This is a genomic window from Pararoseomonas baculiformis (assembly GCF_017813395.1).
In the GTDB taxonomy this organism is placed as follows: Bacteria; Pseudomonadota; Alphaproteobacteria; order Acetobacterales; family Acetobacteraceae; genus Roseomonas; species Roseomonas baculiformis.
The window spans coordinates 55,345-110,312 of record NZ_JAGIZB010000014.1 but is presented as its reverse complement, the minus strand read 5'-3'; the positions used below and the strand labels follow the sequence as shown (position 1 = coordinate 110,312).

Here is a 54,968-nt window from a genome sequence, read left to right as displayed (position 1 = left end):
CGGAAGGTTCGCGACATCCTCTCCTGGTACGAGAGCGACAATCCCGGCACGAAGGCCAACCTGGCCCGGATCCTCATGGAGGGCCGGCTGGGCGGCACCGGCCGCATGGTGATCCTGCCCGTGGACCAGGGCTTCGAGCATGGCCCCGCCCGCTCCTTCGCGCCGAACCCTGACGCCTATGACCCGCGCTACCATTTCCAGCTGGCGGTCGAGGCGCGGCTGAATGCCTATGCCGCCCCGCTCGGCATGATCGAGGCCGGTGCCGCGACCTATGCCGGCGCTATTCCCACCATCCTGAAGGTGAACAGCAGCAACAGCCTGTCCACCACCAAGGACCAGGCGATCACCGGCTCCGTCTCGGATGCGCTGCGCCTGGGCTGCTCGGCCATCGGCTTCACCATCTATCCCGGCTCGGAATACCAGTTCGAGATGATGGAAGAGCTGCGCGAGATGGCGGAGGAGGCAAAGGCCGCCGGCCTCGCCGTCGTCGTCTGGAGCTATCCGCGCGGCCCGATGCTGGACAAGACCGGCGAGACCGCGCTCGACATCTGCGCCTATGCCGCGCACATGGCCGCGCTGATGGGCGCCCACATCATCAAGGTGAAGCCGCCCACCGAGGCGATCTCCCTCGATGCCGCCAAGAAGACCTATGAGAAGAACCCGGTGGCCGATATCGGCACCCTGGCCGGGCGCATCCACCATGTGGTCCAGGCCTGCTTCGGCGGGCGCCGCCTCGTCGTCTTCTCCGGTGGCGAGGCCGGGACGAGCGAATCCCTCATCGAGATGGCGCGCGGCATCCACCAGGGCGGCGGAAACGGCTCCATCATCGGCCGCAACACCTTCCAGCGCCCGAAGGCGGAGGCGCTGAAGCTGCTCTCGGATATCGTCGAGGTGTATCGCCGCTGATCCGGTGGCGGCGCCGGCGTGGTATCACCGCGCCGACGCCGCCCACCGGAAGCCCTGCCCGCGATGACCGATTGCCGCCTCTACCTCATCACCCCGCCCAGCATCGACCTCGCCACCTTTCCCGACCTGCTCGCCCGCGCCCTGGATGCCGGCGATGTCGCCTGCCTGCAGCTTCGGCTGAAGGAGGCGCCACGCGACGATCTCCGCCGTGCCATCGATGCGTTGCGCCCCATCGCCCAGTCGCGCGAGGTCGCCTTCCTGCTGAACGACGACGCGGAGCTGGCCGCGCAGACCGGCTGCGACGGCGCCCATCTCGGACAGGAGGATGGAGACCACGCCAGGGCGCGCACGCTGCTGCGGGATGCGACGCTGGGCATCACCTGTCACGGCAGCCGGCACCTGGCGATGGATGCGGGCGAGATGGGCGCGGATTACGTCGCCTTCGGCGCCTTCTTCCCCACTGCCACGAAGGACGCGCAGCACCGCGCGGAGCCGGACATCCTGGAGTGGTGGTCGTCCCTGTTCGAGATCCCCTGCGTGGCCATCGGTGGCATCACGGCGGAGAATTGCGCCCCGCTGGTGCGGGCGGGGGCGGATTTCCTCGCGGTGGTGGGTGCCGTGTGGAACCATCCGGACGGCCCCGCCGCCGGGGTGCGGGCCATGAACGCGGCCATCTCCGGGGCCTGATGCAGGAGGGGCCGCGCCCCTCGCGGAGCGCGGCCCTTCCCGGTGCCGGGGGCTCAGCGCCCCTGCATCATCCGGCCCTGTCCCTGCATCATCTGGCTCTGGCCATCCATCATCTGGCCCTGTCCCTGCATCATCGGGCTGTCCGGCCGCATGGAGCCGGCAGGCGCGGTCTGACGCGGCATGGGCGCCGGGGCGCCGGGCGCACCCTCAAGCACCATGCCGCCACCCGCATAGGCGCCGTCGGTGTTGCTGCGCGAGGAGCCGCGGTCGATCGGCGGGCCGGGGGAGCGGTGGTTGGTGCGGCCGTCATTGAGATTGGCCATGGCGGGCGTGGCCATCAGCAGGGTGGCGGCGGCGAGGGTCAGGATACGCATGCAGCACCTCCTTTGCGTTGCAGCCCGGTCAACGCCGCCCTGGATAGGCAGTTGCGGGGGCGCACAGGATGGCCATCTGCGAGGCGGAACAGGGCCGGGGAACCCAGCATGGACGAAATCGGCTTCCTCTCGGCGCTGCACCGTCCGGGCACGCTCGTCGATATCGGCGCGCATGAGGGGCTGCTGACCCTTCCCCTGGCGGCCCTGCCCGGCGCCCGCGTGATCGCCTTCGAGCCCCTGGCGCGGGCCCGCGCGGCGCTGGAGGCAGCCGTGGCGGGGCAGCCCGGCATCACGATCCGCGCCGAGGCCCTGGGCGATGCCCCCGGTCATCTCGACCTCTCCGTGCCGGTGCTGGACGGGGCGCCGCAATGGCAATGGGCAAGCACCGCCAAGACCTATGCCGTCCATGAGAGCTCGCGAGTTTCGGTGCGGCGGGAGCGTGTTCCCGTCATCCCCCTGGACAGCCTCGGCCTGCGGGATGTCACCGCCATCAAGCTGGACGCGGAGGGCGCGGAATACGCGATCCTGCGGGGCGCGCGCGAGATCCTCCGCCATTGCCGTCCCCTGCTCACGCTGGAGCTGGAGGAACGGCACGCGGAGGGCTGCACCTGGGCCGTGCCCGCCTTCCTGAACGCGCTCGGCTATGAGGTGTGCTTCGCGCATCAGGGGCGCTGGCATCCGGTGGCGGCGCTGCACCGGCCGAGCATGCAGCGCGCGAGCCCCGACCCCTCGGTGTTCGAAGCGTCCGATCCCTACATCTTCAACTTCTTCGCCTGGCCGGTGGAGCGCGCCGCCGAGGCGCGCGCGCTCCTGCCGGGCTGAATCGGCGGTTCAGCCGCCCTGGCCCGGCGTGTCCTGCGCCGCCAGCAGCCGCTGCGCCTCGGCCGCCTGCGCATCCAGGGATTGGCGCAGCCCAGGAGCGAGGCCGAGGCGGTGGGCCAGCGCGTCCAGATAGGCGCGTTCGGCCGCCGTGTCCGGCTCGGCGACCAGACGCGAGACCATGTAGATCTCGGACTTCTGCGCATCGGTGCGCGCCATGGCGGCGACGGCGGAGGGATCGGCGGCGGCCTCCAGGGCCTGGAAGACGAAGCCCTTGGCCTCGGCATCCAGTTCCAGCCGCTCCACCTCCTCGAAAACATAGGCGCGCTCGTTGTCGTCGAGATGCCCATCGGCCTTGGCGGCCGCGATCATCGCCTTGACCAGCGACAGGCCGAAGGGATGGCCATCCGCAGCCGGTGCTTCCTCCCGCGCGAATTCCTCCGGCGGAGGCAACGGAGCGGCCGCGGCAGGCCCGGCGGAGGATGGCTGGCCGGACCAGGGGCCACTCGTGGGCCTGGAACCCGAACCTGCCGCTGCATGGCCCGGGGCATCCCCGGAGGCCTGCGCACCTGCCTGCTGGCTCTCCTGCCATTGCTGCCAGGCGCGATAGGCAAGCGTGCCGAGCACGGCCACGCCGCCCATCCGGAGCAGGCCCCCGCCACTGCCGCGCCGGCGCCCGCCGAGAAGGGATCCGAGCAGCCCGCCGGCGGCTGCCGTGCCCAGGGCACCACCCAGGCCACCGCCGCCAAGCATGCCGCCCAAGCCGCCACCGAGCCCGCCGCCCGCGCCGCCCATGCTGCCGATTGGGCCGCCGAAGCCACGGCCGCCCCGCGTGCCGTCCTCATCCCCCATGCGGCCGAGCGGGCCACCGGCGCCGCGCCGGTGCGCATCGCCCCCGAGGCTGCCGATCCCACCGCCCAGAAGCCCGCCGAGCACGTCCTGCAAGGACCCGCCGCCCCTGCCGAGGCTGCCGATCCCACCAGACGGGCGGGATCCGGCGTGCTTGCCTTGTCCGCCCAGGAAACCATCCAAAAGGCGCTTCGCATCAAACATGCGCGTCTCTCCCGATCAGACCGGAAGAACGCGGGCCGGGTGGCTAGGGTTCAGGCCGGGCTGGGAACCATGCCGGAGCGCGGACCGGCATCCCTGTGCCGCTGGGCGCGCATGCCCGCCTCCGCCTGCCGCAGCACCTCGATGAAATCCTCCCGGGGTCCGATTCCCGCAGCCACGCCCACATGCACCCGCAGCCCGGCCGCGGCTCTCCCCGGCGCCTGCTCCTCCGCCCGCTCCAGCACGATCTCGCGCAGTCGCCCGGCGACATGGGCGGCCGAGGCGGGCGTGATGCCATCCAGCAGGAGCGCGAAGCCCGAGGGACCACGGCGGAAGACCAGGTCATCGGCGCGCAGGCCCAGCGCCAGCGCCTCGGTGAGGGGCCGCATCCGCACGGCGCCGCTGCCCGGTGCGGGCATTACCTCCAGCACCACCACGCCGAGCGGGCGTCCGCTGGCCTGGGCGCGCCGGTGGCGCGCGCCGCCCAACGCCATGAGGTGCGCCTCGGCCAGCGCCCCCGTGACGGGATCCTGCGCGGCCTGGCGCAGGAGGTTCGCATGGCGGTGGCGGTAGGTGAGCAGGTCGAAAAGATCGGCCAGCCTCCGGCGCTCCCCCGCTCCTCCCAGTGCCTCGAAATGCCGGAGATAGGCGCCGAGCATCAGGCCGAAGGCGATGGCGGCGCCCATCTTCGCGGCCCAGCCGCCGAACAGCGCCGCCAGCGGCACCCCGGCGACCAGGCGCAGCACGGCGAAGAAGGCGAACTGATCGAAGCTGAGGACGATCGCCAGCGCGAAGATGATGCGCGCCGTCTGGTTCCGCCCGAACCAGGGCGCGCTGCGCTCGTAGAGCAGCACCAGCACGAGGCTGTCCAGGAACAGCAGCAGCGTGCCCCAGACCATCAGCACGCCCATCTGGTCGATGAAGCCGATATCGGGCCTGGTGCCGGCAAGGCTGACCGGATCGTGGAAGCGCAGCAGCACGCACATGGCGACGATCAGCATGTTGCCGATCAGCAGCCCGTACACCGGCTGCCGCACCGCCTCCGCATCCTCCTTGATGTAAAGGAGCAGCACCATGGCGAGCTTGCCGGAGAAGAGCACGGTGGAGCCGGGCGAGATCAGCCCGAAGGGAAGCTCGATGAAGAAGACCGCAGCGAGGTAGGTTTCGAGGAAGTGCATCACGCCGAGGGCGCAAACGAAAACACCGATGCCGAGTGACCCACGGGCGCGGAACAGGGCCACCATGGTCCCGAAATAGAGGACCGCCTGCACCAGGAGCAGCATCACACCGCTCACGGGCCATGCCCCTGCCGGAGAGGCGCCCGGCCGAAACTCCACCGCGGCATGCGCGACTCCCATCCTGCTGCCCGGAGATTGCAGACGGTGCGGGAAATCACAACCGGCACCGCCACCTGCAGGGCGTGCCTATGCGTGGACAAAAGGCCAGCCCCCCAGCCAGCGCACGGCATCGATCCCCGGCACCCCGGCCGCCAGCATGGCCAGCCGGTCGAAGCCCATGGCGATGCCGGCGGTGGGCGGCATGCCCTGGCGCAGGGCCGCCAGGAAATCATCGTCCACGGCCCAGCCCGGCCCGTAGAGCGCCTCGCGCTCCGCCACGTCCCGGTGGAAGCGCGCCGCCTGCTCCTCCGGGTCCAGCAGCTCGTCGAAGGCGTTGCCGAGTTCCAGCCCAGCGGCGAAGACCTCGAAGCGAAGGGCGGCGCGGGGATCGGCGGGGTCGCGGCGGGCGAGGGCGGCCTGGGGCGCGGGCCAATGGGTGAGGAAGCTGCCCCTGCCCCGCCCCAGCCGGGGCTCCACATGCTCCAGCATCAGGTGGAAGAAGAGGTCCTCCCAACCCAGCCCCTCCGGCGCTGAAAGCCCTGCCGCACGGGCGGCGGATGCGAGGGCGGCAGCATCGCCCGCCGCACTCGCCGGGTCCACCGAGGCCAGCACATCCATCCCCAGCCGCGCGAAGGCCTCGGCCACGCTCACCCGCTCGAAGGGCAGCGACAGGTCAGTCTCCACCCCCGCATGAGCGACGCGGGGGGGCAGGACGGCGCGGAGATAGGCCTCCACCGCATCCATCAGCCCATCGAGCCCCGCGCCCGCGAGATAGATCTCCAGCATGGTGAATTCGGGGGCATGGCGGGGCGAAACTTCGCCGTTGCGCCAGACCCGGGCCAGTTCGAAGCAGCTTCCCGTGCCGGCCACGAGCAGTCGCTTGATGGACAGCTCCGGCGAGGTGCGGAGCCAGAGCTCCCTTCCCTCCCCACGCCCCAGATGCGGCTCGAAGCGGGAGCGGAAACCATGGAGGTGCACCTCCATCCCTGGCGCTGGCACCAGGCAGGGGGTTTCCACCTCCAGGCAGCCCCGCGCCTCCCAGAAGGCGCGGGTGGCACGGGTCAGCTCGGCGCGGCGGCGCAGGGCGGGCAGGCGCGCGGCCAGGGCATCGGGATGCCAGGGTGGGGTGGGGCCATGCGGCACGCTGGGGGCTCCATGCGGCGGAAATCCGGGCTGGTCCGTGACACACCGGGGCGGTTGGCGCTACCAGCCCGCCATGCCCGATGGCTCCCTCCCCCCTTCCCGCCCGCTGCGTGACGCCGATTCCCTGGCCGAGGCCGGGCTGGTGCCGGCCGCGGCGCTTCCCGCGCTGCGGGCCGTGGCGGCGCGCTACGCCGTTTCCGTCACCCCGGCCATGGCGGCGCTGATCGATCCCACGGACCCGGCCGACCCGATCGCGGCCCAGTATGTCCCCGACGCGGCGGAGCTGGAGGTGGCACCGCTCGAGCTGGCGGACCCGATCGCCGACCACGCGCACACCCCGGTGAAGGGAGTCGTGCACCGCTACCCCGACCGCGCCCTGCTGAAGCCGCTGCTGGCCTGCCCGGTCTATTGCCGCTTCTGCTTCCGGCGCGAGCAGGTGGGGCCTTCCGGCGGGGTGCTGAGCGAGGCGGAGCTGGAGGCGGCGTTGGACTGGTTCGCCGCCCATCCGCAGGTGCGGGAGGCGATCCTGACCGGGGGTGACCCGCTGATGCTCTCCCCCCGCCGGCTGGGGCAGATCCTGGGCCGGCTCTCGGCCATGCCGCATATCGACATCATCCGGCTGCACACCCGCGTTCCCGTGGCCGATCCCGCCCGGGTGACGGCGAAGCTGGCCGAGGCGCTGGAGAGCGAGAAGGCCGTCTTCCTCTGCCTGCACGCGAACCATGCGCGGGAATTCACCGATGCGGCCCGGCTGGCGCTGCGCCACCTTTCCCGCGCGGGGGTGGCGCTGCTGGGCCAGGCCGTGCTGCTGCGGGGCGTGAACGACACGGCGGAGACGCTGGAGGCGCTGCTGCGCACCATGCTCGCCCACCGGGTGAAGCCCTACTACCTGCACCAGCTGGACCGCGCCCCGGGCACGGCCCGCTTCGAAGTGCCGATCGCCGAGGGGCGCGCCCTGCTCGAATCCCTTCGCGGCCGGGTCACCGGGCTGGCCTGGCCGACCTATGCGCTGGATCTTCCGGGCGGCCAGGGCAAGGCACCCATCGGGCCGGATTTCGCCAGCCGGGCGGAAGGGGGCTGGACGGTGCGGGGCCCCTTGGGCGGCGGGCATTTCCAGGCGGATGCGGAACCGCCTGGACCGGCTGGGGCGGGCTGAACTAGCCGCCTCCGGCCGCCATTCCCTCCCGGAAGGCTTCGCCGCCCTCCTCGAAGCGCGGCTCGGCCCGCGCGCCCATCGCATCGAAGAAGCGGCTGACGAAGCAGCGGAAGGCGGCGCAGAGCGCGATGTCGCAGATCTGCGTGTCGGTAAAGCCGTGAATCCGCAGGGCGTCGATGTCGTGCTGCCCGATCCGCGAGGCGTCGCGCGCCACGGCCTCCGCATAGGCCAGCATGGCCACGTCGCGCGCCGGCAGCCCCGCGCTGCGGAAATCCCGCTGCACCGCCACCACCGCATCACGTGATCCCAGATCCACGACGAGCTGCTGCCCATAGACCAGGCTGCAATAGCTGGACGGAATGTGCTTCGCCGCGATCAACGTGATGAGCCGCCACTCCCGCACCCCGAGGGAGAAGCCCGCACGGATCCGGTCGGAGAACTCGGTGTAGATGGGCAGCAGGTCCGGCCGGGCCGTGAAGCACCGCGTGGCCTCCATGACGAAGCCGAGTTGGGCGGCCTGGCGGGCGTAGATATCGGCCACCGCGCCGGTCGCTTCCTCCTTACCGATGGTTCGCAGGAACATGCGCCCCTCCGTGCTGGCTGTTCGGCCAGGCCTTCCGGCTGCTTGGCCGGCCAGGGCGGATGCTAGGCCGTCGCGCCGCCCGGGGGCCAGCGCAGAAGGGACCGTCTTCCGGCACGGGGGGAAGACGGGCAAGATTTCGGCGCAAGCGCCCCCCACGAGGCGCCCTGGGAGACATCCATGACGCAGATCACCCGCCGCCTTCTCGCGGCGACCAGCCTTGCCGCGCTCGGCCTGCCCCGCCAGGCGGGGGCGCAGTCTTCCGCCTTCCCAACCCGCCCGATCACCATGGTGATCCCCTTCGCCGCGGGCGGCCCGACCGATGTGGTCGGGCGGTTGCTGGCCGAGGCCATGTCGCGGGATCTCGGTCAGCCCGTGGTGGTGGAGAACACCACCGGCGCGGGCGGCACGCTGGGCGCCCAGCGCGTGGCAACGGCCCGGCCGGACGGCTACACCATCCTGCTGCACCATATCGGCATGGGGGTGATCCCCACCATGTACCGGCGCCTGGCCTATGACCCCGTGAACGGCTTCGAGCCGCTGGGGCTGGTGACCGAGGTGCCCATGACGGTGGTGACGCGGAAGGATATTCCCGCGAACAACCTCACCGAGCTGCTTTCCTACATGAAGTCACAGGGAGACCGCTTCAACCTGGCGGATGCCGGCATCGGCTCCTCCTCGGCCCTCTGCGGCGCGCTGCTGAGCAATGCCATCGGGGTGAAGCCCACGGTGATCCCCTTCCGCGGCACGGGCCCGGCCATGCAGGAAATCCTGGGCGGCCGGGTGGACCTGCTCTGCGACCAGACGACCCAGACCACGGAGCATATCCGCAGCGGCGCGGTAAAGGTCTTCGCCACCCCTTCGCGCACCCGCATCGGCACATTGCCGGAGATCCCCACCACCGCCGAGGCCGGGCTGCCCGGCTTCGAGGTGACGGTCTGGCACGGGCTCTACGCACCCAAAGGCACGCCGGCGCCGATCTGCGCCCGGCTGACGCAATCCCTCCAGGCCGCGCTGCGCGAGCCCCGGGTGATCGAGCGCTTCTCCGCGATCGGCACCACGCCCGTTTCGCAGGACGATGCCACGGCGGAGGCGCATCGGCGCTTCTGGACCGCCGACATCGCCAAGTGGAAGCCTGTGATCGAGGCCACGGGAAGCTACGCGGACTGACGGGCCGGCGGGGCGCTATCCCCAGCAGGGGCGCCCCGCCCCACAGGTTTCGCACAGGGTTTTCCACAGGGGCGCGCGCGCAAGAAGGGCTGATTTACAAGGCGTTGCAGCCCCATTCGCAGCTCCCCCCACAGCTTTTCCCACTAAATTCGCTCGCGGATCTGTGAGCAACGTTGCGGGGGCGAAGAGGGGATGGTTCCCTCCCTCGCAGTCCTATTATTGACCCTGGAAGACGGGCTTCCGCTTTTCCAGGAAGGCGGCCACCCCTTCCCGCGCGTCATGGCTTGGCACGATCCGCGCGAAGGCGGCCTCCTCGATCGCGAGCCCGTCGTCGATGGAGGCATCCATCCCCCGGTGAATGGCCGAGAGCGCCGCGGCCAGGGTGAGCGGTGGCTTGGCTGCCAGTTCCCGCGCCAAGTCCAACGCCTCCTCCAGCAGGGAGGCGGCGGGGACGACCCGGTTCACCAGCCCCAGCCGCGCCGCCTCCTGCGCGTCGAAGCGGCGGCCGGTGAGGATCAGCTCGGTCGCGGCCTTGCGCCCGACATTGCGGGGCAGGCGTTGCGTGCCGCCGAAGGTCGGGATGATGCCGATCGCCACCTCCGCCTTGCTGAAGAGCGCGGTGTCGGCGGCCAGGGCGAGATGGGCTGCCTCCACCAGCTCGCAGCCGCCGCCGAAGGCCAGGCCGTTCACGGCGGCGATGACGGGCTTGGGGAAGCTCTCGACGCGCCGCGTCATGCGCTGGCCCGGACGGAGGAAATGCGCCACGGCCTCGGCCGGGCCCGCCGCCATATGCTGCCGGAAGGCGTGGATATCCGCCCCCGCGCTGAAGGCCCGCCCGGCACCGGTGATGACCAGGGCGCGGATGCCCGGGTCCAGCTCCATCCGGTCCAGCGTCGCCTCGATCCCCGCGAGGAGGGCATTGTCGAGCGCGTTCAGGCGGTCCGGCCGGTTCAGGGTGAGCAGCGCGACCCGGTCCCGGATCTCGATCTCGAGCATGGCGTCCTCCTTCGTTCCGCAACGGATCGGGACGCTAGGCAGGGGGATGGGCCATGTATATTCACTGGTCGGTATACATGCGGGGCCGCTCATGGAACCCACGACGCGCGAACGGATCATTGCCGCCGCCAGCCGGCTCTTCTACGCGCAGGGTGTGGGGAAGGTGAGCATGGATGCCGTGGCCGCCGCCGCGGGCGTGACCAAGCGCACCCTCTACTACCATTTCCGGAGCAAGGACGACCTGGCGGCTGCCTATCTGGAGGGCCGGGACCAGCCGAACATCGCCCTGTTCCAGCGCTGGTTCGAGGGCACGGAAGGCGGGCCCGCGGAGCGGACGCGCGGGATCTTCCTCAACCTCGCCCGCTCGGCCCGGCACCCGAAATGGCAGGGCTGCGGCTTCCTGCGCACCACCGCGGAGCTGGCGGACATGCCCGGCCACCCCGCGGTGAAGGCTAGCGCCACCCATAAGAAGCGGGCCGAGGCCTGGCTCTGCTCGGTCTTCGCAGGGGCCGGGATCGCCGGCGCGCCGGCGCTGGCGCGGCAGGTGATGCTGCTGATGGACGGCGCCTTCGCCGCCACGCTCCTCCACCGCGACGCCTCCTATATGGAGGCGGCCGGGGAAGCCGCGCAGGCGCTGGTCCGGGTGGCGCTGCCCGCCGGCCCGGGCGCCTGACCCACCCTCGTTGTTGCCAACGGGAGGCCCCCCGTGTAAGGCCCCCGGCCGATCCTTTACCCATCCAGACGACGAACAGGACGCCCCACCATGGCGAAGATGCAGGCCAATCAGATGCGCGCCGGCATGGTCATCGAGTTCGAGGGCGCGCGCTACACCGTGCTCAAGCAGAACATCATGATCCCCGGCAAGGGCGCGGCCGTGATCCAGGTCGAGATGCGGAACATCAAGACCGGGGCGAAGAAGGACCAGCGCTGGCGCACGGCCGACACGGTCGAGCGGCTGCAGACCGAGGACAAGGAGTTCACCTTCTCCTACGCCGAGGGCGACCACCTCGTGCTGATGGATCCGGAGACCTTCGAGCAGACCACCGTCTCCAAGGACATCCTGGGCGACCGCCTGCCCTTCCTGAACGAGAACATGACGGTGAATGTGCGCCTCATCGAGGGCGAGCCCGTTTCCATGGACCTGCCGGACACGGTGGTGCTCGAGATCGTCGAGGCGGACCCGGTGGTGAAGGGCCAGACGGCCTCCTCCTCCTACAAGCCCGCCGTCCTCTCGAATGGCGTGAAGACGATGGTGCCGCCCTTCATCACCGCCGGCGAGAAGATCGTCGTGCGCACCGAGGACGCCTCGTACCTCGAGCGCGCCAAGGGCTGATCGGGAAAACGTAATGTCCGGCGCACAGCCCTCCGCGCGGCTCTCTCCCGCGCTCACCGTCGTCGTCAACGCCGCCCGCAAGGCCGGGCGGCGCCTTCTGCGCGACTTCGGCGAGGTCGAGAACCTGCAGGTCAGCAGCAAGGGCCCCGGGGACTTCGTCTCCCAGGCCGATCTGCGCGCCGAGGAGACGCTGCGCGAGGAGCTGCGCCGGGCGCGGCCGGGCTTCGCCTTCCTGATGGAGGAGAGCGGCGCGAGCGGCGAGGCCGACTGGGAATGGCGCTGGGTGGTCGATCCGCTCGACGGCACGACCAACTTCCTTCACGGCATCCCGCAGTGGTGCATCTCCGTGGGGATCGAGAAGCGCCTTTCCCCCACCAGCTCCGAGATCATGGCGGGGGTGATCTACAACCCCGCCACGGATGAGCTGTTCTGGGCGGAGAAAGGGCGCGGCGCCTTCCTCAACGACAAGCGCCTGCGCGTTTCCGGCCGGCGGGACATGAACGCCGCCCTCTTCGCCACCGGCATCCCCTTCGCGAAGGTGCCGCACCGGGCGGAGTTCTCCACCACCCTCGCCCGGCTGATGCCGCAGGTGGCGGGCATCCGCCGCTTCGGCTCCGCCGCGCTCGACCTCGCCTGGGTCGCGGCCGGCCGCTACGAGGGCTACTGGGAACTCGGGCTGAAGCCCTGGGACTGCGCGGCGGGGATCATCATGGTGAAGGAGGCCGGCGGATACGTGACCGGCCCCGGCGACGAGGATCCCTACGCCACCGGCAACATCGTGGCGGGCAATCCCTTCCTGCACACCAAGCTGCGGGAAGCCGTGGTGGAGGGGATGACCTATGTCGCGGAACGCCGTGGGGAAGCCGCGGGCAACGCGGGCTGACACGGACCGGGCCGATGCGGGCCCGGGCCAGCTTTCAGGGATGGCGCCGGCGCCGAATAGGGGCATATTGCGCCGCGGCATCGGGGCTGGAGAGGACAGTTTGAACGACCCTCTGCAGCGCGACGTAGAGGCGGTTGGCCGGATCGAGGCCGTTCCCACCATCCTGGACCTGGTCTGCCGCACCACGGGCCTGGGCTTCGCCGCGGTGGCGCGCGTGACGGCGGATCGCTGGATCGCCTGCGCCACGCTGGACCACATCGGCTTCGGGCTGAAGCCCGGGGGGGAGCTGCCGGTCAACACGACGATCTGCCGCGAGATCCACCAGAGCCGGGAGCCCGTGGTCATCGACCATGTGGCGGAGGACCCGCTCTACCGCCACCACCCGACGCCCGCCCATTACGGCTTCCAGAGCTACATCTCGATGCCGATCATCCTCCGGGATGGCAGCTTTTTCGGCACGCTCTGCGGGATTTCCCCCTCCCCGGCCCGGGTGAACACCCGCGAGATCACCGGGACGGTCCGCCTCTTCGCCGATCTCATCGCCGCCCATCTGAACGCCGACGAGGCGCTGCGGAGCATGCGCGAGGAGCTTTCCGAGCAGAAGGCGCTGTCCGAGCTGCGAGAGCAGTTCATCGCCGTGCTCGGGCATGACCTGCGCAACCCTGTCGCCTCGATCGGTTCCGGCGTGCAGCTGCTGCAGCGCATGGCCCATGACGAGGCCCAGCGGAACATCCTCGTGCTCATGCAGTCCAGCGTGGTCCGCATGAGCGGGCTCATCGGGAACCTCATGGACTTCGCCCGCACCCGCCTGGGCGATGGGCTGGATCTGAAGCTGACGGATGAGGCCCCCCTCGCCCCGGTGCTGGAGCACGCCGTGAGCGAGCTGCGCGCGATCCATCCGGGCCGGGCGATCGAACTGGCGCTGGACCTGGCCGAGCCGGTGGCGCTGGATCAGGCGCGCATCGCCCAGATGCTCTCCAACTTGCTCGGCAATGCCCTGGCGCATGGCGCGAAGGACCTCCCGGTGCGGGTGGGCGCCAGCGCCCGGGACGGGATCTTCTCCCTCTGGGTGGCAAATGGCGGGGCGCCGATCCCGCCGGAAGCCCAGGCCGGGCTGTTCCATCCCTTCTTCCGGGGCCAGGAACGGCAGGCACATGAGGGGCTGGGCCTGGGGCTCTACATCGTGTCCGAGATCGCCCGCATGCATGGCGGGCGGATGGAGGTCTCCTCGGACACGAGGGAGACGCGCTTCACCTTCCTCATGCCCATCCGCCGCCCGGCAGCGCGGGGCTGAGCCCGGCCGGTGCCCCGCTTCCAGGCAGGAGCACGCCGTACCGCCCGGCCATGCGCGGCCCCGGCCCTCGCCCTTGCTCGCTTCAAGCCCATGCATTCCTGGGCTACCCTGTGGCCGTGACCCCCGCCCTCCTCCGCCCGGCCGCGACAGCGGCCCTCGCGATCTTCCTGCTGGCCGGCTTCGCGCAGGTCCCGGCTTCCGGGCAGGCGACCGACGCCGATGCCGCGATGCCGGAGGCACCGGCCGAGCCCGGGGACGCGCCGCCCGACGCGGCGGATCTTTCCAAGGCTCCGCTTCCCGCCCTCCCCGCGGATGTGGCGAACATGACCCTTGCCCCCGATTTCACCCGGCTGCCGATCGGCGGCTGGCGCCTCGGCGGCCGCTCCGGGCGGGGGGACCCCGACCATGGCGCGCGCATGGCGATCGAGATGATCGGGCGCTACCTCGCCCAGCAGACCACCGGCCGCGTTACCCTCATCGCCCAGGTTTCCGGCCCGGAGGATGATCCCTCGGTGGCCCGCCGCAGCAGCCTGGCCCGCGCCATATCGGTGAAGGCCTCGCTGATGCGCGGGGGCCTGCCGGGCACGCGGATCGACATACGCCCGCTGGGCCGCACGGCCGAAGCGGTGGACGCGCTGGACATCGTGGCGCCGCCGGAGCCCCGGCCCCGTCCGGCGACTGCCGCCACGGCCACGCCCGCCCCCGGCACCGCACCCGCAGGAAGAGGCGGCTGAACGCCATGACCAGCCCCAACCGCTACCTGATCCGCATGGTGGTGTTCCTCGTCCTCGTGGCCGTGGTGGGCGCGTTGCTCTTCGGGGAGCTCCGGCACGCCTTCGAGGTGAACCCGGTGCTGAACGCCCTGATCCTGGGCGTGCTCCTGCTCGGCACGGTCTGGTCCATCCGGCAGGTCATGGCGCTGCGCCAGGAGGTGGACTGGCTGGAGGCCTTCCGCGCGCCCAGGCCGGGCCAGCCGGCCCAGCCCGCGCCGCGGCTGCTGGCGCCGATGGCCTCGATGCTGGCTTCCCGCCGATCGGAACGCCTCAGCCTCTCCACCGGCGCGATGCGGAGCGTGCTGGACGGCATCGCATCCCGGCTCGACGAGCAGCGCGAGCTCTCGCGCTACATGACGGGGCTGCTGATCTTCCTCGGCCTGCTCGGCACCTTCTGGGGCCTGATCCTGACCATCGGATCGGTTTCGGAGGTCATCCAGAACATGTCCGTCGGCTCGGGCGACGTGACCAGCCTGTTCAACCAGCTCAAGAGCGGGCTGGCCCTGCCGCTGCAGGGGATGGGGGTGGCCTTCTCCTCCTCCATGCTCGGCCTTGCCAGTGCCCTGGTGCTGGGCTTCCTCGACCTGACCGCCGGGCAGGCCCAGAACCGCTTCTACAACGAGCTGGAGGAGTGGCTGGCGGGGGTCACACGCCTGTCCTCCGGCGTGCTGGGCGAAGGCGGGGCCGAGGGCGGCTCCGTGCCCGCCTATGTGCAAGCCCTGCTTGAGCAGACGGCGGAGAACCTGGAAGGGCTGCAGCGTATCCTGGCCCGCGGGGAGGAACGGAGCTCCCAGTCCGGCCGCGCCCTCGAAACCCTGGCCGAGCGGCTCTCGGTCCTTACGGACCAGATGCGGGCCAGCCAGGTGCTGATGCAGCGCATGGCCGAGAGCCAGTCCGGCCTGGCCCCCACCCTGCAGCGCCTGGCCGAGGCCGGGGAGCACGAGGCCGCCTCCCGCGGGCATCTGCGGAACCTGGAGCTCTACCTCGCCCGGCTGCTGGAGGAATCCACCCAGGGCCGCAGCCAGGCGACGCAGGAGATCCGCTCGGAGATCAAGGTGCTGGCGCGCACCATCGCCGCCCTGGCCGAGGCCCCGCCGCAGCCATGAGCGGGATCATCCCATCATGGCCCTGAGCCGCCGCCGCCGCGGCCAGGGCGAGGGGCTGAATGCCTGGCCGGGCTATGTCGATGCGCTGGCCACGCTGCTCATCATCATCATCTTCGTCCTGCTGGTCTTCGTGCTGGCCCAGGGCTTCCTTTCCGTCGCCCTCTCCTCGCGCGACCGGGCGCTGGACCGGCTGAACCGGCAGGTGGCGGAACTGGCGGAGCTGCTCTCCCTGGAACGCGGGGGGGCGGAGGAACTGCGCGCGGCTCTGGGCCGGGCCCAGGAGGAGTCACGCCTTGCCGCCGCCGACAGGGATTCGGCGCGGCGCGACCTGGCCGTGCTGCGCGAGGAGGCCGGGCGCAGCGCCGCCGCGCGGGACGCCCTGCGGGAGGAGCGGGACCGCCTGGCCGCCCGGCTTTCCGATGCCGAACTGGCCTCGCGCGGGAACAACGAGCGCATCGCGAGCCTGGAGGCGCGGCTCGCCGAGGCGCTGTCCGGCGTGGAGGCGGCGGGCGCCGACACGGCCCGCACGGTGCGCGGCCTGACCGAGACCCGCCGCGCCCTCGCTACCGAACAGGCCGCACGCCAGGGTGCGGAGCGCAGCCTGGCCGAGACACGCGCCGCCCTGGAGGCCGCAAGGCGGGACCTGGAGGGGGTGCGCCAGGAGGTTGCCCGGCTCGACCAGCAGGTGACCACGGACCGGGCCGCGATCGAGGCCCGGCTCTCCGATATCGCCCGGCTGAACGAGCAGCTTCGCGCCCTGACCGCGCTGCGGGATCAGGCGGAGCGGCAGGCGCGTGAGGCGCTGGCGCGGGCCGGGGACGAGGAGCGCCGCCGCCGCGGCGCGGAGGAGATCGCCAGCGAGGCCGGCGCCGCGCGGGACGCCGCCCTGGCCGCCGCGGCCGAGGCGAACCGCGCCCGGGAGACGGCCCAGGCCGGCGCGGCGGAGTCCATCCGCGCGCGCGAGGCGGCCGAGGCCAATGCCGCCGAGGCCCTGCGCGGGCGCCAGGCCGCTGAGGCCACCACCGCCGAGGCCGTGCGTGCGCGCCAGGCCGCGGAAGCCGGCGCAGCGGAGGCCGGCCGGGCCCGGCAGGCTGCCGAGACGGCCCTGGCCGATGCCACCCGCGCCCGTGGCGCGGCGGAAACCATGCTGTCCGAGGCCACGCGCACGGCCCGGGCCGAATCCGAGGCGCGGCGGGCCGCCGAGGCGCAGTCCGGCGAATATGCCCGCCTGGCCGAGAGCGCGCGCGCCCAGGCCGCGCTCCTTACCCAGCAGCTGGATGCGCTGCGGGCCGAGCTGCGCCGGGTGGCCGCCGCGCTGGAGGCGCAGGAGGCCGAGGACCGCGCGAAGGACGCGCAGATCACCAATCTCGGCCAGCGGCTGAACGCAGCCCTCGCCGCCCGGGTCGAGGAGCTGCAGCGCTACCGCTCCGATTTCTTCGGGCGGCTGCGGGACGTGCTGGGCGACCGCCCGGAGATCCGGGTGGTGGGGGACCGCTTCGTCTTCCAGTCCGAGGTGCTCTTCCCGATCGGCAGCGCGGAGCTTTCCGAAGCCGGGCGGGAGCAGATCGCCAATGTGACGCAGCTTCTGATCGATATCGCGCAGCGCATCCCCGAGGGAACGAACTGGGTGCTGCGCGTGGACGGGCACGCGGACAACTCGCCGCTCCGTCCCGGGGGCCGCTTCGCCTCGAACTGGGAATTGTCCTCGGCCCGGGCCATCGCGGTGGCCCAGCTGATGATCCAGAACGGGTTGCCCGCGAACCGCGTGGCCGCGACGGCCTTTGGCGAGTACCAGCCGATCGACACGGCGGACACGCCCCAAGCCCGGGCGCGGAACCGCCGGATCGAGCTGCGGCTGACGGACCGCTAGCCTTTCGCGCGGTGGGGCTGGCGGAAGGCCCGCCGCCTCAGAGGATGGTCGCCTCGAAGGGCGGCAGCAGGTCCGGCGTTTCGAATTCCAGTACCCAGAGGTCCGGGTCGCGCTTCACCTGGCGGGCGACATAGGCATCCGCCGCGGCCTCATCGACCGGCGCGGCGCCGGTGCCGCGCAGCCAGGCCGGGCGGCCCATCGCATCCCTGGTCTGGGAGAGGACCACCAGCCCTTCCCGGCCCCGCAGCACGCAAAGGATCCCGCCGCTGTCGGGGTCTCCCTTGCGCAGCACCGCGCCGGGCTGCCCGGCGGCATCGCCCATCCGCAGCGCCATCGAGGCCCATAGGCCCGCCTTCACCCGTGCTTCCATGCCGCACCCGTGCCACGCCTTGCCCGCCGCGCGAAGGGGGCTTGATGCCGGCCCGCGCCCACGTCATTCCATCGCCCTCCCGCCCGCGTTCAAGCGGCCGAAACCAGACAATCCGGAAGTTCCGCCATGGCCGCCCAGACGCCGCCCAAGCCAGGCACCGCCCCCCGCATGACCGATGCGCAGCGCGCCTATGAATCCCGCCGCGCCGCGAAGGCCGGCATGACGCTGGAGAAGTGGCTGGCCTCCAAGGAGAAGGAGCGGGAGGAGGAGCGTCGCGCGGCCACCAATGACTCCGAGCGGCGCAAGGCCGAGGCCGAGCCGGCGAAGAAGCCGGGCTTCCTCCAGCGCCTGCTGGAGAAGGCGCAGCAGCCGCTGAAGGGTTCGCGCTGATCCCTGGCGGGCTGGTCGCCGCCCATGCGGACTGGTCCGCCCACCCCTCCAAGCGCTGGGTGACCGTCGCGCGCCGCCACGGCGCGGGGTGGGAGGCGCGGGCGGCTCTTCCCGTGGGCGATCCGGCTGGCATGGTGGCGGGGCTGCTGGCCGGGGGCGATGCACTCGCCCTCGGCCTCGACCTGCCGCTCGGCCTTCCCCGTGCCTGGGCCGCCGGGCGGAGGGAGGCCGGTTTCCCGGCCTTCCTGCGCGGCCTCTACCGGTTCCCCGGCTTCCTGCATGTGAATGACGGGCTGGAGACGGTTTCGCCGGATCGGCCCTTCTATCCGGCCCGCGGCATACGGGGCATGACCCGCGCAGCCCATGCCGCCGCCCTCGGCCTGAGCGGGCCGCATGAGCTCTCGCGCCTCTGCGATCGCGCCACGGCCGAGCGCCCCGCCGGGGCGCCGCTGTTCTGGACCCTGGGCGCCAATCAGACGGGCAAGGCGGCGATCGCGGCCTGGGGAGGCTGGCTTGGCCCTGCCCTTGCGGCCGGGGCGCCCTATCGGCTCTGGCCTTTCGAGGGACCGCTCCGGGCGCTGCTCGCCCCTGGCCGGGCCGTGCTGGCCGAAACCTATCCGGCCGAGGCCATGCGGCAACTCGGCATCCGCCTGCAAGGCAGCAAGCGGGCGCAAGGGGTGCGGCTGGAATCCGCCCCGGCCTTGCGGGCCGCGATGGCACGGCTCGGCGTCTCGGCCTGTCCCGCGCTGGAGCGTGCCATCGCCTCCGGCTTCGGCCAGGACGCGGCGGGGGAGGACCGGCTGGACAGCCTGCTCGGCCTGCTCTGCGTCATATCCGTGCTGGAGGGCGCCCGGCCGGACTTCATCCCCGATGACCCCTGGGTGCGCCGCTGGGAGGGCTGGGTGCTGGGCCAGACGGCCCTGCCCCGGCCTTCCGCGCCAGCCTCCGCCGCGCCATATCCGGAGGGACCGGGGGGCCATGATCTGACCCAGTCCTTGCCATAATCCCGCACGGGTTGCCGGCGATATTCCCCCCATTACCTGCCCTGGGAGGGCTCAACCGATGACGAAGTTCCGTGGCCTGATCCTGGCTGGCGCCGCCGTGGCCGCTCTGGCGGCCGCAGCCCCGGCCGAGGCGGGCTGGCATCGCCGCGGACCCAGCGGTGGTGCGGTGGCTGGTGCCGTCATCGGCGGGCTGGCGCTCGGCGCCATTGCGGGCGCGGCCATCGCCGCGCCGCCGCCGGCCTATTACGCGCCCCCGCCGCCCGTGATGTATGCGCCGCCGCCCGCCTACTACGTGCCGCCCCGGCCGCCCGTGGTGTATGCGCCGCCGCCGCCCGCCTACTATGTGCCTCCCCGGCCGCCCGTGATGTATGCGCCGCCGCCGCCGGCCTATTACGCGCCGCCCGTGGCCTACCAGCCCTATTACCGCTGGTAGGCAGCTTCGGCGCGACGATGCGTGAGGCCGGGCAGGCATCCTGCCCGGCCTTTTTCATGCCCGGGTCCGCGCCTGTCAGACTGCGGGCCTGAACTGCCCCGTGGCCTCGGCGGCCTTCCGGGCGAGCGTGACCAGCAGGTCCAGCACCGGGCTGGCCACCCCCGCCATGCGCGCCAGGGCAAGAGGCTGGAGCAGCATGGCCTCCATCTCGACCGGCCGCCCCGCTTCCATGTCCTGAAGGATGGAGGGCTTGTGGACGATCTTGGAGGAACCCTCCACCCGCTTCACCGGATCGAGGTCCAACGCGATCCCGAGGCCCTGGGCGATCGCCGCGCCCTCCGCCAGGCCCTTCAGCGCCGTGTCCCGAAGGGTCGGATCCGCGAGGGTGGCGGCGATGCCCTGGCGGGAGAGAAGGCAGAGCGGCCCGAAGGTGAGGTTGGAGACGAGCTTCATCCAGACCTCGCGCCGGATGTCGGGCACGACAGGGCAGCCCATGCCCCCGGCTTCCAGGATGCGGGCCAGGGCCAGGGCCCCTTCCCCGATCCGCCCGTCCGGCGCGCCCAGGACCACCCGGCTGGAGGCGTTCTCCACCTCGATCCGGCCGGGCCCGGTCACGGTGCAGGCCGAATAGACCACGCCGCCGATCGTGCGCTCCACCCCCACGGCGTGGCGGATGGCCCCGCCCGGATCCAGCGCCGGCAGGGCGGTGCCGTCCAGCGCCCCGCCATGGCGGTCGAAATACCACCAGGGAATGCCGTTCATCACGAAGGCGACCTGCGTGGCCGGGCCAAGCAGGGGCGCGATGCTCTCCGCCACGCCGGGCAGCTGGTGGCCCTTCACCGTGACGATCACCGCATCCTGCGGGCCAAGCTCAGCCGGGTCGGCGCTGGCGCGGGGGCGGCAATGGAAGGTGCCGTCCTTCGCGACCACGGTCAGCCCGCCTTCCCGGATGGCGGCGAGTGTCGCGCCGCGCGCCACCACGCTCACCTCCGCCCCGCCCCTCGCCAGCCGGGCGGCGACATGGCCCCCGATGGCCCCGGCGCCGAAGACACAGACCTTCATGACAGGATCTCCAGCGCGGCGCGCGACAGCGCCTGGACGCCCAACGGGATGCAGGCCTCGTCCGGCTGGTAGCCGGCATTGTGCAGCTTATCCGCCCGGCCCGGCGTGCCCGAGCCGATCCGCAGATGGGCGGAGGGCACGCGCTGCGCGAATTCCGAGAAGTCCTCGCTGCCCATGCTCGGCACCCCCGGCTTCGGCGCCGCGCCGAGCTGGGCGGTGACGGCGGCCAGAAGCTGGTCCAGCACCGCGTCGTCATTCGCGAGCGGCGGCACCAGGCGCCGGTAGTCCAGCGCGCATTCCACGCGGAAGCCGGCTTCCAGCCCGGCGCAGAGGCGCCGGATCGCGGCTTCCGCCAGATCCCGCGTCGCCGGATGCAGGGTGCGGATGGTGGCCTTCAGATGCACGCGCTCCGGGATGATGTTGTAGGTCGTGCCCCCCTGGAACATGCCGATGGTCACGACGGCCGGATGCAGCGGGTCCACCTCCCGGCTGACCACGGTCTGGGCCTGGGAGACGAAATGCGCGGCGGCGACAATGGGGTCCACGGCCGTGTCCGGATGGGCGGCGTGGCCCGAGCGGCCGCGGATCACGAGGTCGAACCGGTCCGAGGCGGCAAGGCAGGCGCCCCGGACGAAGCCGGTCTCGCCCACCGGCATGTCCGGGTGGTTGTGGAAGCCCAGCGCCATGTCGATCCCCTCGGCGGCGCCATCGGCGATCATGGCGGCGGCGCCCTGCAGGACTTCCTCGGCCGGCTGGAACACCAGTGCCACGCGGCCGGCCAGCATGGGGGCGAGATCCCGTAGCACCTCGGCCACACCCAGCAATGTAACCGTATGGATATCATGCCCGCAGGCATGCATCTTCCCATCCACGGTGCTGGCGAAGGGAAGGCCGGTTTCCTCATGGATTGGCAGGGCGTCCATATCCGCGCGTATGGCGAGGGTGGGCCCGGGGCGACCGCCCTCGATCATGCCAAGCACGCCGGTGCCGCCGACCCCGGTACGGTAGGGAATTCCCAGCCTTTCCAGCTCCGCGGCAACGATTCCCGCCGTCCGCACCTCCTCGAAGGCGAGTTCGGGATGGGCGTGGATGTCGCGCCGGATCGCCACCAGACCGGGGGCGAGCGCCGCCGCAGCCTCCGAGATGCGCCGCCCGGGCTCATTGATTCCCGGGCCCTGTCCGCTCGTCATGACATCAAATCTCGCAACGATGTTGCGCCGCATCGTAGGTGAAGAAGCATCCATGACAAGGCAGCAGGCAATCTGAAGCTTGTGACATGGCGCGCCGCCCCATAGGTTGCGTGTCTCTCTCTTTCGGGAGGCACGTCCCGCACGAGGACGAGGGCACGTAAAGTGCCGGCCGCGACACCCGCCGGGATGCTCGATTCGAGCTTTCCCGCCGGGGTCCGCGGCCGGGATCATATGCGCCCCGCCCTGCGAAGCCGCGCCCCCCGTTCGTTCGATTCTTGAGGGACCAGGGGTGGAGACTTCATGAAGATCAGCACGAAGGACCTTTGGGCTGGGGGCATCCTGATGCTCCTTGCTTTCATAGGCCTCTACATCAACGGCGGCCTGCTCGGGTTCGGCCTGGAACAGCACACGCTCGGCTCGGCCCGCCGCATGGGGCCCGGCTACATGCCGATGCTCGTGTTCTGGCTGCAGTTCGGCCTGGGGGCGATGGTCTTCATCCTCGCGCTCACCAACGGGCCGGACCCGCTGGAGCCCTGGACGAAGCTTGACCTCACCACGCTCGCCATCAGCGTCGCGGTCGGGATCATCATCTGGCGCGTGATGGAGGGCATGGGCGTCACGACCAACTACGTCCAGGTCGGGATTGCCTGCTTCGTCGCGCTGCTCGTCCTGTCGATCTCGCCGGCTTGGCGGCCGCTCGGCCTGGTCCTCGCCTCCTTCGCGATCTTCGCGCTGCTGCTCGAACCGCTGGGCCTCATGCTGAGCATCACGGCGCTTTGCGTCATCTCGGCCCTGGCCGACCGTGAGCACAATCCGATCAGCATCGTCGGGATGAGCGTCTTCCTCTGCATCCTCTGCTGGTTCGTCTTCATCTACGAACTCGATATCCGGGTTCCGCTTTGGCCGACGATCTTCGGGTAAGCGCCAGGAAAGAAAGGGCCAAAACAAGCTATGGAACTTTTCGCCAATCTGGCGCACGGCTTCGGGGTCGCGTTGTCGCTGGACAACCTACTCTTCGCGCTGCTCGGCGCGTTGATCGGGACGGCCATCGGCGTGCTGCCCGGCATCGGGCCGGTCGCCACCATCTCGCTGCTGCTGCCGATCACCTTCGGCCAGCCCGCCACCACGGCCATCATCATGCTCGCCGGCATCTATTACGGTGCGCAGTATGGCGGCTCGACCACGGCCATCCTGCTCAACCTGCCGGGTGAGGTGTCGTCGGTCGTCACAGCGCTCGACGGCTACAAGATGGCCCGCAACGGTCGCGCGGGCGCCGCGCTGACCATCGCCGCCCTCGGCTCCTTCTTCGCGGGCAGCGTCGCGACCCTCGTCGTCGCGGCCTCGGGCCCGATGCTGACCTCCGTGGCGCTCTCCTTCGGCCCGGCGGACTACTTCTCCCTCATGCTGCTCGGCCTCATCATATCGGCCGTGCTGGCACAGGGTTCGGTGCTGAAGGCCATCGCCATGGTGGTTCTGGGCGTTGCCCTCGGCCTCGTCGGCACGGATGTGCAGACCGGCCAGCAGCGCTTCACCTTCGGTGTACCCGAACTGTCCGACGGGCTCGGCTTCGTGTCGATCGCCATGGGCATCTTCGGCCTCGGCGAGATCATCCTGAACCTCGAGCGTCCGGAAGCGCGCCAGGTCATGTCCGGCAAGGTCGGCAGCCTGATGCTGACCCGGGAAGAGTTCCGCCGCTCGGTGCCGGCCGTGCTTCGCGGCACGGCGATCGGCTCCGTCCTCGGCATCCTGCCGGGTGGTGGCGCCTCGCTCTCCGCCTTCGGCTCCTACATGCTGGAGCGTAAGATCTCGAAGTACGGGAGCACGCTCGGCACCGGTGCGATCGAGGGCGTGGCCGGTCCGGAATCCGCGAACAACGCGGCTGCCCAGACCTCCTTCATCCCGCTGCTGACCCTCGGCATCCCGGCCAACGCCGTGATGGCGCTGATGGTCGGCGCGCTGATCATCCAGGGCATCCAGCCCGGCCCCCGCATGGTGGAGGCCCAGCCGGACCTGTTCTGGGGCCTGATCTGCTCCATGTGGGTCGGCAACCTGATGCTGCTCGTCATCAACCTGCCGATGATCGGCATGTGGGTGAAGCTGCTGCAGGTGCCCTACAAGTATCTGTACCCGGCGATCCTCGTCTTCTGCGCGATCGGCGTGTACTCGCTGAACAACTCGGTCTTCGACGTCTACCAGACCCTGTTCTTCGGCATCCTCGGCTACATCTTCAGCAAGCTGCAGATGCCCGCCGCGCCCCTGCTCATCGGCTTTGTGCTCGGCCCGATGATGGAGGAGCATCTCCGCCGCGCCATGCTGCTCTCCCGCGGCGACGTGGGCGTGTTCGTCGAACGCCCGATCAGCGCCACGCTCCTGGCCCTGGCGGCGATCGTGCTGGCCGCGATGGCCCTGCCCGCCCTTCGCAGCGGCAAGGACAAGGCACTGGCCGAATAAATCCGCCGCCAGTGCGACAGAGAAGCCGCTCCGGGCAACCGGGGCGGCTTTTCTTTTTGGGCATGCTCCGTTAGGTCCGGATATCTCTCGACCATATCTGGAAGCCACATGCCCCAGGATCGTGTTGTGCCGGTGGTGTTGTCCGGTGGTGTTGGCACGCGGCTCTGGCCCCTCTCGCGGGAGGGCTTTCCCAAGCAGTTCTGGCCGCTGACCTCCGAGCAGAGCATGCTGCAGGAGACAGTGGGGCGTGCCACGGGCCCGGGCTTCACCCCGCCCATGGTGATCTGCGCCGAGGCGCATCGTTTCCTCGTTGCCGAGCAGCTGCGCGAGAGCGGCGTGACCGGGGGGCGGATCGTGCTTGAGCCGGCCGCCCGGAACTCGGCGCCGGCGATCGCGGCCGCAGCCCTGCTGGCCTCGGAAGAGGATCCGCATGCCCTTCTCTGGGTCATGGCGGCCGATGCGGCGATCCAGGACATCCCTGCCCTGCACGCGGCGCTCGCCCGGGCGGCGGAGGCGGCCCGGGCCGGCCATATCGTGACCTTCGGGATGAAGCCCACCCATGCCGAGACCGGCTTCGGCTATATCGAGGCCGGTACCGCCATTCCGGAGGCGCCGGGGGTTTCTGCCATCGCCTCCTTCATCGAGAAGCCCGACCTCGCCCGTGCCCAGGCCTTGCTTGAGGGCGGGCAGCACCTGTGGAACGCCGGCATGTTCGTCGCGCGCGCGGCCAGCCTTCTGGCCGAGCTCGAGCGTCTGCAGCCCGAGCTGGTGGCGAGCGTGCGCGCGGCGGTGGACGAGGCCAGCCGCGACCTCGACTTCGTCCGGCTCGGCCCTTCCTTCGCAGGCGCCCCTTCGATCTCGATCGACTATGCGGTGATGGAGCGCACGGCTCATGCCGCCGTGGTGCCGGCCGATCTTGGCTGGTCCGATGTGGGCTCCTGGGACGCGCTCTGGCAGGTTTCGCCGAAGGATGGCCGGGGCAACGCCACCCATGGCCCGGTCGAGCTGCTGGACGCCGATGACTGCTATGTCCGCTCGGAAGGCATCCTGACCACGGTGGTCGGGCTGAAGGATGTGGTGGTGGTGGCCACCGAGGACGCGGTGCTGGCGCTGCACCGCGACCGGGCGCAGGACGTGAAGAAGCTGGTGGACCAGCTCAAGGCGCGGAAGCGCCCTGAGGCGGGCGCGCACCGGCGCATGTACCGCCCCTGGGGCCATTATGAAGGCCTGATCCAGGGCGACCGCTTCCAGGTGAAGAAGATCCTGGTTCGCCCGGGCGAGAAGCTCAGCCTGCAGAAGCATTACCACCGCGCCGAGCACTGGGTGGTTGTCAACGGCACCGCCGTTGTCGAGCGCGATGCCGAGCGGATTCTCCTGCGCGAGAACGAGAGCGTTTACCTGCCCCTCGGCTGCGTCCATCGCCTGGAGAACCCCGGCATGATCCCGCTGACCCTCATCGAGGTGCAATCGGGGGCCTATCTCGGCGAGGACGATATCGTGCGCTTCGAGGATACCTACGGACGCGCGTGACCCTGCAGGGGCGGCCATGACGGCATAGCGCCATGGCCGCCCCCTCCCGGCTTTTCCGCCTCGGCGCAGGCCCCGCCCATGCTGCTGCTTGAGATCACGCTGGCCCTGCTGGGCGCCTGCCTGGGCCTGGCCATCCTGGCCCGGCGCACGCGCCTTCCCTATGCGGTGGTGCTCATCCTCGGCGGGATGGCCCTGGCCTTCATCCCCGGCCTGCCCCGGGTGGAGCTGGACCCGACCCTTGCGCTCGCGGCCTTCCTGCCGCCGCTGCTCCAGGCCAGCGCCTGGCGGACGGATTGGCAGGAATTCCGCGCCAATCTCTGGCCCATCATGCTCCTCGCGGTCGGGGCGGTGTTCTTCACGGCGGCCTGCGTGGCGGTGGTCGCCAAGCTCCTGCTGCCGGACCTTCCCTGGGCAGCGGCCATTGCCCTGGGCGCGATCGTGGCCCCGCCCGACGCGGTAGCGGCGGCCTCGGTGCTGCAACGCATGCCCCTGCCCCGGCGGATCGTCACCGTGCTCGAGGGCGAGAGCCTGATGAACGATGCCTCCGCCCTGGTGCTGTTCCGCCTGGCCGTCGGGGCGGTGGCGGTGGGCAGCGTTGCGCCGGGCCTGGCGGCCGTCACCTTCCTTGCCGTGGCGATCGGCGGCTTCCTGGTCGGGCTGGCGGTGGCCTTGTTGGCCGCCCGCGTGCTGCCGCGGCTGGAGGCGACGCCGCTGGAGATCGCCTTCACCTTCCTCACGGCCTATGGCGCTTTCCTGATCGCCGAGAAGCTGCATGTCTCTGGCGTGATCGCCGTGGTCACCGCCGGCATCATGATCGCCCAGCGCCAGCGCGCTCTCCTCACCGCCCAGACGCGGATCGAGGCGCTGGCGACCTGGAGCTTCATGGAATTCGTCCTTACCAGCCTTGTCTTCATCCTGGTCGGGCTGCAGCTGAACGGCATACTGGAGCGCCTTGGGGCCTATCCGCTCCCCGTGCTGGTGGTCGGGGCCGCCGCGCTTTCGGCCACGCTGATCCTCTCGCGCCTGGGCTGGGTGATCCCCTTCGCCTATCTCCCGCGCCTGTTCCCGGCGCTGGCGCGGAACGAGATGCTCCCCCGCCCCCGCCATGCAGTGATCATCGGCTGGGCGGGGATGCGGGGCGTGGTTTCCCTCGCCACCGCGCTGGCCCTGCCGCTGGAGATCCCGCACCGGGACCTGCTGATCTTCCTCGCCTTCGTCGCCATCCTGGCGACCCTGGTGGTGCAGGGCACCACGCTGGAATGGCTGATCATCCGCCTGGGCGTGGTGGAGCCGACCCGGCGCGGCATGGCGCCCGCGGAGGCCACGGCCCGCCGGCTGATGGCCGAGGCGGCACTGGGCGAGGTGGAGGGCCGGCTGGACAGCCCGCTGGATGGCGTGATCGCGCGCGACCTCGTGGGAGAGTTCCGGGACATCGCGCGCGTCTTCACGGGGGTGGCCGCGGGCGGGACACAGGCTGAGCTGCGGGCCCGGTTGCAGATCCGCCTCGCCGCCCTCCGCGCCTCGCGCGAGCGCCTCATCCGGCACCAGCGCGAGGACGGGCTATCGGACGAGATGCTGACGAGCCTCCTGTCGGAGACGGATTACGAGGAGCTGCGGCTCCAGCAGCAGCTCGCCCAGGCCGGCTGAAGCCCCGAGGGGTTCAGCCCCGCGCCGCCGCCAGCTGGGCCCGCGCGCCCATCACCATGTTCGTCAGGTCGCTGCCGAGGGTGGCGTAGTCGAAGCCCATCTCATGCATCTGCTTCACATAGGCGCCGGTGGTGCAGTGCAGGCCGATGAACTTGCCACGTTCATGGCAGGCGCGGATCAGCCGGGCATAGATGTCCAGGATCGCCTGGTCCTGCCGCTCCATGATGGGCGGCAGGATGCCCAGCGAGATCTGCAGGTCGGTCGGCCCGATATAGATGCCGTCCACGCCCGGCACGTCCAGGATGGCGTCGAGGTTGTCCAGCGCCTCCCGGGTCTCGATCATCGGCAGGCAGAGGATATCGTCATTGGCGGTCTGGAAATAGGAGCCGGGCTCGCCGTAGAGGCCTGCCCGAATCGGCCCGTTGGACCGGGCGCCCATCGGGGGATAGCGGCAGGCAGCCACGAAGGCCTCGGCCTGGGCACGCGTGTTGACCATGGGGCAGATCAGGCCCTGGGCGCCGGCATCGAGCAGCTTGCCGGCAATGCCCGGCTCGTTCCACGGCAGGCGGGCCATCGGTGTGGGCCCATGCGCCTGCATCGCCTGGAAGCTCGCCACCGCGGAGAGGTAATCATGCACGCCGTGCTGGAGATCGACCGTCATGCTCTCCATCCCGAGCTGGGCCATCACCTCCGCCGAGAAGGCCGAGGGAATGGACAACCATCCATTCACCGTCTTCCGCCCGGCCTTCCACGCATCCCTCAGCTTGTTCGCCACCTGGCGTTCCCCCGTTCCGTCATGCCCGTCCTCGGCGCGATCGCGCCCGGCGCGGCTGCCCTGCATCCTTCCGCTTCCCCGCCCGCCGCGCAATCCGACAGCCTGCCGGCCTGGCATCAATGTCCGGCTACCGGGCGGAGGCACCGGGCCGCTCGGCACCCTCCGCGCGGGACTGGGGCGGCGCGATCTCCTCGCCTTGGCCGCCGCGCGGGCCTTGGCCTCCCGATCGCCGGGACCGGGCGGCCCGCCACCGCTTGGCGCGCAATGGGCAACCCCGCCCGCCGGGGCTAGGCTTCGCCCATGCCCGATCCCCTTCCCGGTTCCGCCTGGCGCGTTTCGTCCGAGACGGCGCCGTTGCGCGAGGTGTTGCTCTGCACGCCCGAGCATTACCGCTGGATCCCGACCAACAGCATCGTCCGCCGCACCCTGGCCGGGGAGAACCAATCCCCCGCCACCGCCCATCTGCAGGCGCAGCATGCGGAACTGGTGCATGCGATCGAGCAGGGCGGCGCACAGGTGCGGCTGATCGCGCCGGAGCCGCATCTGCCCTACATGGCCTATACGCGCGACAGCGTGGTGGTGACCCATCGCGGCCCCGTGCTGTGCCAGCTGGAGCGGCCGCAGCGCCGCGGCGAGTATGCGCCGCTGATCGACTTCCACGCCGGGCATGGGGGTGCCTTCTGGCGGAAATCCAGCGCCGGCACGCTGGAGGGCGGCGACATCCACATCATCCGCCCCGGCCTTGCCGCCATCGGCGCCTCCGGCGGGCGCACGGATCATGCCGGTGCGGAGCAGCTTGCGGGATGGCTGCGGGAGGAGGGCTGGGAAGTGCGCGTCGAGGATTTCGACGAGCATTTCCTGCATCTGGACGTGTTGTTCTGCATGGCCGCCCCCGGATTGGCCGTGGCCTGCGAGGACGTGCTCGACCCCGGATTCCTGGACTGGCTGCGGGGCCATGGCATCCGCTGGATCCCGGTTCCCTACCGCGCGGCCATGCATCTGGGCTGCAACATCCTCGCCCTGGGGCGGGACCGCGTGGTATCCGCGCGCGAGAGCACGGCGCTGAACGCCGCCCTTCGCGCCGAGGGGCTGGAAGTCCTGGACCCTGCCCTTTCGCTTTTCACCGCCGGTGGCGGCGGGCCCCATTGCCTGACCTGCCCGCTGCGGCGGGACGACTGACACGGAACACCGACATGACCGCCGAAACCCGCCCCGTCGACCACGTCATCGCCGCCATCCGCGCCTTCTTGGGCGACCGTATCACCACCAACATCGCCATGCGCGAGCAGCATTCCCGCGGCGAGGACACCACCACCCCCGTCCTGCCCGATGCGGTGGCCTTCGCCGAGACGACGGAGGAGGTCTCCCAAATCCTCGCGCTCTGCCACCGCCATGGCGTGCCGGTGGTGGCCTTCGGCGCGGGCACCAGCCTGGAGGGGCATGTCACGCCGGTGCGCGCGGGCATCTCGCTGGACCTGTCGCGCATGACCGCCATCCTGGATGTCAGCCCGGACGACATGGACTGCCTGGTGGAGCCGGGCGTGACGCGCCACCAGCTGAATGATCACCTGCGCGACCAGGGCCTGTTCTTCCCGGTGGATCCGGGTAGCCACTGCACCATCGGCGGCATGTGCGCCACGCGCGCCTCCGGCACCAATGCCGTGCGCTACGGCACCATCCGGGAGAACGTGATGGGGCTGGAGGTGGTGCTTGCGGATGGCCGGGTGATCAACACGGGCAGCCGCACCCGCAAGGCCGCCAATGGCTATGACCTGACGCGGCTGATGATCGGCAGCGAGGGCACGCTGGGCATCATCACCAAGATCCGCCTGCGCCTGCACGGCATCCCTGAGGCAACCTCCGCCGCCGTGGTCCAGTTCCCGGAGATGCGGGGCTGCGTGGAGTCCGTCATCCAGGTGATGCAGCTCGGCGTGCCCGTGGCACGGATCGAGCTGCTGGACGAGGTGCAGATGGCCTGCTGCATCGCCCATTCGAAGCTGGACAATCTTGAGGCCCTGCCCACCCTGTTCCTTGAATTCCACGGCAGCGAGGCCGGCGTGGCCGAGCAGGCCGAGACGGTGAAGGCCGTCGTTACCGAGATGGGCGGGCTGGGCTTCGCCTGGGCGGCCGATAGCGAGACGCGCAACAAGCTCTGGACCGCCCGCCACAACGCCTATTGGGCGGCGATCGCCAGCCAGCCCGGTTCCCGCGGCGTGACCACCGATGTCTGCGTGCCGATCTCGCGCCTGGCGGATGCGCTGCTGGGCGCGAAGGAGGACATCGAAGCCTCCGGCCTTTCCGCGCCGATGGTCGGGCATGTCGGCGACGGCAATTTCCACACCGTGATCCTGGTGGGCCAGGACGACCCCGCCGCGCTCGAGCGCGCCTGGGAGCTGGACCGCAAGATCGTGGCCCGGGCCCTTGCGCTCGGCGGCACATGCTCGGGCGAGCATGGGGTGGGGCTGGGCAAGCGCGAGTTCCTGGAGCAGGAGCATGGGATGGAGGCCCTGGCCGTGATGCAGAGCATCAAGGCGGCGCTGGACCCCAAGGGCATCCTCAACCCCGGCAAGATGTTCCGGAACTGAGCCAAGAGTGAAGAGCGACCTCGGCCCCGTGCAGGGCGGGGCGCGGAGGGAACGCGAATTTCATGAATGACGACGCGCGGGAGGCTTCGCTCGCCTTCGTGGCCCCCCTCGTGGCCCTCACCCTCGGCCATGTGCTCTCGAACATGGTGCGCACCCTTCCGGCCATAGCGGCGGATGTGCTTGGGCGGGATCTCGGGGTCACGGCGGGCGGCCTCGCCTCGCTCACCGGGGCCTTCAATCTCTCCTTCGCCTTCGCCCAGGTGCCGCTCGGCGTGGCGCTGGACCGCTTCGGCGTGCGGCGCACCGCGCTCGGCCTTCTCGCCGTGGCGGGGATCGGCGCGGTGCTGGCGGCTCTCGCGGGCGGTGCGCTCGGCTTCCTGATCGCGCAGATCGTGCTCGGCCTGGGCTGCTCGGGCATGCTGATGGGCCCGGTGACCTATGCGGCCAAGCGGCTGAGCCCGGCCCGGTTCGGCCTTTGGTCGGGCCTCGTCCAGGCGCTCGGCAATTGTGGGATGCTGCTCTCCGCGAGCCCCCTCGCGCTCCTGGTCGAGGCCTCGGGCTGGCGCGCGGGGTACTGGACCTGCGCGGGTGCCGCCCTGGTGATCCTCGGCCTCGTCGCGCTTCTTGTCCGGGGCGAGGATGCATCCGGCCCGCGGCGCAGCCTCGCTGCCGATGCCCGCGAGGTGCTGAGCCTGACGGTCTCGCCCAGGCTGCGCGGCGTCGTCGTGCTCGCCTTCGCCTCCTTCGCCGCGGTGATCGGCGTGCGGGGGCTCTGGGGCGGGCCCTGGCTGATGGAGGTGAAAGGGCTTCCCCGGGTGGAGGCCGGCAACATCCTCCTGCTCGCCACCAGTGCGGTGGTGATCGGCCCGGCGCTCTGGGGAATCGTGGACCGGCGCTTCGGGCACCGGCGCGCCCTGCTGGTGCTGGGCCATCTCGGCGCAGGCATTTTCCTGGCCCTCACGGCCCTCGGGGGACCGGGCGGCCCTCTGGGCGGGATGCCGCCGGCCTGGGATGCGGTCACGCTGCTCGGATTTTTCCTGCTGATTTCCGTGCAGCCCCTGGCCTTCGCGGCCACGCGGGCGGCGGTGCCGCCGGACCAGGCAGGCAAGGCCCTGGCCGGGGTAAACCTGTCCTTCTTCGCGGGCGCCGCGCTGCTGCAGGCGGCATCGGGCCCAGTGGTCGCCATGGCCGGGACAGGGGCTGGGCTGGTGTTCTTCGGCGCCGCCGTGGCGGCCTGTGCCCTGCTTTACGCCGCCATGACCCGGAAGCCCGCCTGACCGGGCCTTCCGGCCTGGTTCGTCAAAAAGACAGCCTGGCCTTCAGAAAAGCATGACGCGCGCCATGGCAGCCATGCCGCCCCAAATGACGAGGGACAGCCCGGTCAGCGCGGGAAGCGCGATCCAAAGGGGCCAGGGCCTTGGCACACGGTGCGCAGCCGTGCGTTCGGGCGCCCGGCGATGTCCGGTCTGAATCAGCATCCCACCTCTCCTCCCCGTTTGCCTCGTTGCCGGTGAGTTGAGCCCAAATCTTTTCATTCTCGCAATATACAAGAATGAGACGGATGACCGGGTCAGCGGGTCAGGCGGACCTGGAGTATGGTCCCTTCCACCCCATCCACCCGGATGATGTCTCCCACGATGGGATGGCCCTCCAGGGCAATGGCGGGCCAGTCGCTGTCGCCCACTCTCACGCGCAAGCCGGGAAGCCCGGTCGCGAGCACCACGCCCTCCCGCCCGACCAGGCCGGAACCCGGCGTGTTAACCCGCAGCGGTTCCGGGCCGCGCCGCCGACGCAGGCCGACCGCCACCCCGGCCGCCATCAACCCGACGAAGATCACGACGGAGAGCGGAAAGCCCGGTGATACGACCAGCCAGACCAGCCCCGTGCCGATCGCGGCCAGCCCGGCCCAGAGCAGGAAAGCACCGGGCAGGGCAAGCTCGGCGCCGAGCAGGACGAGGCCGGCGAGGATCCAGATCAGCCAGGGTTCCACGGGCCGCTCCCCACCCGGGGAACCGAGGCAGCCGGCCCGGCCGCAGTGGATGCCGGCGCGACGAAGCCGACCGGACCGGCGGGCCCGGCTGGCGGAGGGGTGCCTGCGGGCTTCTGCAGCAGCTCAAGCGCCGCGGTGATTCCCCCGGCAAGGCCGGAGGCCTCCATGGGCACGATCACCAGCCGGGAGTTCGGGCTGGCCGCGATGGCCTGGAAGGCACCGACATATTTCTCGGCCACAAAATAGCGGAGCGCCTCGACACCCGCCCCGGTCGCGGCCTCGGCCACCATGCGGGTTGCCGCGGCTTCCGCCTGGGCCATGCGCTCGCGCGCCTCGGCATCGCGGAAGGCGGCCTCGCGCCGGCCTTCGGCTTCAAGCACCAGGGCCGTCTTGGCGCCCTCGGCCTTCACCACCGTCGCGCGGCGCTCGCGCTCGGCGGTCATCTGAAGGTTCATTGCCCGGATCAGGTTCTCCGGCGGCTCGATCTTGCGGATCTCCACCCGGTTCACTTTGACGCCCCAGGGGTCGGTCGCCCCGTCCAGGATCGCCAGCAGGGCCGAGTTGATACGCTCGCGCGAGGAGAGGGTCTGGTCCAGGTCCATCTCACCGATGACGGCCCGGATATTGGTCATGGCCAGGGCCGTCAGGGCGCCCCGCAGGTCCTGCACCTGATAGGCGGCCTTGGCGGGGTCCATCACCCGGAAATAGACGATGCCGTCCACCGTGACGGTCGCATTGTCCCGGGTGATGACGGATTGCTCGGGGATGTCGAGCACCACCTCCTGCACGTTCATCCGCTGCCCGACCGAGTCGATATAGGGGATGATGAAGTTCAGCCCGGGCTGGAGAAGATGGGTGAAGCGCCCGAAGCGCTCCACGGTCCAGACCTCGCCCTGGGAGACGGTACGTATCCCCTTCGCTGCCGTGACCAGCGCGAGGATAAGGATGACGGCAAAGACGATGATCGTGCCGGAAACCGGCATGGACGAAACCTCCCTTGCCGTCCCCAGGTTAGGCGGGGGATCCGGCTGCGGGTCAGCATGCGCCGACGCCGGGCCGGCCGGAAGGCCCGGCCCCGCGGCCCGTGCCGGTTCGGAACTGCGTTCGTAGCCGGGTTCGGGCGCTTCCGGGCGGCTTCAGGCCGCGAGAGCGCGGGTGAGGCCCGCCGCGGCCTCCGCGACCAGCGGCTTCACCCGCTCCACCTCGGGCCAGAGGCGCTCGCTGGAGCCCGACAGGGTCAGCGCCCCGCAAAGCGTTCCGCCCGGCAGGAAGACCGGCGCCGAAATGGCGGCCGCGTCCAGCTCCCGCGTGCCCTGGGTGGCGATCACGGGATAGGCGCCCGGCGCCAGTTCCGGCGCCGCCTCGGCCGTCTCGCTCGATGCGGCATCCCAGACCGCGAAGACGCGGCCGGTCGCGGCGGCGCCAAGGGGCATCATGTCCCCGGCCTGGACCGCCACGCGCAGCGTGCGGGGCGGGGCGGCGCGGTAGAGGCAGACCCGGCGCTCCTCATCGGCGCGCACCCAGAAGGTGGCCCCCTGCCCCGTTGCCTCGGTCAGCGAATCGAGCACGGGGGGAATTAGCGGCTCCAGGCCGAGGCTGCGGGTATAGAGCGAGCCCCAGTGCAGCAGCATGGGGCCGGGAGACCAGGTGCCGTCCTGGTTGCGCTTGACGCAGCAATGGCGTTCCAGCGAGGCGAGGAGGCGAAGAATGGTGCTCTTGTAGAGCCCGGTTCGCGCGGCCAGAACTCGAAGTGGCAGGGAGGTGTCACCCGGCCGGAAGGCGCTGAGCACCGTCATTGCGCGCCCGACGGCTGCCACGCCCGATGCGGTGGAAGGTGGAGAGAGAAGCCGGCCGCGGCCGGGCGATGCGCCCTGGCCCTGGCCCGTTGCGCCGAGGCCCCCCTCTGCGCGAGCGGCGTCGGGCATCAGGACGATGGGTTCCACAACTCGTTCTCCCCTTGTGACGCGGATTAACTTTCAGCCCCGGAACGGGGACACGCCACAGCTGAACTATCCCTTATCGAAGCGACGAATCGGAAGGGATGCATGCTGTAGAGTGGAACAGCTTGGCCGAATTGCGAGAGATTTTCAGTTCAACCTCCGTTCTCCTCCCGGCAACCTCTCCGCCACCAGACTGAACCGATCGGTTCAATCACTCCTTGCAGCTTCGCGCCCCTTCAGCCACATGCCGCATATGACGCGCCGCACATCTTCCCGTGGGTCCTCGCGGGCTCCCGCACCCCGCATTCGCCATGCGCTCCTCGGCGCGGCATCGGCCCTGGCCCTGCTGGCGGCCCCTGGTCCCGCGATGGCGCAGTTCGGCCCCCAGGGCCCGCCCGCCGTGGGCGTGCAGGAGGCCGCCCGCCGCCCGGTGACGGAGAGCACCGAGTTCGTCGGCCGAGTCGAGGCGGTGGAACGGGTGGAGATCGTCGCCCGCGTGACCGGCTACCTCCAGGAGCGGCTCTTCCAGGAGGGCCAGGAGGTCCATCGCGGGGATCCACTCTACCGGATCGAGCGGCAGAGCTTCGAGGCGGAGCTGGCCCGTGCCCAGGCCAATGTGGCCTCCGCCGAGGCGGAGGTGGCGAATGCCCGCGTCACCCTCTCCCGCGCCCAGGAGCTGACCCGCAGCGGCGCCGGCACCCGCGTCGCGCTCGACAATGCGGTCGCGCAGGAACGCACCGCCAATGCGCAACTGGTCGCTGCCAGGGCCGCGGCCCGAAGCGCGGAAGTGAATCTCAGCTATACCGAGATCAGCTCCCCGATCGACGGCAAGATCGGCCGCACCAACCTCACCGTCGGCAATGTGGTCGGGCCGACCACGGGCACGCTGGCCGTCATTGTCAGCCAGGACCCGATGCGGGTCTCCTTCCCCGTCTCCCAGCGCCAGGCGCTGGAGCTGCGGGACCGCTACGCATCCCGCGGGGGCGTGGAGGCCGTGCAGGTCCGCTTCCGCACGGCGGATGGGAAGACCTATCCGGAAGTCGGGCGGATCGAGTTCATCGACAACCAGATCAACCGCGCGACGGACAGCATCCTGATCCGCGCACGGGTGCCCAACCCGACCCGTCCGGAGATCGGCGGCCGCTCGCTGATCGACGGGCAGTTCGTCAACGTATTCGTGGAGGGGGTGGAGCCGGTTCTGGCCATCACCATCCCACGGGCGGCCGTGCTGCAGGACCAGCAGGGCTACTACGCCTTCATCGTGGACAATGAGGGCAAGGCACAGCGACGGAACCTGCGCCTGGGCCGCAACACCCCGCAGGTGGCGGTGGTGGAGGAAGGGCTGAACCCCGGCGACCGTGTGATCGTGGAAGGCATCCAGCGCGTGCGCCCGGGGCAGGAGGTGAATGCCGCGCCGGCCAGCGTCCCGCCCGGAACCCAGGCCGGCACCCAGGCGGGCCAGCCCGGGGCGCCCGCCAGCCCGGCCGCCACCGGCAATGCGCCGGCGAGTGCCGCCCCCGGCCGCGCGAATCAGGGCACCGCCCAGGGCGCCCCGGTGGGAACCGCCTCCTCCCCGCCCGGCGCGCCGGCCGCGCCGAACACGGGGCAGCCGGGCACCAGCCAGCCCCAGGCCGCGACGTCGCCAGCCAACCAGTCCGGCTCCGCCCGGTAAGGCAGGAACATGATCTCCGGAACCTTTGTCGATCGCCCCAGGCTGGCGATCGTCATCGCGCTGCTCACGCTCATCGCAGGCGCGATCTCGCTGCTCCGCATCCCCGTTTCCCAGTTCCCCGACATCGTGCCCCCCCAGGTCTCGGTCGCCGCGCGCTATCCGGGCGCCTCGGCCACTGTGGTGGAGCAGACGATCGGGCAGGTGCTGGAGGGCCAGATCAACGGCGTGGACCGCATGATCTACATGCGCTCCAACTCCGCCAATGACGGCACCTACTCGCTGAACGTCTCCTTCCAGCTCGGCACCGATCCCGACCTGGCGACGGTGAACGTGAACAACCGCGTCCAGGCCGCCATGGCCCGCCTGCCGCAGGAGGTGCAGCGCAGCGGCGTGACCGTGCGCAAGCAGTCCTCCGCCGTGCTGATGTTCGGCTTCCTCTACGCGAAGCAGGGCGGCCTCGCCCCGCTCTTCCTCTCGAACTACTTCACCATCAACATGCTGGACGACCTCGCCCGCGTGCCCGGCGTCGGCCAGGTGAACGTGTTCGGCGCGCAGGACTACTCCATGCGCGTCTGGTTCGAGGTGGACCGCCTCGCCAGCCTGAACATGACGGCGCAGGACGTGATCGCCGCCATCCAGGGCCAGAACGTCCAGGCCGCCGTCGGGCGCCTGGGCGGCCGGCCCATCGGCGACGACCAGCCCTTCCAGATCAACCTGGAAACCCGCGGTCGCCTCCAGACGCCCGAGGAATTCGGGAACATCGTGGTCCGTGCCAACCAGGACGGCTCGGTCCTGCGCGTGCGCGACGTCGCGCGGGTCGAGGTCGGCGCGGCGAATATGGACACGGAGAACCGGTTCAACGGCCAGCCCGCAATTGCCTTCGGCATCTATCTCGCCCCCGGCGCCAATGCGGTGCAGGTCTCGACCGCCGTGAAGCAGCGGCTGCAGGAACTCAGTGTCCGCTTCCCGCAGGGGCTGGATACCGAGGTCTTCTACGACAGCTCCGACTTCGTGAACGAGACGATCCACGAGGTCATCAAGACCCTCATCGAGGCCTTCATCCTCGTGGTGGTGGTGGTCTACCTGTTCCTCGGCAGCTGGCGGGCGACGATCATCCCCACCATCGCGGTCCCGGTCAGTCTCATCGGCGCCTTCATCATCCTGCTCGGCATGGGTTACTCGGCGAACACCGTGTCCCTGCTGGCCATGGTCCTGGCCATCGGCATCGTAGTGGACGATGCCATCGTGGTGGTCGAGAACGTGGAACGCGTGATGGAGGAGCATCCCGAGCTCTCCACGGCGGACGCCACCAAGAAGGCGATGCAGGAGATCACGGCCCCGATCATCGCGATCACCCTCGTCCTCCTCTCCGTCTTCGTTCCGATCGCCTTCATCCCTGGCCTGTCCGGCGAGCTGTTCCGCCAGTTCGCGGTGACGATCTCGGCGGCCATGGTCATCTCGGCCATCAACGCCCTCACCCTCTCCCCGGCGCTCTGCGCCATCATCCTCAAGCCGCATCACGGCCCCCGCCGGGGACCGATCGGCTATGTGCTGCGCGGCATCGACTGGACGCGGGACCGGTATGCGGGCGGCGTGCGCCGGCTGGTGCGGGTCTCCTTCCTCTCGATCCTGCTGACCGCCGGCTTCGGCTTCGGCATCTGGACCATCAGCAAGGTGACGCCCACGGGCTTCCTGCCGCAGGAGGACCAGGGGGCGTTCTTCGTCCAGGCCCAGCTTCCCCCCGGCGCCAGCGTGGCCCGCACGCGCGAGGTGGTGCGCCAGATCGAGGAGATCGTCCGCCCCATTCCCTCCGTGCAGGGCACGCTGGGGATCGTCGGCTTCTCGCTCATCGATGGCGGGGCGCAGTCCAACTCGGCCTTCATGGTCATCCGGATGAAGCCCTTCGCCGACCGCACGCAGGTGGCGGACAGCGTGCAGGCCGCCATCGGTCGCGTCTTCGGCGCCACCCAGTCCATCCGCACGGCCAATATCTTCGCCTTCAACCTGCCCCCGATCGTCGGGTTGGGGACCGGCGGCGGCTTCGAATACATCCTGCAGGACTATGAGGGGCGGGACATCAATGCCCTGGCCGCCGCCATGCTCGGCCTCATCGTGCCCGCCAACCAGGATCCCAACCTCACGGCGGTGTTCTCGACCTTCGCCGCCAACAATCCCTCGATCTACCTCGATGTGGATCGCGACAAGGCGCAGGCGCTCGGCGTGCCCATCGCCAACATCTTCACCACCCTGCAGGCGGCGCTGGGCGGCATCTATGTCAACGACTTCAACCTGTATGGCCGCGTCTGGCAGGTGAACATCCAGGCCGAGGCCGGGGACCGCAACGACCTAGACGACATCTGGCGCATCCAGGTCCGCAGCAACAGCGGGGAGATGGTGCCGCTGCGCGCCTTCGCCGACATCCGGACGGTGGTCGGGCCGCAGACCATCTTCCGCTACAACAACTACCGCGCCATCTCGGTGAACGGCGCGCCAAGGCCGGGCGTCTCCTCCGGCCAGGCGCTGACGGCGATGGAGCAGCTTTCCGAACGCGTGCTGCCCAATGGCTACGGCTATGCCTGGACCGGCACCGCCTACCAGGAGAAGCTGGCGACGGGACAGACGGCCTATATCCTCGCGCTCGCGGTTCTCTTTGCCTATCTCTTCCTCGTCGCGCTCTATGAGAGCTGGACCATCCCGATCCCCGTGCTGCTCTCGATCGCGGTGGGCGTGCTCGGCTCCTTCATCGCCATCCTTCTGGGCAAGCTGTCGCTCGATATCTACGCCCAGATCGGCCTCGTCGTGCTGATTGCGCTGGCCGCGAAGAACGGCATCCTGATCATCGAGTTCGCGAAGGAGGCCCGCGAACGCGGCATGGGCATCCGCGAGGCCGCGGCCGAGGGCGCGCGGCTCCGTTTCCGCGCGGTGATGATGACCTCGATCGCCTTCATCCTCGGGCTCATTCCGCTCGTCATCGCGACCGGCGCGGCCGCCGTCTCGCGTCGGGCGGTGGGCACGCCGGTCTTCGGCGGCATGCTCGCGGCCTCGATCATCGGCATCTTCATGATCCCGATGCTCTATGTGGTGTTCCAGACCATCCGCGAGCGGGTGAAGGGCTGGTTCGGGCACAGGCCCAGGGATCCCGGCCCGCCCTCCACCGGCACGCCCGCCGACCTGCACTAGGCCCGCAACGAAACGGCCCGCGCTCCCCGGCGCGGGCCGTTTCTATTCCCCCTTCCCGCTCCCCGCCGCCTCACGCATGATCCGCCCCGCGAGTTCACGGGAGAATGCGTCATGGCGAAGTTCGGCCTCAGCCAGCCCCTGCGCCGGGTGGAGGATCCCCGCCTCCTAAAGGGAAGCGGCCGCTACACGGATGACCTGGTGCCCCAGGGCGTCGGTGCCGGTGCCGCGATCGGCTATATCCTTCGCTCCCCCCATGCCCATGCCCGCATCCTGTCCATCGACACGAGCGCGGCGGCGGATATCCCGGGCGTGCTGGCCGTCCTCACCGCCGAGGACTGGAAGAGCGAGGGGCTGGGCGAGATCCCATGCGCCGTTCCGATCAAGAACCGGGACGGCACGCGCCGCGGCAACACCCCGCGCGGCGCGCTGGCCGATGGCTTCGTCCGCCATGTCGGCGATCCCGTGGCCTTCATCGTTGCCGAAGATCATGGCGCGGCCCGCGACGCCGCCGAGGCGATCATGGTGGACTACGAGAGCCTGCCCTCGGTCACCGATCTCGCCACCGCCACCGATCCCGGCCAGCCCCAGGTCTGGCCGGAAATCCAGCGCAACGTCATCTTCGACTGGGAGACTGGCGACGGCGCCGAGACGGAGCGTCTGTTCGCCGAAGCGGCGCATGTCACGCGCATGACGATCGTGAACAACCGCATCGTTGTCGCCTCCATGGAAGGCCGCGCGGCCCTGGCCGAGTACGACCCGGGGACGGAGCGCTTCACCCTTCATGCCGGCACGCAGGGGAGCTGGTCCCTCAAGAGCACCCTGGCCGAGGTGTTCCACGTGCCCGAGGAAAAGCTGCACGTCCTGACCCATGATGTCGGCGGCGGCTTCGGGATGAAGATCTTCACCTATCCCGAATACGCGCTCTGCATGATGGCGGCCCGCCGCCTGGCCCGGCCGGTGCGCTGGACCAGCGAGCGGACCGAGGCCTTCCTCTCCGACACGCATGGCCGGGACAACATCACGACGGGCGAGCTGGCGCTGGACAAGGATGGGCGCTTCCTCGCGCTGCGCACGAAGAACTACGCCAATATGGGCGCCTATCTCTCCACCTTCGGCCCCTATATCCCGACCTTCGCGGGCACGAAGGTCCTGGCCAGCGTGTATGGCTTCAGGGCGATCCACGCCAATGTCATCGGCGTCGCCACGAACACGGTGCCGGTGGACGCCTATCGGGGCGCCGGCCGGCCGGAATCCAACTACCTGGTCGAGCGTCTGATCGATGCAGCGGCGCGCGAGTCCGGGATCGACCGGATCGAGCTGCGCCGCCGCAACATGGTGCCCTCCTCCGCCATGCCGCACACCACGCCGGTGGGGCAGACCTATGATTCCGGCGAGTTCGTGCAGGTGATGGACCACGCCCTGCAGCAGATCGACTGGGCAGGCTTCCCTGCCCGCCGTGCCCGGTCCGCCGCGCAGGGCAAGCGGCGCGGCATCGGCCTGGCCTATTACCTGGAGGCGACAGGCGGCTCGGACAGCGAGCGCGCGGAGGTCCGCTTCGCCGAGGATGGCATGGTGGAGGTTCTGGTCGGCACCCAGTCCACCGGCCAGGGCCACGAGACCGCCTATGTGATGATCACGGCCAATGAGCTGGGCATCCCCGTGGAGAAGATCCGGGTGGTGCAGGGCGATTCGGACCGTATCCCCACCGGCGGCGGGACGGGCGGCGCGCGCTCCCTTTATTCCGAGGGCACGGCGTTGCTGGCCACCACGGCCACGGTGATCGAGAAGGGCAAGCAGGCCGCCTCCGAGGCGCTGGAAGCCTCAGCGGGTGACATCGAGTTCGAGGCGGGCCGCTTCGCGATCGCCGGCACGGACCGGGGCATCGGCATCCTGGAGCTGGCCAGGACCCAGCAGGAGCGCGCCTCGCGCGGGGAGGCCGCCACGCTGCTGGATGCGGCCGAGATCGCCGCCATTCCCGCGCACACCTTCCCCAATGGCTGCCATGTGGCCGAAGTGGAGGTGGACCCGGACACCGGCATCATCGCCGTGCTGCGCTACATCGTCACCGACGATGTGGGTCATGCGCTGAACCCGCTGATCGTGCGCGGGCAGGTGCATGGCGGCGTGGCCCAGGGCATCGGCCAAGCGATGCTGGAGCGCACGGCCTATGATCCCGAAAGCGGCCAGCTACTCTCGGCATCTTTCATGGATTACGCCCTGCCGCGCGCCGGGGACCTGCCGGAAATCGAGGTGGCGCTGCTCTCCATTCCCTGCCTGACCAACCCGCTGGGGGTGAAGGGAGCTGGCGAGGCCGGTGCGGTGGGCTCCCCGCCCGCGCTGATGAACGCGCTGGTGGACGCGCTCTCCGAGGATGGGATCACCCATCTGGACATGCCGGCGACGCCGGAAGTGGTCTGGAAGGCGCTGGAAACCGCCCGCGCCGCCTGAAGGAAGCGGACCACCAGCAGGCGGGTGGCGGGGCGTGCCAGACATGGCGCGCCCCTCACCGCATCGCCAGAACAGGGCTGGCGGGGGCGCGGAGCGGTGCCGGGCGCTCGTCGAGGAAGCGCAGGCCGGTCACCCGGAAGCCGTCCCCCTGCCAGGCCAGTTCGAAGGCCACGCCGCCTGCGCCTTCGGCGGGCCCATATTCCAGCGAGAAGGCGCTGAGGCCCAGGGGCCGGGCCGAGCGCAGCCGCGAGAGCATCGCCGGCCCATCCCCCCGGCCGGCCTGGCTCCGCACCGCAAGCCAGGCCGCCACCCCCTCGGGCCGGGCCCAGGAATCCGCCATCCGCTCCGCCATCCCGGAGAGGAAGCGGCGTGCGCCCTCCCCGCCGCCATCGGGCACCTGCGCCGCCATCGCGGCGCGCAGGCTGGCCTGGGTGGAAGCCTGATCGAACTGGCGGATCAGCGCGGGCGCGTCGTTCTGGCCAATCGGCACGGAGATCCGCAACGCCAGAAGCCAGGGGATCGCCAGCCAGCCCAGGATCAGCACCAGGCCGGCCAGCAGGGCCGGTATCACCTGCCGCATCGGCCGCACCCGGCGCCAGGATGGCGCCTGCCCTGTCCAGCCATTCAGCTCCGGCGTCGATGCCCGCCGTGCCCGGCGCGGAGCCGGCCGCGGGTGCCGGCGGGCCTGGCGGGCGTCATACTCCGCCCAGACCTCGTCCCAGACATCCGCCCTGCTTGCATCACCCACAGCACCCGTCCCGTCCATCTCAGGAACGACGCTGTTTTGGCGTCTCGTCTCTGTTTTTGAGACTGCGTGGACAGGGGTGACGAAAGGCTTAACGCTAGTGGATGGCGCACGGCGCTGGATCCCTGAGCCGAAGGGGCCCGTGCCGGCAGGCAACACCATGGCCCGCCCCGCGCGCCAGCCTGTCCTGCAAGCGGCCTGGTCCGCCCCGGTTCCCCGGAGCGGCACCACCGTCAGGCGTGACGGGCGAGGCCTCTTTCCAGGCGGGCGAGCACCCCGGCCAGCGCCGCGACCATGCCGGCGGCCTGCGCATCCGGCCCCAGTGGCCGCTGCGGGGGTACAGGCGCCGTCGCCGTTTCAGAGAACTGGGCCACCACCCGCGTGCCGAACTGGCTGGTCTCCCGCATCAGGACGGCACTCATCGATGCCACGGCCACGCCGCGCGCCAGATCCACATGCAGGGCGGTCAGCTCGCTCTCCAGGATCAGGTCGGCATTCCCGCGCGATCCCGGGGCAAGAACGGCGGCGAAAAGGCCGGATTCGGTAATCCAGCGCCGCAGCGCCTCCTCCGCCGCCTCGGCGGGCGGGGCCGTCCATTCGGCGTAGTATTCCAGGGCTTCCGTGCCGTCCGGACGGATGGAGCGCAGAAGCCGGCTGTCCAGCCCCGGCGCCGCGCGGGTCAGCCGCATCAGGATGGTGCGGCGCCCGGTGCGGCGGGGCCGCGAATCCGGCCGGTCGGGGGAGAGCGGGTATCGCCGGGACTCGACATAGGACTGGTTCACCACGGAACACGCGCCAAGCGCGCCGGGCAGGGCCAGCCCCGCCGCCAGGATCATCCGTCGCCGCATCACCGCCTCCTTGCCCAGTCCGGGGCCGGCGGCGGTGGCGCCAGGATGGCTGCCCCCGGCGCCCGCCGCAGCATTTCCGTCGTGTCCCGCAGGTTGCCCGAGGTCGCGCGAAGATCCCGCAGGGTCGGCGCCAGGTCGCCGTTGATGTTGCCGACCGTGTTGTTGATCGAGCGGGCCGCCTGTTCCACCTGCGCGATCGCACTGGGCAGCCGGGCCAGCCCGGCCTGCAGCCGCTCCATGGATGCGTTGGCGTTGCGGAGCGTGCCCCGCACCTCCGGGCCGCCGATGATCCCCCGCGCCTCCTCGATCGTGGACTGCGCCTCTCCCAGTGTCGCGCGGAGATCGGCCGAAAGCCCGGCCAGGTTCAGGTCCTGCACGGCCTGGCGCAGCGTATCCAGGGTCTCCGTCGCGGCACGGGAAGCCTGGGCCACGTCGCCGTCACTCACTTGGCGGCGCAGGTCGGTCAGCAGGCCGGCCATGTCGGTCATGATCTGCTCGATCGGCAGGTTGCTGATGCGCAGGGCCAGCTGCTCGGCGACGGAGGTGACCTGGGCCACGGTGCTCGGCACGGCGGGGATCACAGGGTATTGCGGCGTCCAGGGCGCATCCTCCACGGGGAAGCGGGCCGAATCCACGAAATCCAGTTCGAGATAGCCCACCCCGGTGATGCCCGTGCTCGCCAGCCGGGCCCGCAGCCCGTTCGCCACCGCCCGCTCGACATTGGGTGCGTCGCGGAGGCGCGAGAGATCGAGGGCGAAGCGCACGATCACCCGCTGGTAGGCGCCCGAAAGCCCCCCTTCCGGTGGCGGATATTCCGTCGCAACGAGGTTGATCTCCGTGATCTGGCCGAGCTGCACGCCGCGGAAGCGCACGGCGGCGCCGATATCCAGCCCCTGCACGCTCTCCCGGATATAGGTCTCGTAGGTGACCGTGTTGCGGCCGAGCTTGCCGGCGGTGAAGAACAGGATGAAGGCAACGCCGAGCGCCAGCCCCACCAGGATGAGGACGCCGACGCGCAGGTAGAGGCCGCGGGATGTGGCCGGCATCAGCGCGTCTCCCGCCGGAAGAAGCGGCGCACCGTGTCGTTCGGCGGGTCATCGCGCAGGTGCCGCGGGTCGCCCTCGGCGATCATTCCCTGCGCCTCCTTGTCCAGCATGATGCAGCGATCCCCGATCGCCAGGATCGATTGCAGCTCATGCGTCACCACCACGAAGGTGGTGCCGAGGTCGCGTGCGAGGTCCTTGATCAACTCATCCAGCCCTGCCGATGTCACGGGGTCCAGCCCCGCGCTCGGCTCGTCGAGAAAAAGGATCGGCGGGTCCAGCGCCATAGCGCGCGCGATACCCGCGCGCTTGGCCATGCCGCCCGAGATCTCCGCCGGAAGCCGCCCGGCCGCGTCCGAAAGGCCGACGAGGCCGAGCTTCACCCGGGCCACATCCTCGCGCGCCTCGCGCGGCAGGTCGGTATGGGCCTCGAGCGGCAGCATCACATTCTCCAGCAAGGTCATCGAGCCGAAGAGCGCCCCGGACTGCCACATGACGCCCAGCTGCCGCAGCAGGTTGCGCCGCGCCTCCCCATCGGCCGTGGCAAGGTCCCCGCCAAGGATGGTCACCTGCCCCGCCGTCGGCTGGTAAAGCCCGATCATCAGCTTCAGCAGGGTGGACTTGCCACAGCCGGAGCCGCCGAGGATGACGAAGACCTCGCCGCGCGCCACGTCGAAGTTCACGCCCCGGAACAGCACGCGGCTGCCGAAGCCCATGGCCACGTCACGGGCCTGGATCACCGCCTCCGCCGCCATCACCAGCCCAGCCGGTAGAAGAGCACGGCGAAAATGCCGTCCAGCACCACCAGGGCAACGATACCGCCGACCACGGCCGAGGTGGCGGCATCGCCCACCGCACGCGGGCCGCTGCCGGCGGCCAGCCCGGCCCGGCAGCCAATGCCCGCGATCACCAGCCCGAACACCGCGGCCTTGCCCAGCCCGCCCAGCAGATCCCCAAGCGCCACGCCGGCATGCACCTGGTTGATCACGAGCTGCAGGGGAAAGCCCGTGGCCATCATCACCACGGACATGCCGACCAGCCCCGCCAGATCCATCAGCAGCGCCAGCACGGGCATGGCCAGGGTGGCGGCGATCAGGCGGGGCAGCACCAGCAGCACCATGGGGTCGATGCCCATGATGCGGAGGGCGCTCACCTCCTCATTCACCGTCATGGTGCCGAGCTCGGCGGCGAAAGCGGAGCCGGTGCGGCCCGCCAGGATCACGGCGGCCAGCAGCGGACCGAGTTCGCGCAGCAGGGAGATGCCGACCAGCCGGGGAACGAAGATATCCGCCCCGTATTGCCGCATGGGGATGGCCGACTGGAAGGCGAGGATGACGCCGATCAGCACCCCCAGCAGGATCACCAGGCCGAAGGCGCGCGTTCCCACCTCGTCCAGGTGCCGCAGCACGTCGGCGATACGCAGGTCGCGGGGGCGGCGTGCAGCGTTGACGAAGGTGGCCGAGGCCTCGCCCATGAAGGTGGTGGCTTCCCGCGCCGCATCGGCCCGGCCCACCCCCCAGGCGCCGAGGGCGCTGATCACCCCCAGGCGGCGGCCGGCGGGCGGCGCGGCAGGCGGCCGGTCCGCGGCGCGGGACCGTTCCAGCACGGCGGCCACGGGGCGGGATGCGCCCTCCACCGGCACGTCCTCCCCGGCGGCACGGGCGGCGGCGATGACAAGAGCGGCGCCGCTCGTATCCAGCATCTCCAGCCCCGAGAGATCGATCCGGCGGGCGCCATGCGCCTCCTTCAGGGCGGGGCGCCAGACCTCGCCGGCGGTCATGCTGGTCAGCCGGCCGGAAAGGCGGAGCACCTCGCCATCCCGCTCCACCCCCGGCGAGGCGGAGGGCTCCTGCCCAGCCGGGGCGGGCGCTTCCACGGCGCCGCCGGGCTCGGGCGCGGCATCCGGCGCGGGGCCCGGACCCATGTCCTCGGCAGGCGGCAGGGACGGGCTGCCGGGCACGGATGCGCGCTCCGCGGCGCCTTCGGGGCGCCCCTCGCGACGATTGCCCGCTCCCTCGCCAAGGGGAGCGCCGGGCTGCCGCTCCGTCATGCGGACGAGCTGCCCCCGGCCGGCATGCCCAGGGCCCCGGCTGCCTGCCGCGCCGCCTGCGCGCCGCTGAGCCAGGCGCCTGCAAGGGTGCCTGCCAGGTTCGGATGGCAGGCCTCGCCCGCCAGCATCAGCCGCCCGCCGGCCATCGGGGCCGAAAGTGCCTCCCGCGCGCCGCCGCGCCCCGGGCGGAGCGCGGCATAGGCGCCGAGCGCCCAGGGGTCACGGCCCCAATCGGAGAGGACGGCATCCGCGCGGCGAAGCGCCCGGTCCGCCCGCGCGCCATAGATGCGCCGGAGCTCGGAAAAGGCGAGATCGACCAGGGCTTCATCCCCTTCACGGGCCATGTCCCAGGCGAGCGAGCCGCCAGCGAAGCCCTGAAGATGGTCGCGGCCGAAAGGCCAGGCGACGAAGGTCATCGCCCGTTCTCCCTCTTCCAGGCGCCGCTCCAGCCCACCGAAGGGCGGAAGGTCCAGCCGGTCCTCGCCGGCCGCAGGCAGGCCGATCTTGGTCAGGAGGCCCATGGGAAGGTCATGCACCGCGGCCATGGTTGAATCCGGCAGGGCGGGGTCGAAGCGGATGCCGCCACCCGCCAGCACGCCCGTGGAGACCGTGACGATGGCGGCCCTGGCCTCCAGCGCGCCGAAAGGCCCCTCCGCGCGCACGCCTCGCCCAGCCCAGGAAATCCGCTCAACCGGTGCCTCCAGAGTCACCGGCAGCCCTTGCGCCAGCACCCCCAGCACATGGCCGCACCCATCCCGGGGCAAAAGGTTGGAGCCGTTCAACAATGTGGCGAGATAATCGCCCAGGTCGATGTCGCGCGCCTCGGCGGCGGCAATCACCGGGCCCTCCCAATGGGTCAGGGTCGCGTCCCAGAATCCGCCGCGCGGCGCGGCATCCGCCAGGCTGATGCCCGGGCGGGCGGCGGCGAGGCGCACGGCCTGGTGCCAGGCTCTCTCGGCCGCCCCATAGTCCCGCATCTCGGCCTCGCTGGCCCAGCGCCCGCCCATCCAGACGCGGGAATCCCGCACGCTGTCGTGGTCGAACAGTTCCACCCCCGCAGCCTCGGCCAGGGGGACGAGTGGGTTGGACTGCGCCGCGTGCAGCCATGTGGCCCCAAGATCGAAGGGCGTGCCAAGGGAGTGGTCGGTCAGCGCCCGCCCGCCGATCCGGCCACGCGCCTCCAGCACGCGGACCCGCAGCCCGAGCGAACGCGCCTCCCGGGCGGCCGCGATACCGGCCGCGCCCGCCCCCACCACCAGAAGATCACAATCCCCCGACACCATCCCGGTCCAAGCGGCCCAATGGCGCCAGGGTTTCCCCCGGCCCGGCTCTCCCGTCCAGACCGGTCAGTCCAGCTTCACGCCAGCGAGTTCCACCAGCCGCTTCCAGGCCGGGGTCTCCCGCTCCACCTGCGCGGCCAGGGCGGCCGGGCTTTCGCTCAGCTCCACATCGTAACCGAGGGGCTTCAGGCGGTTCACCAGCACCGGGTCGGCCGCCACCTGCCGAATGGCCCCGAAGAGGCGCTGCACCACGGGCTCCGGCGTGCCGGCGGGCAGCATCAGCGCGTTCCAGGGCTTGAGGTCGAGTTCACCGAGGCCGAGATCGGCGAAATCTCCCATGCCCGGCACCTCCGGGGCGAATTCCATCCTTTCCCTGGAAGACAGGGCGAGCGGCTTGAACTTTCCGGCCTGCACATGCGGCATCAGGGCCGGCGTCACGTCGAACATCATGTCGATGGTGCCGGCCAGGAGATCCGTGATGGCGGGCCCGCCGCCGCGATAGGGCACGTGCAGGATGCGCGCGCCGGCCATGGAATTCACCGCCTCGATGCAGAGATGGGAGGAGGTGCCGGGGCCGGAGGAGCCCATCTTCACCTGATCAGGATTCGCCTTGGAGTAGGCGACCAGGGCGCGGAAGTCGGTCCAGCCCCGGCGTGCCGCGGCCTCTGCATTCACCACGCAGATCAGCGCGCCGGTGGTGATCTGCGTCAGCGGCTGCAGGTCCTTCACGGGGTCGAAGGGCAGGCGGCTGTAGAGGGTGGGATAGGCCGTGAGCGTCGCGCCGCCGATCACCCCGATGACGCTGCCATCCTTCGGGCCCTTGGCCACGGCATCGGTACCGAGGATACCGCCCGCGCCCCCGCGATTCTCCACCACCACGTCCTGACCGAGGGCCGGGCCGAGCCGCTCCGCAACGAGCCGGCCGAGCAGGTCGATCGCGCCGCCCGGCGGGAAGGGCACCACCACGCGCACGGGGCGGCCGCCCGCCACCTGCTGCGCGGCGGCCGGCACCGCCCCCAGCGCCGGGAGGAGGGGAGCGGCGAGAAGGGAACGGCGTCGCAGCATCAGGGGATCTCCCATGTCGTCTTCATGAACGCGCGCAGCATGGCGGATGGCCGCGCGCCGGCGCCATGCGATTCCGGTGCCACCCCCCGGCCGCCGGCCTATTCCTGGCGCGGGCGGCCCTCGATGATGTCGCGCATGGAGATGGCCCGGGCGACGATGAAGTCGTTGAAGGCACGGATCCGCGGCAGGTCCTTCAGCTCCTCACGCGTGAGGAGGAACAGGCGGTAGCCGAAATCCGGCAGGGGGAAGCACTCCACCAGCTCGGGCTCCGTCGCCGCCATGGCGCAGGGTAGCGGGCCCAGGCCGTTCCCCGCGCGGATGGCGAAAACCATGTTCACGATGCTGCTGCACACCGTGCGCACCGGAGCCCGCGGCGCCACGCGGGAAAGCCAGGCAAAGGGATCCACCCCGGCCAGCGCGCCATCCGCGCCGATCACCACATGCGCTTCCAGCGTCGCCGCATCGGCCGGCATTCCGCGGCGGGCAGCATAGCCGCGGCTGCAATAAACGGCCCAGGGCGCATCGGCGATCCTCCGCGCGACGATCCCGGCCCCTTCGGGCGCCTTGGTGGCGCGAATGGCGATGTCGGCCTCCCCCCGCGCCAGGTCCAGGCGCCGCTCATCCGCAATCATCTCCACCCGGATATCGGGATAGGCGTCGGTGAAATCGGCCAGCCAGGGCGTGAAGACGCTGTTGGCCAGGCCCTCGGTCGTCGTCACCCGGATCACCCCGGCCAGGGCGCGCCGGTGGCGGGAGGCAAGCTGGGAGAGGGTTTCCGCCTCCTCCCGCACGCGCCCGGCCTGGGCCAGCAGCGCCTGCCCCGCCTCGCTCGGCCGGTAGCCATCCTGCCGCCGGTCAAAGAGCTTCAGGCCCAGCGCCGCCTCCAGCGCCGCGATGCGCCGGGCAACGGTGGTCTGGTTCACCCCCAGCGCCCTGGCGGCGGAAAGCGTGCTTCCTTCCTCCGCAACGGCCAGCAGGAAGCGCAGGTCGCCCCAGTCATACATCCGTTCATTCTGCGGAAGTGCAGAACCTCCCTGCAAGCATTCCTCTCCGGCAACGGTGCCGGAGGGCGCTACACCTTCAGCAGCCACGCAGGACCCTTGACCCATGCTGAAGCTCTATTTCGACCCGGTCACCACCACCTCCCGCCCCGTGATGCTCTTCGCCACGGACGAGGGCATCGCGCTGGAGCTGGTGCATCTCGACATCTCGGCCGGCGACCACTTGGTGCCGGGCTTCGAGCAGATCTCCCCCAACCGCTTCGTCCCGGTGCTGGAGCATGACGGCTTTCGCCTCTCCGAATGTTCGGCGATCCTGAAGTACCTGGCCGAGCTGCATTACTCCGCCGCCTATCCGGGCGATCCGAAGGCGCGGGCCCGGGTGAACCAGTGGATGGACTGGTTCATCGGCCTCTTCTCCAAGGACTATAACTACGGCTGCATCTACCCGCGGCTGCTCCCGGCCTACCGGCTTTCCGAGGCAGCGGAGGCGGAGCGCCGCGCTTGGCACATGGCCAGCGCCGCCAGGCGCCTGTCCATCCTGGACCGGCAGATCGCGGAGGGCGGCCCCTTCATCCTCGGCCCGGAGATCACCCTGGCCGATTACCTCGGCGCCAGCTTCGTCACCCTGGGCGACCTGGTGGAGTTCGACCTCTCACCCTGGCCGCATGTCCGGCGCTGGATCGCCACCATGAAGGCCCGCCCGAGCTGGGACGAGGTGCATGCCGGCTTCTATGGCTGGCACGCCGCGATCCGGGCCCAGGGGCCGCTCGCGGCCTAACCCCCTTCCCGCCCCACCACCACAGCAGACGCCCGGATGCGCCGCATCCGGTGAAGGAGACCCCATGTCCGAACGCTTCGACATCTACGCCCCCATCCACAAGGGCCTCCGCCTCGGCTCCGCGCGCATGCTGGAGCGCCTGGGCCGCGCCGACTGGGCCGATCCCGCGGAACGGGCGGCGGTGCTGGCCGAGCTGCGCGACCAGCTCGGCCTGGGCCGCGAGCATATCGAGCATGAGGAGGCCGAGCTGCATGACGCCGTGCGCGGCCATGCCCCCACCCTCGCCAAGGCGCTGGACCATGAACACCAGGAGCACCTGCTGGCCTTCGAGCGGCTGGAAGCCCTGATCCATGACGTGGAGACCGCGCCCGAGGCGCGCCGCGCCCGCGCCGGCCATGCGCTCTACCTCGCCTTCTCCATCCATTTCGCCGAGGACATGCTGCACATGGCGCATGAGGAGCATGACGCCATGCCGCTGCTGCAGGACCACTACTCGGACGAGGCGCTGATGGCGATGGATGCGCGGATCGTGCAGACCATCCCGCCGGAGCGCATGGGGGACTATCTCCGCCTGATGATTCCGGCCGCCACGCCGGAGGGACGTGCCGCGCTGCTCGGCGCCATCCGCCAGGGCGTGCCGCCAGAGGTCTTCGCCGGGATCCTGGATGGCATCGCCCGCCCCAGCCTCAGCCCGCGCGAGTGGCGGCTGCTGGAGCAGGATCTGGTCCTGCCGGCCTGAGGCGACTCGCGGGAACCGCCTGCCTTCCGCTGCGTTCGCCCAGCGCCTGCTCAACGGAAGGCCCGCCATGTCCCTTCGCCGCATCCTCCTCGCCGCCTGCGTCGCCCTGGGCGCCGGCGCCGCCCAGGCCCAGCCCGCGCCGGACACCCTGGCGGCCATCCGTGCCCGGGGCACGATGGCCTGTGCGGTTTCCACAGGCGTCGCGGGGCTTTCCCTCGCGGATAGCCAGGGGCGCTGGACCGGGCTGGACGCCGATTTCTGCCGCGCCGTCGCCGCCGCCGTGCTGGGCGATCCGGATAAGGTGCGCTTCGTGCCCACCACGCCGCAGACGCGCTTCACCGCGCTGCAATCCGGCGAGGTGGACCTGCTCTCCCGCAACACGACCTGGAGCTTCGCGCGGGATGTCGGCATCGGCCTCGCCTTCCCGGGCGTGCTGCTGCATGACGGCCAGGGTTTCATCGTGAAGCGCGAGGCGAATGTCGCCTCGCTGAAGGAGCTGGACGGGGCGACCATCTGCATTCAGCCCGGCAGCACGACGGAGCTGAACCTGGCGGACTGGGCGCGCTCCAACAATTTCCGCTTCACGCCCGTGCTGATCGAGAACTACCAGGAGGTGCAGCAGGCCTTCTTCTCCGGCCGCTGCGACAGCTACACCACCGATCTCTCCGGCCTCACCTCCATCCGCGCGGGACAGGGCGCGCGCGCGAATGACTTTGTGATCCTGCCCGATGTCATCTCGCGCGAGCCGCTGGGGCCCATGGTGCGCAAGGGCGACTGGCGCTGGTTCGACGTGGTGAAGTGGACGCTCAACGCCCTGATCGCCGCGGAGGAGCAGGGCATCACCCAGGCCAATGCCGAGGAGCGGCGGCAGGACCCGAATCCCGAAGTGCAGCGGCTGCTCGGCACTTCCGGAGAGTTCGGCCAGCAGCTCGGGCTGGAGCGGGACTGGGCGCTGCGGGCGATCCGCGCCGTGGGAAACTACGGGGAGATGTGGCAGCGCAACCAGGCGCCGCTGGGCGTGCAGCGCGGGCAGAACCGGCTGGCCCGGGATGGCGGGCTGATGTGGTCCCCGCCCTTCCGCTGACCCGGCCGGCCAAGGCTTGCCGCGTCGCGCGCTTGCCCCATGATCCGCGCCCTGTTCCGAAAGGGTGATGACTCATGGAATTCCAGGGCAAGCGCGCGGTGGTGATGGGCGGCAGCCGCGGCATCGGGCGGTCCATCGCGCTCGCCTTCGCCAGGGCGGGTGCCTCAGTCGCCATCTGCGCGCGGGGCGCGGGCGCGCTGGAGGAGACGCGGGCGGAGATCGCGGCACATGGGGTGAAGGCCTTCGCCGCACCCTGCGACCTGGCGGACGAAGGCGCGATCGCGCGCTTCGTGCCCGAGGCCGCGCAGGCCCTGGGCGGCATCGACGTGCTGGTCAACAACGCCTCCGGCTTCGGCCGCGCGGATGACGAGGCGAGCTGGGCCATCTCCCTGGCCGTGGACGTGATGGCGGTGGTGCGGGCCAGCCACGCCGCCGAGCCCTGGTTGATGGAAGCCGCCGGGCACGCACCGCTTGCGGCGAGCATCGTCAACATCGCCTCCATCTCCGCCCTGCGGGCGACGAAGCGGAACCCGCCCTACGCGGCGGTGAAGGCAGCGGTGATGCAGTACACCACGAGCCAGGCGCGCATCCTGGCCGCCAAGGGCATCCGGGCGAATTGCATCGCGCCGGGCTCGATCGAGTTCCCGGGCGGCACCTGGGAGAAGCGGCGCCAGGACGACCCGGCGCTCTACCAGGCCACGCTGTCGCAGATCCCATTCGGACGCATGGGCCGGCCCGAAGAGGTGGCGGAGGCCGCGCTGTTCCTCGCCTCGCCTCGCGCCAGCTGGATCACGGGGCAAAGCCTGGTGGTGGATGGGGGGCAGCTTCTGGGGGCCTGACGTGGCTCCCGGGGAGAGGAAGAAGGAATTCTTCCTCTCCCCGGACCCCTCACCATCATCTTCTTTTAGAAGTTTGGAAAAGCTCGGCTGACGGTGCGCCTCCGGTCGAGGACCGGAGGCGACTGCAAGGGCAGGATGGGGGAGAAGAGACCCCGTGTTGCACCGTATCCGCGGCAGCCAGATGGGGTTCCAAGGGCCTCAGGCCCTTGGCGGGCGAGGTCCGGAGAGGGCAAAGCCCTCTCCGGGAACCAGCCGCCAGGGATCAGTCGAGCGTCGCGCCGGACTCCTCGACCAGACGCTTCCACAGCTGGTCCTGCTGCTGCAGGTACTGGTTGTAGGCGGCCGGCGTCTCGTCCCAGATCGGGGTGAAGCCGAGCGGCTCCATGCGCGTCTTGAAGTCCTCGCTCTTCGCCACCTGGACCAGCGAGGAATGCAGCTTGTCGATCACGGCCTGCGGCGTGCCCGCGGGCACGTTCACGGCATACCAGCTCTGCATGTCGATGTTGGAATTGGGGAGCAGCTCCTTCATGCCGGGCACGTCCTTCAGCTCCGGCACATAGGAGATGCGGTCCGCGCTGCCGACCGCGAGCGCGCGGAAGCGGCCCTCGCGCACATGCGGCATCAGGGCCGGGATCACGTCGAACATCATGTCGATGTTGCCGGCCACCAGGTCGGCGATGGCGGGGCCGCCGCCACGATAAGGCACATGCGTGACCTCGATGCCCGCGGCGCGGCTCACCGTGGACATGGTGATGTGGCTCACCGTGCCCGTGCCGGAGGAGCCCATGGTGATCTTGCCCGGATCCTTCTTCGCGGCCGCCACCAGATCGGCGAATGTGCGCCAGGGGCGCTGGGCATTCACCACCAGCAGCACCGTGCCGGTCGTCACGCGCGTCACCGGCGCCAGGTCCTTCAGCGGGTCCAGCGGCATGGAGCGGCGGAAGAGATACTTGTTCGCCGTCAGGATCGAGACCGAGCCGAGCAGGGCGGTGTAGCCGTCCTTCTCCGCCTTCGCGACCGCGTCGGCGCCGATATTGCCGCCGGCACCGCCGCGGTTCTCCACCACGATGTTCTGGCCGAGGATGGGCTGCAGCTTCTCGGCCAGCAGGCGGCCGGTGATGTCCACGGCGCCACCGGGCGCGAAGGGAACGACGAGGCGGACGGGCCGGTTGGGATAGGCGGCCTGCTGGGCCAGGGCCGGGGAGGCAAGGGGCGCCATGGCGAGCGCGGGAACGGCCCCGAGAAGGGCACGACGAGTCTGGGGCAAGAGAATCTCTCCGGATTCGTGAAGCGGGGGTCATGTCGGCCCGCAAGGCCTCCAGGGCAACCCCATTCCGGCAGGAGGCCTGCCG

At 70.7% G+C, this 54,968-nt stretch carries 51 protein-coding genes (1 of these 51 running past the window's edge); 29 read left to right on the top strand and 22 right to left on the bottom strand.

Annotated elements, in window-relative coordinates:
* Both J8J14_RS15500 and thiE read left to right on the top strand, forming a co-directional pair.
* Positions 1–906, top strand: partial view of a class I fructose-bisphosphate aldolase gene (locus J8J14_RS15500; protein ID WP_209380440.1) — the 3' portion only. It extends 12 nt beyond the left edge of the window; only the last 906 of its 918 coding nucleotides appear in the window; its start codon lies beyond the left edge, outside the window; its stop codon occupies positions 904–906.
* 63 nt (positions 907–969) lie between these two features.
* Positions 970–1,593: a thiamine phosphate synthase gene (gene thiE / locus J8J14_RS15495; protein WP_209380439.1), complete on the top strand. Its 624-nt coding sequence runs from the start codon at positions 970–972 to the stop codon at positions 1,591–1,593.
* 53 nt (positions 1,594–1,646) lie between these two features.
* Here the strand turns inward: thiE and J8J14_RS15490 are convergent, their stop codons facing one another.
* A complete protein-coding gene (locus tag J8J14_RS15490; protein ID WP_209380438.1) occupies positions 1,647–1,967 on the bottom strand; it encodes a hypothetical protein in 321 nt (106 codons plus the stop codon).
* Between the two features lie 108 nt (positions 1,968–2,075).
* Here J8J14_RS15490 and J8J14_RS15485 point away from each other — a divergent pair, with 108 nt between their 5' ends.
* A complete protein-coding gene (locus tag J8J14_RS15485; protein ID WP_209380437.1) occupies positions 2,076–2,789 on the top strand; it encodes an FkbM family methyltransferase in 714 nt (237 codons plus the stop codon).
* Between the two features lie 9 nt (positions 2,790–2,798).
* On the opposite strand, the gene J8J14_RS15480 is transcribed toward J8J14_RS15485, so the two are convergent.
* The 3 genes from J8J14_RS15480 to epmA form a co-directional block, all read right to left on the bottom strand.
* Entirely contained in the window at positions 2,799–3,722 is a 924-nt protein-coding gene (locus J8J14_RS15480; RefSeq protein WP_342452458.1) for a tellurite resistance TerB family protein, read from the bottom strand.
* A gap of 167 nt (positions 3,723–3,889) precedes the next feature.
* Positions 3,890–5,131 (bottom strand): GGDEF domain-containing protein, encoded by a 1,242-nt coding sequence (locus tag J8J14_RS25630; protein WP_209380435.1) that lies wholly within the window; start codon positions 5,129–5,131, stop codon positions 3,890–3,892.
* Positions 5,132–5,260: 129 nt separating this feature from the next.
* Positions 5,261–6,316, bottom strand: a complete 1,056-nt coding sequence (gene epmA, locus J8J14_RS15470) for an EF-P lysine aminoacylase EpmA (RefSeq protein ID WP_209380434.1) — start codon at positions 6,314–6,316, stop codon at positions 5,261–5,263.
* Positions 6,317–6,389: 73 nt separating this feature from the next.
* Here epmA and J8J14_RS15465 point away from each other — a divergent pair, with 73 nt between their 5' ends.
* Positions 6,390–7,472 (top strand): lysine-2,3-aminomutase-like protein, encoded by a 1,083-nt coding sequence (locus J8J14_RS15465; protein WP_209380464.1) that lies wholly within the window; start codon positions 6,390–6,392, stop codon positions 7,470–7,472.
* Between the two features lies 1 nt (position 7,473).
* Here the strand turns inward: J8J14_RS15465 and J8J14_RS15460 are convergent, their stop codons facing one another.
* Complete coding sequence (locus tag J8J14_RS15460; protein WP_209380433.1) at positions 7,474–8,055, bottom strand: carboxymuconolactone decarboxylase family protein; 582 nt, start codon at positions 8,053–8,055, stop codon at positions 7,474–7,476.
* A gap of 177 nt (positions 8,056–8,232) precedes the next feature.
* Between J8J14_RS15460 and J8J14_RS15455 the strand changes: the two genes are divergently transcribed.
* On the top strand, positions 8,233–9,222 hold the full coding sequence (locus tag J8J14_RS15455; protein WP_209380432.1) for a tripartite tricarboxylate transporter substrate-binding protein: 990 nt from the start codon (positions 8,233–8,235) through the stop codon (positions 9,220–9,222).
* Positions 9,223–9,438: 216 nt separating this feature from the next.
* On the opposite strand, the gene J8J14_RS15450 is transcribed toward J8J14_RS15455, so the two are convergent.
* Positions 9,439–10,218, bottom strand: coding sequence for an enoyl-CoA hydratase-related protein (locus J8J14_RS15450; RefSeq protein ID WP_209380431.1), 780 nt, complete (start codon positions 10,216–10,218; stop codon positions 9,439–9,441).
* Between the two features lie 91 nt (positions 10,219–10,309).
* On the opposite strand from J8J14_RS15450, the gene J8J14_RS15445 reads away from it, so the two are divergent.
* From J8J14_RS15445 to J8J14_RS15415, 7 genes are all read left to right on the top strand, one after another.
* Positions 10,310–10,891, top strand: a complete 582-nt coding sequence (locus J8J14_RS15445) for a TetR/AcrR family transcriptional regulator (RefSeq protein ID WP_209380430.1) — start codon at positions 10,310–10,312, stop codon at positions 10,889–10,891.
* Positions 10,892–10,981: 90 nt separating this feature from the next.
* On the top strand, positions 10,982–11,551 hold the full coding sequence (gene efp / locus J8J14_RS15440; protein WP_209380429.1) for an elongation factor P: 570 nt from the start codon (positions 10,982–10,984) through the stop codon (positions 11,549–11,551).
* 13 nt (positions 11,552–11,564) lie between these two features.
* Positions 11,565–12,434, top strand: coding sequence for an inositol monophosphatase family protein (locus J8J14_RS15435; RefSeq protein WP_209380428.1), 870 nt, complete (start codon positions 11,565–11,567; stop codon positions 12,432–12,434).
* A gap of 100 nt (positions 12,435–12,534) precedes the next feature.
* Positions 12,535–13,728: a GAF domain-containing sensor histidine kinase gene (locus tag J8J14_RS15430; RefSeq protein WP_245215823.1), complete on the top strand. Its 1,194-nt coding sequence runs from the start codon at positions 12,535–12,537 to the stop codon at positions 13,726–13,728.
* A gap of 116 nt (positions 13,729–13,844) precedes the next feature.
* Entirely contained in the window at positions 13,845–14,462 is a 618-nt protein-coding gene (locus J8J14_RS15425) for a hypothetical protein (protein WP_209380427.1), read from the top strand.
* A gap of 5 nt (positions 14,463–14,467) precedes the next feature.
* On the top strand, positions 14,468–15,607 hold the full coding sequence (locus J8J14_RS15420; protein ID WP_209380426.1) for a MotA/TolQ/ExbB proton channel family protein: 1,140 nt from the start codon (positions 14,468–14,470) through the stop codon (positions 15,605–15,607).
* A 16-nt stretch (positions 15,608–15,623) separates the two neighbouring features.
* A complete protein-coding gene (locus J8J14_RS15415) occupies positions 15,624–17,477 on the top strand; it encodes an OmpA family protein (RefSeq protein ID WP_209380425.1) in 1,854 nt (617 codons plus the stop codon).
* Positions 17,478–17,514: 37 nt separating this feature from the next.
* On the opposite strand, the gene J8J14_RS15410 is transcribed toward J8J14_RS15415, so the two are convergent.
* Positions 17,515–17,847 (bottom strand): DUF1491 family protein, encoded by a 333-nt coding sequence (locus tag J8J14_RS15410; RefSeq protein ID WP_209380424.1) that lies wholly within the window; start codon positions 17,845–17,847, stop codon positions 17,515–17,517.
* 126 nt (positions 17,848–17,973) lie between these two features.
* Between J8J14_RS15410 and J8J14_RS15405 the strand changes: the two genes are divergently transcribed.
* Genes J8J14_RS15405 through J8J14_RS15395 form a run of 3 tightly spaced genes read left to right on the top strand, consistent with a single transcriptional unit; the run spans position 17,974 to position 19,674 of the window.
* On the top strand, positions 17,974–18,237 hold the full coding sequence (locus J8J14_RS15405) for a hypothetical protein (RefSeq protein ID WP_245215822.1): 264 nt from the start codon (positions 17,974–17,976) through the stop codon (positions 18,235–18,237).
* Between the two features lie 59 nt (positions 18,238–18,296).
* Complete coding sequence (locus tag J8J14_RS15400; protein WP_209380423.1) at positions 18,297–19,241, top strand: hypothetical protein; 945 nt, start codon at positions 18,297–18,299, stop codon at positions 19,239–19,241.
* Between the two features lie 58 nt (positions 19,242–19,299).
* Positions 19,300–19,674 (top strand): hypothetical protein, encoded by a 375-nt coding sequence (locus tag J8J14_RS15395; protein ID WP_245215821.1) that lies wholly within the window; start codon positions 19,300–19,302, stop codon positions 19,672–19,674.
* Positions 19,675–19,749: 75 nt separating this feature from the next.
* Here J8J14_RS15395 and J8J14_RS15390 read toward each other — a convergent pair whose 3' ends face one another.
* Positions 19,750–20,736, bottom strand: coding sequence for a ketopantoate reductase family protein (locus J8J14_RS15390; protein WP_209380422.1), 987 nt, complete (start codon positions 20,734–20,736; stop codon positions 19,750–19,752).
* Positions 20,733–21,926: a M20 metallopeptidase family protein gene (locus J8J14_RS15385; protein ID WP_209380421.1), complete on the bottom strand. Its 1,194-nt coding sequence runs from the start codon at positions 21,924–21,926 to the stop codon at positions 20,733–20,735. Before J8J14_RS15385 ends, J8J14_RS15390 begins: the two co-directional genes overlap by 4 nt.
* Positions 21,927–22,226: 300 nt before the next feature.
* Here J8J14_RS15385 and J8J14_RS15380 point away from each other — a divergent pair, with 300 nt between their 5' ends.
* From J8J14_RS15380 to J8J14_RS15365, 4 genes are all read left to right on the top strand, one after another.
* Positions 22,227–22,847: a tripartite tricarboxylate transporter TctB family protein gene (locus J8J14_RS15380; RefSeq protein ID WP_209380420.1), complete on the top strand. Its 621-nt coding sequence runs from the start codon at positions 22,227–22,229 to the stop codon at positions 22,845–22,847.
* A 30-nt stretch (positions 22,848–22,877) separates the two neighbouring features.
* Positions 22,878–24,377 (top strand): tripartite tricarboxylate transporter permease, encoded by a 1,500-nt coding sequence (locus J8J14_RS15375; RefSeq protein WP_209380419.1) that lies wholly within the window; start codon positions 22,878–22,880, stop codon positions 24,375–24,377.
* A 108-nt stretch (positions 24,378–24,485) separates the two neighbouring features.
* The gene (locus tag J8J14_RS15370) at positions 24,486–25,907 is read left to right on the top strand and encodes a mannose-1-phosphate guanylyltransferase/mannose-6-phosphate isomerase (protein ID WP_209380418.1); all 1,422 of its coding nucleotides are present in this window, start codon (positions 24,486–24,488) and stop codon (positions 25,905–25,907) included.
* Positions 25,908–25,985: 78 nt separating this feature from the next.
* Positions 25,986–27,554 carry a Na+/H+ antiporter gene (locus tag J8J14_RS15365; protein ID WP_209380417.1) on the top strand — a complete coding sequence of 523 codons (1,569 nt, stop codon included), beginning with the start codon at positions 25,986–25,988 and terminating at the stop codon, positions 27,552–27,554.
* Between the two features lie 13 nt (positions 27,555–27,567).
* Here J8J14_RS15365 and J8J14_RS15360 read toward each other — a convergent pair whose 3' ends face one another.
* The gene (locus J8J14_RS15360; RefSeq protein WP_245215820.1) at positions 27,568–28,395 is read right to left on the bottom strand and encodes an HpcH/HpaI aldolase family protein; all 828 of its coding nucleotides are present in this window, start codon (positions 28,393–28,395) and stop codon (positions 27,568–27,570) included.
* A 234-nt stretch (positions 28,396–28,629) separates the two neighbouring features.
* Here J8J14_RS15360 and J8J14_RS15355 point away from each other — a divergent pair, with 234 nt between their 5' ends.
* The 3 genes from J8J14_RS15355 to J8J14_RS15345 all read left to right on the top strand — a co-directional run bounded on the left by J8J14_RS15355 (position 28,630) and on the right by J8J14_RS15345 (position 32,191).
* Positions 28,630–29,508: a dimethylarginine dimethylaminohydrolase family protein gene (locus J8J14_RS15355; protein ID WP_209380416.1), complete on the top strand. Its 879-nt coding sequence runs from the start codon at positions 28,630–28,632 to the stop codon at positions 29,506–29,508.
* Positions 29,509–29,522: 14 nt separating this feature from the next.
* Positions 29,523–30,914, top strand: coding sequence for an FAD-binding oxidoreductase (locus J8J14_RS15350; protein ID WP_209380415.1), 1,392 nt, complete (start codon positions 29,523–29,525; stop codon positions 30,912–30,914).
* Between the two features lie 62 nt (positions 30,915–30,976).
* Complete coding sequence (locus J8J14_RS15345; protein ID WP_209380414.1) at positions 30,977–32,191, top strand: MFS transporter; 1,215 nt, start codon at positions 30,977–30,979, stop codon at positions 32,189–32,191.
* A 293-nt stretch (positions 32,192–32,484) separates the two neighbouring features.
* Here the strand turns inward: J8J14_RS15345 and J8J14_RS15340 are convergent, their stop codons facing one another.
* The 3 genes from J8J14_RS15340 to J8J14_RS15330 all read right to left on the bottom strand — a co-directional run bounded on the left by J8J14_RS15340 (position 32,485) and on the right by J8J14_RS15330 (position 34,829).
* Positions 32,485–32,904: an NfeD family protein gene (locus tag J8J14_RS15340; protein WP_209380413.1), complete on the bottom strand. Its 420-nt coding sequence runs from the start codon at positions 32,902–32,904 to the stop codon at positions 32,485–32,487.
* Positions 32,889–33,887 carry an SPFH domain-containing protein gene (locus tag J8J14_RS15335; RefSeq protein WP_209380412.1) on the bottom strand — a complete coding sequence of 333 codons (999 nt, stop codon included), beginning with the start codon at positions 33,885–33,887 and terminating at the stop codon, positions 32,889–32,891. Before J8J14_RS15335 ends, J8J14_RS15340 begins: the two co-directional genes overlap by 16 nt.
* Before the next feature lie 153 nt (positions 33,888–34,040).
* Entirely contained in the window at positions 34,041–34,829 is a 789-nt protein-coding gene (locus J8J14_RS15330; protein WP_209380411.1) for an IclR family transcriptional regulator, read from the bottom strand.
* Positions 34,830–35,097: 268 nt separating this feature from the next.
* Between J8J14_RS15330 and J8J14_RS15325 the strand changes: the two genes are divergently transcribed.
* From J8J14_RS15325 to J8J14_RS15315, 3 genes are all read left to right on the top strand, one after another.
* Positions 35,098–36,516 carry an efflux RND transporter periplasmic adaptor subunit gene (locus J8J14_RS15325; RefSeq protein WP_245215819.1) on the top strand — a complete coding sequence of 473 codons (1,419 nt, stop codon included), beginning with the start codon at positions 35,098–35,100 and terminating at the stop codon, positions 36,514–36,516.
* A 9-nt stretch (positions 36,517–36,525) separates the two neighbouring features.
* Positions 36,526–39,696: an efflux RND transporter permease subunit gene (locus J8J14_RS15320; protein ID WP_209380409.1), complete on the top strand. Its 3,171-nt coding sequence runs from the start codon at positions 36,526–36,528 to the stop codon at positions 39,694–39,696.
* A 111-nt stretch (positions 39,697–39,807) separates the two neighbouring features.
* Entirely contained in the window at positions 39,808–42,144 is a 2,337-nt protein-coding gene (locus tag J8J14_RS15315) for a xanthine dehydrogenase family protein molybdopterin-binding subunit (protein WP_209380408.1), read from the top strand.
* A gap of 55 nt (positions 42,145–42,199) precedes the next feature.
* Here the strand turns inward: J8J14_RS15315 and J8J14_RS15310 are convergent, their stop codons facing one another.
* From J8J14_RS15310 to J8J14_RS15275, 8 genes are all read right to left on the bottom strand, one after another.
* Entirely contained in the window at positions 42,200–42,892 is a 693-nt protein-coding gene (locus tag J8J14_RS15310) for a hypothetical protein (protein WP_209380407.1), read from the bottom strand.
* Positions 42,893–43,122: 230 nt separating this feature from the next.
* Positions 43,123–43,737, bottom strand: a complete 615-nt coding sequence (locus J8J14_RS15305; protein ID WP_209380406.1) for an ABC-type transport auxiliary lipoprotein family protein — start codon at positions 43,735–43,737, stop codon at positions 43,123–43,125.
* On the bottom strand, positions 43,737–44,783 hold the full coding sequence (locus J8J14_RS15300; protein ID WP_209380405.1) for an MlaD family protein: 1,047 nt from the start codon (positions 44,781–44,783) through the stop codon (positions 43,737–43,739). Before J8J14_RS15300 ends, J8J14_RS15305 begins: the two co-directional genes overlap by 1 nt.
* Positions 44,783–45,535, bottom strand: coding sequence for an ABC transporter ATP-binding protein (locus J8J14_RS15295; protein WP_209380460.1), 753 nt, complete (start codon positions 45,533–45,535; stop codon positions 44,783–44,785). The genes J8J14_RS15300 and J8J14_RS15295 overlap by 1 nt, the downstream gene beginning before the upstream one ends.
* A complete protein-coding gene (locus J8J14_RS15290; protein WP_245215818.1) occupies positions 45,535–46,830 on the bottom strand; it encodes an ABC transporter permease in 1,296 nt (431 codons plus the stop codon). Before J8J14_RS15290 ends, J8J14_RS15295 begins: the two co-directional genes overlap by 1 nt.
* Positions 46,827–48,113 carry a flavin monoamine oxidase family protein gene (locus tag J8J14_RS15285; RefSeq protein ID WP_280842964.1) on the bottom strand — a complete coding sequence of 429 codons (1,287 nt, stop codon included), beginning with the start codon at positions 48,111–48,113 and terminating at the stop codon, positions 46,827–46,829. The genes J8J14_RS15290 and J8J14_RS15285 overlap by 4 nt, the downstream gene beginning before the upstream one ends.
* A 63-nt stretch (positions 48,114–48,176) precedes the next feature.
* A complete protein-coding gene (locus J8J14_RS15280; RefSeq protein WP_209380403.1) occupies positions 48,177–49,175 on the bottom strand; it encodes a Bug family tripartite tricarboxylate transporter substrate binding protein in 999 nt (332 codons plus the stop codon).
* Between the two features lie 98 nt (positions 49,176–49,273).
* The gene (locus tag J8J14_RS15275; RefSeq protein WP_209380402.1) at positions 49,274–50,179 is read right to left on the bottom strand and encodes a LysR family transcriptional regulator; all 906 of its coding nucleotides are present in this window, start codon (positions 50,177–50,179) and stop codon (positions 49,274–49,276) included.
* A gap of 103 nt (positions 50,180–50,282) precedes the next feature.
* Between J8J14_RS15275 and J8J14_RS15270 the strand changes: the two genes are divergently transcribed.
* From J8J14_RS15270 to J8J14_RS15255, 4 genes are all read left to right on the top strand, one after another.
* Positions 50,283–50,954: a glutathione S-transferase family protein gene (locus J8J14_RS15270; RefSeq protein ID WP_209380401.1), complete on the top strand. Its 672-nt coding sequence runs from the start codon at positions 50,283–50,285 to the stop codon at positions 50,952–50,954.
* Positions 50,955–51,018: 64 nt separating this feature from the next.
* Positions 51,019–51,693 carry a hemerythrin domain-containing protein gene (locus J8J14_RS15265; protein WP_209380400.1) on the top strand — a complete coding sequence of 225 codons (675 nt, stop codon included), beginning with the start codon at positions 51,019–51,021 and terminating at the stop codon, positions 51,691–51,693.
* Positions 51,694–51,760: 67 nt separating this feature from the next.
* Complete coding sequence (locus tag J8J14_RS15260) at positions 51,761–52,777, top strand: amino acid ABC transporter substrate-binding protein (protein ID WP_209380399.1); 1,017 nt, start codon at positions 51,761–51,763, stop codon at positions 52,775–52,777.
* Between the two features lie 74 nt (positions 52,778–52,851).
* The gene (locus J8J14_RS15255; RefSeq protein WP_209380398.1) at positions 52,852–53,616 is read left to right on the top strand and encodes an SDR family NAD(P)-dependent oxidoreductase; all 765 of its coding nucleotides are present in this window, start codon (positions 52,852–52,854) and stop codon (positions 53,614–53,616) included.
* Between the two features lie 262 nt (positions 53,617–53,878).
* Here the strand turns inward: J8J14_RS15255 and J8J14_RS15250 are convergent, their stop codons facing one another.
* The gene (locus J8J14_RS15250; RefSeq protein ID WP_209380397.1) at positions 53,879–54,883 is read right to left on the bottom strand and encodes a Bug family tripartite tricarboxylate transporter substrate binding protein; all 1,005 of its coding nucleotides are present in this window, start codon (positions 54,881–54,883) and stop codon (positions 53,879–53,881) included.
* Between the last annotated feature and the right edge of the window lie 85 nt (positions 54,884–54,968).

What these genes read in the sequence shown, in the direction of transcription:
- thiE (WP_209380439.1), top strand. Translation starts at nt 970, where the DNA reads ATGACCGATTGCCGCCTCTACCTCATCACCCCGCCCAGCATCGACCTC.
- J8J14_RS15490 (WP_209380438.1), bottom strand. Translation starts at nt 1,967, where the DNA reads ATGCGTATCCTGACCCTCGCCGCCGCCACCCTGCTGATGGCCACGCCC.
- J8J14_RS15485 (WP_209380437.1), top strand. Translation starts at nt 2,076, where the DNA reads ATGGACGAAATCGGCTTCCTCTCGGCGCTGCACCGTCCGGGCACGCTC.
- J8J14_RS15465 (WP_209380464.1), top strand. Translation starts at nt 6,390, where the DNA reads ATGCCCGATGGCTCCCTCCCCCCTTCCCGCCCGCTGCGTGACGCCGAT.
- J8J14_RS15460 (WP_209380433.1), bottom strand. Translation starts at nt 8,055, where the DNA reads ATGTTCCTGCGAACCATCGGTAAGGAGGAAGCGACCGGCGCGGTGGCC.
- J8J14_RS15455 (WP_209380432.1), top strand. Translation starts at nt 8,233, where the DNA reads ATGACGCAGATCACCCGCCGCCTTCTCGCGGCGACCAGCCTTGCCGCG.
- J8J14_RS15450 (WP_209380431.1), bottom strand. Translation starts at nt 10,218, where the DNA reads ATGCTCGAGATCGAGATCCGGGACCGGGTCGCGCTGCTCACCCTGAAC.
- J8J14_RS15445 (WP_209380430.1), top strand. Translation starts at nt 10,310, where the DNA reads ATGGAACCCACGACGCGCGAACGGATCATTGCCGCCGCCAGCCGGCTC.
- efp (WP_209380429.1), top strand. Translation starts at nt 10,982, where the DNA reads ATGGCGAAGATGCAGGCCAATCAGATGCGCGCCGGCATGGTCATCGAG.
- J8J14_RS15435 (WP_209380428.1), top strand. Translation starts at nt 11,565, where the DNA reads ATGTCCGGCGCACAGCCCTCCGCGCGGCTCTCTCCCGCGCTCACCGTC.
- J8J14_RS15420 (WP_209380426.1), top strand. Translation starts at nt 14,468, where the DNA reads ATGACCAGCCCCAACCGCTACCTGATCCGCATGGTGGTGTTCCTCGTC.
- J8J14_RS15415 (WP_209380425.1), top strand. Translation starts at nt 15,624, where the DNA reads ATGGCCCTGAGCCGCCGCCGCCGCGGCCAGGGCGAGGGGCTGAATGCC.
- J8J14_RS15410 (WP_209380424.1), bottom strand. Translation starts at nt 17,847, where the DNA reads ATGGAAGCACGGGTGAAGGCGGGCCTATGGGCCTCGATGGCGCTGCGG.
- J8J14_RS15405 (WP_245215822.1), top strand. Translation starts at nt 17,974, where the DNA reads ATGGCCGCCCAGACGCCGCCCAAGCCAGGCACCGCCCCCCGCATGACC.
- J8J14_RS15395 (WP_245215821.1), top strand. Translation starts at nt 19,300, where the DNA reads ATGACGAAGTTCCGTGGCCTGATCCTGGCTGGCGCCGCCGTGGCCGCT.
- J8J14_RS15390 (WP_209380422.1), bottom strand. Translation starts at nt 20,736, where the DNA reads ATGAAGGTCTGTGTCTTCGGCGCCGGGGCCATCGGGGGCCATGTCGCC.
- J8J14_RS15385 (WP_209380421.1), bottom strand. Translation starts at nt 21,926, where the DNA reads ATGACGAGCGGACAGGGCCCGGGAATCAATGAGCCCGGGCGGCGCATC.
- J8J14_RS15380 (WP_209380420.1), top strand. Translation starts at nt 22,227, where the DNA reads ATGAAGATCAGCACGAAGGACCTTTGGGCTGGGGGCATCCTGATGCTC.
- J8J14_RS15375 (WP_209380419.1), top strand. Translation starts at nt 22,878, where the DNA reads ATGGAACTTTTCGCCAATCTGGCGCACGGCTTCGGGGTCGCGTTGTCG.
- J8J14_RS15370 (WP_209380418.1), top strand. Translation starts at nt 24,486, where the DNA reads ATGCCCCAGGATCGTGTTGTGCCGGTGGTGTTGTCCGGTGGTGTTGGC.
- J8J14_RS15365 (WP_209380417.1), top strand. Translation starts at nt 25,986, where the DNA reads ATGCTGCTGCTTGAGATCACGCTGGCCCTGCTGGGCGCCTGCCTGGGC.
- J8J14_RS15360 (WP_245215820.1), bottom strand. Translation starts at nt 28,395, where the DNA reads ATGCAGGGCAGCCGCGCCGGGCGCGATCGCGCCGAGGACGGGCATGAC.
- J8J14_RS15355 (WP_209380416.1), top strand. Translation starts at nt 28,630, where the DNA reads ATGCCCGATCCCCTTCCCGGTTCCGCCTGGCGCGTTTCGTCCGAGACG.
- J8J14_RS15350 (WP_209380415.1), top strand. Translation starts at nt 29,523, where the DNA reads ATGACCGCCGAAACCCGCCCCGTCGACCACGTCATCGCCGCCATCCGC.
- J8J14_RS15345 (WP_209380414.1), top strand. Translation starts at nt 30,977, where the DNA reads ATGAATGACGACGCGCGGGAGGCTTCGCTCGCCTTCGTGGCCCCCCTC.
- J8J14_RS15335 (WP_209380412.1), bottom strand. Translation starts at nt 33,887, where the DNA reads ATGCCGGTTTCCGGCACGATCATCGTCTTTGCCGTCATCCTTATCCTC.
- J8J14_RS15330 (WP_209380411.1), bottom strand. Translation starts at nt 34,829, where the DNA reads ATGCCCGACGCCGCTCGCGCAGAGGGGGGCCTCGGCGCAACGGGCCAG.
- J8J14_RS15325 (WP_245215819.1), top strand. Translation starts at nt 35,098, where the DNA reads ATGACGCGCCGCACATCTTCCCGTGGGTCCTCGCGGGCTCCCGCACCC.
- J8J14_RS15320 (WP_209380409.1), top strand. Translation starts at nt 36,526, where the DNA reads ATGATCTCCGGAACCTTTGTCGATCGCCCCAGGCTGGCGATCGTCATC.
- J8J14_RS15315 (WP_209380408.1), top strand. Translation starts at nt 39,808, where the DNA reads ATGGCGAAGTTCGGCCTCAGCCAGCCCCTGCGCCGGGTGGAGGATCCC.
- J8J14_RS15305 (WP_209380406.1), bottom strand. Translation starts at nt 43,737, where the DNA reads ATGCGGCGACGGATGATCCTGGCGGCGGGGCTGGCCCTGCCCGGCGCG.
- J8J14_RS15300 (WP_209380405.1), bottom strand. Translation starts at nt 44,783, where the DNA reads ATGCCGGCCACATCCCGCGGCCTCTACCTGCGCGTCGGCGTCCTCATC.
- J8J14_RS15295 (WP_209380460.1), bottom strand. Translation starts at nt 45,535, where the DNA reads ATGGCGGCGGAGGCGGTGATCCAGGCCCGTGACGTGGCCATGGGCTTC.
- J8J14_RS15290 (WP_245215818.1), bottom strand. Translation starts at nt 46,830, where the DNA reads ATGACGGAGCGGCAGCCCGGCGCTCCCCTTGGCGAGGGAGCGGGCAAT.
- J8J14_RS15285 (WP_280842964.1), bottom strand. Translation starts at nt 48,113, where the DNA reads ATGGTGTCGGGGGATTGTGATCTTCTGGTGGTGGGGGCGGGCGCGGCC.
- J8J14_RS15280 (WP_209380403.1), bottom strand. Translation starts at nt 49,175, where the DNA reads ATGCTGCGACGCCGTTCCCTTCTCGCCGCTCCCCTCCTCCCGGCGCTG.
- J8J14_RS15275 (WP_209380402.1), bottom strand. Translation starts at nt 50,179, where the DNA reads ATGTATGACTGGGGCGACCTGCGCTTCCTGCTGGCCGTTGCGGAGGAA.
- J8J14_RS15270 (WP_209380401.1), top strand. Translation starts at nt 50,283, where the DNA reads ATGCTGAAGCTCTATTTCGACCCGGTCACCACCACCTCCCGCCCCGTG.
- J8J14_RS15265 (WP_209380400.1), top strand. Translation starts at nt 51,019, where the DNA reads ATGTCCGAACGCTTCGACATCTACGCCCCCATCCACAAGGGCCTCCGC.
- J8J14_RS15260 (WP_209380399.1), top strand. Translation starts at nt 51,761, where the DNA reads ATGTCCCTTCGCCGCATCCTCCTCGCCGCCTGCGTCGCCCTGGGCGCC.
- J8J14_RS15255 (WP_209380398.1), top strand. Translation starts at nt 52,852, where the DNA reads ATGGAATTCCAGGGCAAGCGCGCGGTGGTGATGGGCGGCAGCCGCGGC.